The sequence below is a fragment of the Providencia sp. wls1922 genome (assembly GCF_009706505.1).
Taxonomy (GTDB): Bacteria; Pseudomonadota; Gammaproteobacteria; order Enterobacterales; family Enterobacteriaceae; genus Providencia; species Providencia lanzhouensis.
The window spans coordinates 1-57671 of sequence record NZ_WLUG01000100.1 but is presented as its reverse complement, the minus strand read 5'-3'; the positions used below and the strand labels follow the sequence as shown (position 1 = coordinate 57671).

Here is a 57671-nt window from a genome sequence, read left to right as displayed (position 1 = left end):
CGCTCAATGGTACGACGGTCGCCGTAACCTTCTGCGATCATCCATTTCAATAGGACGATGTTAGATTGCAGGTATTCGATGATTGGCGCTTTGTCCAGTTTGATAGTACAGCCCGCTGCAGAACGCTCGGCTGATGCATCCGCTAATTCAAATGCTTGCTCAACTTTCAGCTCAGGAAGGCCTTCAATTTCCAGAATACGACCAGAGAAAATGTTTTTCTTACCTTTTTTCTCAACAGTCAGTAAGCCATCTTTAATCGCATACAGTGGAATAGCATGAACAAGGTCACGTAATGTGATACCCGGCTGCATTTGTCCTTTGAAGCGAACTAATACAGATTCTGGCATATCTAGAGGCATAACACCGGTTGCTGCGGCAAAAGCCACTAAACCAGAACCTGCTGGGAATGAGATACCAATTGGGAAACGGGTATGTGAGTCACCACCAGTACCAACAGTATCTGGCAATAGCATACGGTTTAACCAAGAGTGAATGATACCGTCGCCCGGACGTAGAGAAACCCCACCACGATTCATAATAAAATCAGGCAGCGTATGGTGCGTGGTAACATCGACAGGTTTTGGATAAGCTGCCGTGTGACAGAATGACTGCATGACTAAATCTGCAGAGAATCCTAAACACGCTAAGTCTTTCAGCTCATCACGCGTCATTGGACCCGTAGTATCTTGAGAACCGACAGACGTCATTTTAGGTTCACAGTATTCGCCTGGGCGAATACCTTGGCGACCGCATGCACGACCGACCATTTTTTGTGCTAGTGAGTAACCACGATTGCTTTGTGCAACAGGTTTTGCAAGACGGAACATATCCGTTGCACCTAAACCTAATGCTTCGCGTGCTTTTGTGGTTAAGCCACGACCGATAATCAGAGGAATACGACCACCAGCACGAACTTCGTCGATTAACACATCCGTTTTTAATTCGAATGTTTCTAACAATTCGTTAGTTTCGTGATTACGAACTTCACCTTTATATGGATAGATATCAATCACATCGCCCATATTCAGCTTTGATACATCCACTTCAATTGGCAGTGCACCCGCATCTTCCATTGTGTTAAAGAAGATAGGGGCAATTTTACCGCCCAGCACCACGCCGCCGCCACGTTTGTTAGGCACGAATGGAATATCATCGCCCATAAACCATAAAACAGAGTTTGTTGCTGATTTACGAGAAGAACCCGTACCGACAACGTCACCCACATAAGCCAGCGGGAAACCTTTTTTATTCAGTTCTTCGATCTGTTTAATTGGACCTACGCTACCTGCTTCATCAGGAACGATACCATCACGCGCGTTTTTCAGCATTGCTAAAGCATGCAGAGGGATATCTGGGCGCGACCATGCATCTGGTGCAGGAGATAAATCATCGGTGTTTGTTTCGCCAGTCACTTTAAATACAGTCACTGTCATTTTTTCAGCTAATTCAGGACGTTCGTTGAACCAATCGGCATTCGCCCATGATTCAATCACTTGCTTAGCATGTGCATTTCCCGCTTTCGCTTTTTCTTCGACATCGTAGAAGTTATCGAACATGAGTAAAGTATGGGAAAGTGCTTTCGCTGCGATGGCTGCCAATTTGGCATCATCAAGAGCTTCGATTAGTGCGTGAATATTGTATCCGCCCTGCATGGTACCAAGCAGTTCAATAGCTTTTTCAGGGGAGATCAGAGGGGAGGATGTTTCGCCTTTTGCGATCGCGGCTAAAAATCCAGCTTTAACGTACGCTGCTTCATCGACGCCCGGTGGAACACGGTTGGTCAGCAGGTCTAACAAGAAATCTTCTTCACCTTTGGGTGGGTTTTTCAGTAACTCGACTAGTGCAGCTACTTGTGACGCATCTAATGGCTTAGGGACAATCCCTTGAGCGGCACGCTCGGCTACGTGCTTACGGTATTCTTCTAGCACGACGTTCTCCTCGCTTCTTTGTTATTTATATACCCGGCTGTCTGCACCATCCTGAAAAAAATTATCATCCGGTGCCAGGTCAGAGGAATTTGCTCACATAATCTCAATGGCGATAAAATTATGTCCAGCTTCGGGCAATCAGCATAGCAGAATTTAAACGTAATGTTAATTCATTCACAAGAAAGTAACATTCTTCTGCTAACTTAACCCATTAACAAACTTTATAGGGCAATTTTTAAGCTTGAAACATCATAATCCATTATAAACATCCATTAAGACCCTACTTTTTATAATCCATTTCATGGCTGAAAGCACTCTAATTAGTGCCTTTTTTCATCCCTTATCACAAATTATATTTAATAACTCATTTTTACTTATCTGACTAATTGATAAGGCAAATCATTGCGATTGGTTTAAAATTTTTTAACGGATTTTATGGGGTTTATTGGCGTTGGAGCAATGCAGGTTTAGGATAAGATAATTAAGGAAAATATAAATTGATATCGTTTTCTTCATTGAAATAAAAAAGACCAAAACATTTCTGCTTTGGTCTTCAATTCGCTTATTTTTTGCTAAAAAAGAAAATTATTTTTTCTTTTTCGCTTTCGCGTTTGGTAAGTCAGTGATGCTACCTTCGTAGATCTCTGCCGCCATACCAATTGATTCATACAGTGTCGGGTGAGCATGGATGGTTAATGCTAAATCTTCAGCATCACAGCCCATTTCGATTGCCAAACCGATTTCGCCCAGTAATTCACCACCGTTAACACCAACAACCGCACCACCGATAATACGGTTAGATTGCTTGTCAAAAATCAGCTTAGTCATACCTTCAGAACAGTCAGATGCGATTGCACGACCTGATGCAGCCCATGGGAATGTTGCTGTTTCGTAGCTGATGTTTTTCTCTTTCGCTTCTTTCTCAGTTAAACCAACCCAAGCAACTTCTGGCTCAGTATAAGCGATTGATGGAATCACTTTAGGATCGAAGTAGTGTTTCAGACCAGAGATAACTTCTGCTGCAACGTGACCTTCGTGAACACCTTTGTGAGCCAGCATTGGTTGACCAACGATGTCACCGATAGCAAAGATGTGCGGTACGTTTGTACGCATTTGTTTATCAACATGGATGAAACCACGATCATCAACTTCAACGCCAGCTTTACCTGCGTCTAAGTTCTTACCGTTAGGTACGCGACCGATAGCAACTAACACAGCGTCATAACGTTGTGGTTCAGCCGGTGCTTTTTTACCTTCCATTGAAACGTAGATACCATCTTCTTTCGCTTCAACAGCAGTCACTTTAGTTTCTAACAGTAAGTTGAATTTCTTGCTGATTTGCTTAGTGAATACTTTAACCACGTCTTTATCCGCAGCTGGGATAACTTGGTCAAACATTTCAACCACATCAATTTGTGAACCCAGTGCATGGTATACAGTACCCATCTCAAGACCGATGATACCACCACCCATTACCAGTAGACGCTCTGGAACTTCTTGCAGTTCTAATGCATCTGTTGAATCCCAAATACGTGGATCTTCATGAGGAATAAATGGTAACTGAATTGGACGTGAACCCGCAGCAATGATCGCATTATCAAAGTTGATAGTGGTGCTGCCGTTTTCGCCTTCAACAACCAGTGTATTCGCACCAGTAAATTTACCCAGACCGTTAACTACGTTAACTTTACGGCCTTTCGCCATACCCGCTAAGCCGCCAGTCAATTGAGTAATCACTTTTTCTTTCCACAGACGAACTTTGGAAATGTCAGTTTTTGGCTCGCCAAATACGATACCATGTTCAGCTAATGCTTTAGCTTCTTCGATAACTTTAGCAACGTGCAGTAATGCTTTAGAAGGGATACAACCAACGTTTAAACAAACTCCACCAAGAGTTGAGTAACGTTCTACCAAAACAGTTTCTAAACCTAAGTCAGCGCAACGGAATGCCGCAGAATAACCTGCTGGGCCTGCACCAAGCACAACGACTTGGGCTTTAATTTCAGTACTCATCATGACCTCTTTTTGTTTTGTCCAGCGGGGCCGCCGAATAAACGAATTTTCCACTGGTAAAGTACACACCGCAAGCAGTTTACAGAATTGTTAACATCCTGAAAAGGCTGAATACGTGACGTAACTCCCAACCTTTCGTTGCAACAGCGAAAAACTCTGCCCCAGCCTAAATAAAACAGACCGGTCAATTGACCGGTCTTATTAGTTACATTACCAGGCGGCGAATATCGCTCATCAGTTGTCCAACTAAAGTGATGAAGCGCGCACCATCAGCACCATCAATCACACGGTGGTCAAATGACAGAGACATAGGCAGCATTAGGCGTGGAACAAACTCGCTACCATTCCAAACTGGTTTGATAGAAGAGCGAGATAGACCCATAATTGCCACTTCTGGTGCATTCACAATCGGTGCAAAACCGGTAGTTCCGATACCACCTAAGCTAGAAATAGTGAAGCAACCACCTTGCATGTCAGCGGCGGTCAGTTTGCCTGCACGTGCTTTCTTAGACACTTCACCCAGCTCACGAGATAACTCCATAATGCCTTTTTTGTTCACATCTTTGAAAACAGGAACAACTAAGCCATTTGGTGTATCTACAGCGATACCGATGTTGATATATTTTTTCAGGAACAGACGCTGTGCATCTTCTGAAATAGAGCTGTTGAAGCGTGGCATTTCTTCCAAAGCACGAGCAACTGCTTTCATCACGAAGACCAGTGGCGTGATTTTCACATCCAGTTTTTTCTTCTCAGCTTCTTTGTTCTGCTGTTTACGGAACTCTTCAACTTCAGTGGTATCCACTTCTTCCATCAGAGTTACGTGCGGGATCATGACCCAGTTACGGCTCAGGTTAGCGCCAGAAATTTTCTGGATGCGACCCAGCTCAACTTCTTCAACTTCACCAAATTTGCTGTAATCAATTTTCGGCCATGGAAGCATACCCGGTAAACCACCGCCAGCTGCTGCTGGTGCTTCTGCACGTTTAATTGCATCTTTAACGTAAGCTTGAACGTCTTCACGTAAGATACGACCTTTACGGCCAGTACCTTTCACTTTCGCTAAGTTCACGCCAAATTCGCGAGCTAAACGACGAATTACTGGTGTTGCGTGAATATACGCATCGTTCTCAACAAATTCATTTTTGCTATCAGCTGCTTTAGCTGGCGCAGAGGCTACTGGCGCGGCTGCTGGAGCTGCAACTGGTGCAGAAGCAGGAGCTGCTGTAGGTGCAGGTGCTGCACCCGCAACTTCAAAAGTCATAATCAGGGAGCCAGTTTTGACTTTATCGCCAGTCGCAATCTTAATCTCTTTAACTGTACCTGCGAATGGTGCCGGTACTTCCATTGATGCTTTGTCGCCTTCAACGGTGATTAAAGATTGTTCAGCAGTTACGGTGTCGCCAACTTTTACCATTACTTCGGTAACTTCAACTTCATCACCACCGATATCTGGTACGTTAACGTCTTTGATTGCCGCTGCTGCTGGTGCCACAGCGGATGCTGCTGGAGCAGAAACCGCTGCCGCAGGCGCTGCGCCTGCAACTTCGAATACCATGATCAGCGAGCCAGTTTTCACTTTATCGCCAGTCGCAATCTTAATCTCTTTAACTGTACCTGCGAATGGTGCCGGTACTTCCATTGACGCTTTATCGCCTTCAACGGTAATCAGAGATTGTTCAGCCGTGATTGCATCACCTACTTTAACCATGATCTCAGTGACTTCAACTTCATCACCACCGATGTCTGGTACAGCAACTTCTTTCAGTGCTGCAGTAGCAGGAGCAGCTGGTGCCGCCACTGGAGCCGCAGGCGCTGCTGCTGGTGCAGATGCACCTTCTGCTGAATCAAAAATCATGATTAATTTACCAGTAGTAACTTTGTCACCCACTGCAATTTTAATCTCTTTAACCACACCCGCTTGTGGAGATGGGACTTCCATAGAAGCTTTATCACCTTCAACAGTGATGAGCGATTGCTCTGCTTCTACTTTATCACCAACTTTTACCATTACTTCGGTGACTTCAACTTCATCAGCACCGATATCTGGCACTTGGATTTCAATAGACATTGATTATTACCTCTTATGCCAAACGTGGGTTAACTTTATCTGGGTTGATGTTGTATTTTTTAATCGCTTCTTCAACGACTTTAACATCAATCTCACCACGTTTAGCCAATTCACCTAACGCTGCAACGATGACATACGTTGTATCCACTTCGAAGTGGTGACGTAGGTTCTCACGGCTATCAGAACGACCGAAACCGTCAGTACCTAATACACGGTACTCACTGGCTGGAACATAAGTACGGATTTGCTCAGCAAACAGTTTCATGTAGTCAGTCGATGCAACAGCTGGTGCATCATTCATAACTTGCGCTACATAAGGTACACGTGGCGTTGCTGATGGGTGCAGCATGTTCCAACGCTCACAGTCTTGACCATCACGCGCCAATTCAGTGAATGAGGTTACGCTGTATACGTCAGAACCAATTCCGTATTCCGCAGCCAAGATATCGGCAGCTTCACGAACGTGGCGCATCATAGAACCAGAACCTAATAACTGCACTTTACCTTTGCTCCCTTCAACTGAAGCCAGTTTATAGATACCTTTACGGATACCTTCTTCAACGCCTTCCGGCATTGCGTGCATGTGATAGTTTTCGTTCAGAGTCGTGATGTAATAGTACACGTTCTCTTGTTTCTCACCATACATACGCTCTAAACCGTCTTGCATGATAACCGCAACTTCGTAAGCGTAAGCTGGGTCATAAGAAATACAGTTAGGGATAGTCAGTGATTGAATATGGCTATGACCATCTTCGTGCTGTAAGCCTTCACCGTTTAGTGTTGTACGACCAGAAGTACCACCAATCAGGAAGCCACGAGCTTGTTGGTCACCTGCTGCCCACATTAAGTCACCAATACGTTGGAAACCAAACATAGAGTAGTAGATATAGAATGGGATCATAGGCAGGTTGTTAGTGCTGTATGATGTTGCAGCCGCTAACCATGAAGAACCTGCGCCCAGTTCGTTGATACCTTCTTGCAGGATCTGACCTTTAGAGTCTTCTTTATAGTAAGCAACTTGCTCACGATCTTGCGGTGTATATTGCTGACCTTTCGGGCTATAGATACCAATTTGACGGAATAGACCTTCCATACCGAAAGTACGTGCTTCGTCAGCGATAATTGGTACTAAACGCTCTTTGATTGAGTTGTTTTTCAACATGACATTCAGTGCGCGAACGAATGCAATTGTTGTTGAAATCTCTTTAGATTGTTCTTCCAGTAATTGACTAAAATCTGACAGAGCTGGAATTTCCAGTTTTTCATCAAATTTAGCGCGACGAGCTGGTAAGTAACCACCCAGAGCTTGGCGACGTTCGTGCAGATATTTGTATTCTTCAGAATCTTTATCGAAAGTGATTAATGGCAGTTTTTCGATTTGATCATCAGCAACTGGCACATTGAACTGATCACGGAAGTGGCGAACGCCGTCCATGTTCATTTTCTTAACTTGGTGAGCAATGTTTTTACCTTCTGCTGTTTCACCCATACCATAGCCTTTGATGGTTTGAGCTAAAATAACAGTTGGTTTGCCCTTGGTTTCTTGTGCTTTTTTAAATGCTGCATATACTTTCTTCGGATCGTGACCACCACGGTTCAGCGCCCAAATTTCGTCATCAGTCATATCTTTCACTAATGCAGCCGTTTCTGGATAACGGTTGAAGAAGTGTTCACGTACGTATGCACCATCGCGTGATTTAAATGTTTGATAGTCACCGTCAAGGGTTTCGTTCATCAATTGAACCAGTTTGCCGGTTGTATCTTTACGCAGCAGTTCATCCCAACGGTCGCCCCACATAACTTTGATAACTTGCCAACCAGCACCACTGAAGATGCCTTCTAATTCGTTAACGATTTTACCGTTACCTGTTACTGGGCCATCAAGACGTTGCAGGTTACAGTTAATAACGAAGACTAAGTTATCTAACTTATCGCGAGTTGCGATAGTAATTGCACCTTTAGATTCTGGCTCATCCATCTCACCATCACCTAAGAACGCATAAACACGCTGTGCTGAAGTATCTTTCAGGCCGCGGTTATCCAAATATTTTAAGAATTTAGCTTGGTAGATAGCATTGATTGGCCCCAGACCCATCGATACGGTTGGGAACTGCCAGAAGTCAGGCATTAATTTAGGGTGCGGATAAGAAGACAGACCATTCCCACCAATTTCTTGACGGAAGTTATTCATCTGTTCTTCAGTTAAGCGGCCTTCTAAGAATGCACGCGCATAGATACCAGGGGAGATATGACCTTGGAAGAAGACTAAATCACCACCGTCATTATTGTTATGAGCACGGAAGAAGTGGTTGAAGCAAACTTCATATAAAGTTGCGGAAGACTGGAATGATGCCATATGACCACCCAGTTCTAAATCCTTTTTAGATGCACGCAGAACGGTCATTACAGCGTTCCAGCGAATTGCAGAACGGATACGGCGTTCTAAATCCATGTTACCAGGGTATGCAGGTTCATCTTCAACAGCAATTGTGTTGATATAATCAGAACTACCAGATGCACCAGCGGCAATGTTAACACCGCCTTTACGTGCTTCGCTTAATACCTGTTCGATAATAAACTGTGCACGATCAACACCTTCTTCACGGATGACCGATTCAATCGCCTGTAGCCAGTCGCGAGTTTCAATCGGATCCACGTCATTTTTTAACATATCTGACATGGTGTATTCCTTATCTGTTATCTATTTTATATGGTTATGTGGAGCCTATCTTCCTGCCATTTTCTTCATGTTAATGAAAACAGCAGGAAGATAGGCCCTAATGTAGTTGCCGCTTTATCTCTAATTAAGAGTACTCACAGTAATGTAGACGCAGCAGTCAGGATCTACACTACCAATTTTAAATCTGGTCTAGCTTTGAAGCTGATCTAGATCTGGATGTTGCTGTAAGCGACGTAATGAACGCTCTCGGCGAGTTTGCTCACGGCCAATGTCCAGCAGCAAATCTTCAATAAAAGCAAGATGTCGATGAGACGCTTCTCTCGCTTTTTCCGGTTCCCTTGCGACAATAGCAGAAAAAATCTGTTCTCTATGCTCGCTTACTGCGTTGTACATCTCTTTTCGGGTATATAGGAACTCAAAATTCTGGCGGATATTTTGCTCTAACATAGGGATCATGCAGCGTAGCAAATGTAACAGCACTACATTATGAGCAGCTTCCGTTACAATCAGTTGATACTGTAATACCGCATCTGATTCCGCGTTAAGATCACCACTTTTCTGAGCTGATTTAATCAATTCATAGCTTTGGCGAATACGCTCTAAATCTTCTTCCGTACCACGTAATGCCGCATAGTAAGCAGCAATGCCTTCTAATGCATGGCGCGTTTCAAGAAGATCTAATTGAGATTCTGGGTTACCAGCAAGTAATTCGGTCAATGGGTCACTAAAACTTTGCCACATCTGTTTTTGTACAAATGTGCCACCACCTTGACGACGAGATAGAAGACCTTTGGCCTCTAAGGTTTGAATAGCTTCACGCACTGATGGTCTTGAGACATCAAATTGCTTAGCAAGTTCACGTTCAGGAGGCAGCTTTTCGCCGGGGCGTAAAGTCCCCTCGAATATGAGATGCTCAAGCCGCTGCTCGATTACATCTGATAACTTTGGTTGGCGAATTTTACCGTAAGTCATAATCTGCCATTTTTATAGTGAGTAATTATTGATTATCTAGTACCCAGTGTTAATTGGTCATACCAATTATTTTATGGCTTAATAAAGTAACAAAGTATTCACTATCTGTCCATAAAGACCTTGAGCTAAATCATAAAATCCTGCAAGTTTTAACGGTTTATTTTAAAAAAAGCATTAATTAATAACCAAGCCTTGATTAAACAACACACAAATTTAACAAAAAATATGACTTTTTATGCCAATGAAACCAAAACTGAACCGTTACAGCTTACCAATTTTAGAATAAAAAATCACAATAATTGAATAACCATCCAAAAAGTAAACATTGCGTACATTTTTACAAAAAAATGCCCTGAACATGGTTAATAATTTGTTAAATTCATAATTAACAAAAATACACTTACGCAATCAATCAAATGAAAACTTCATACCAATGGTAAAAAAGTATTCCGTAAATATTCAGTGCAATTCAATAATCATGAAAGAGTGTTCAAAATATAATCGCTATCTATATAGTCATTCATTTTTAGGGGGGAGATGTATAATCTATCCCCCTTATCTTTGTAGCCTCTCGGTCTAGCAGCCTAAATTAGCTCAGACTAGCTTTCAGGTTCAATGAATCGCATTGAGAGATCTAATGCCTGAATGTGTTTCGTCAATGCGCCTACTGAGATGAAATCAATACCTGTCAATGCAAACTCTCTAATCGTTTTATCTGTCACATTTCCTGATACTTCTAAAGCAGCCTTGCCATCCGTGAGAACAACGGCATCTTTCATCATGTCAGTCGTAAAGTTATCAAGCATAATAATATCCGCTTGAGCTTTGAGAGCTTGTAGCAGCTCTTCTAGATTTTCGACCTCTACTTCGATAGGAACATCTGGGTGTGCTTGGCGAGCAAGCGATACTGCTTGGGAAACAGAACCTGCCGAAATAATATGATTTTCTTTGATTAGATAAGCATCAGACAAACCTAATCGGTGATTATATCCGCCCCCCATGAGCACTGCATACTTTAATGCGCTCCGCAAACCAGGGATAGTTTTGCGAGTATCTAATAACTTAGTTCGAGTACCTTCAAGAAAAGCCACATACTTTGCAGTCACAGTGGAAACCGAAGATAGAGTTTGTACAAAATTCAACGCTGTTCTTTCACCAGTGAGTAGAATTTGAGAAGGTCCTCGCATCTCGCATAATACTTGGTTTGGTGAAACCTTATCGCCATCTTGAACCTTCCAATTCACCTTAACTTTATTACCGAGTTGGTAAAAAACTTCTTCTAGCCATTTTTGCCCGCAAAAAACCCCCTCTTCACGAGTAATAATTCGAGCTGTAGCTTGGGAATCTTCATTTAATAGCTGCCCTGTAACATCCCTTTTATAATCAACGATCTGACCGAGATCTTCTTTTAAAGCAACACTGACCATAAAAGGAATATCGGTAATCAATCTTGCCATTAACAGTTTGCGTCTTTCTTGTTCATCATAGCGTCGTGTAGTCATTATTTACTCCAAAATATGCACCCGTATGGATCTCAACTATGCTAATCTTTCTTAATTACGGGTACTTACAAAAAAGAAAAGAGCATACTATGGATACTGATATGAAAATACATGATGGTTGGCTAAATAATGTGACTCATATCCCTTCCCCACATCATGATGACCGCCCAGAGGACGAAGAACCTTCACTTCTCGTCATTCATAATATCAGCCTTCCACCAGGGCAGTTTGGTGGTCCATATATTAACCAACTATTTACCGGTACTTTAAATCCCGAAGAACACCCTTTTTTTGAAGAAATTAAACATCTACGTGTTTCAGCCCATTGCCTCATCCGTCGTGATGGAGAGATTATTCAATATGTTCCTTTCAACAAGCGCGCATGGCATGCAGGGCAATCTAATTATCAAGGGAGAGAAAAATGTAACGACTTTTCTATTGGTATTGAACTTGAAGGTACGGATTATCAAGCTTTCACCGAAGCTCAATATATAACGTTGGCCAAGCTCACTAAGTTACTGATAACTGAATTCCCTCAGATCAAACAGAATATTACAGGTCATAGCGATATTGCTCCCCATCGAAAAACTGACCCAGGTCCTTACTTTGATTGGCAGCACTATAAAAACGCACTCTAAGCTTTGCCAATTGATAATTTTATGAATTATCCATCTATTATCTTAGCTAATGAGGGTAACCACCCCATTAGCCTCTCTTTCTGATGTGCCTCTATTTATATCAATCTGACAAACTCATTTTTATTAGAAAAAATATTCTTGATATATTTTTGCGAGAGCGCTCGAAATAAAATGAGACAACCCACCATTTGCAAGATCACTTTACAAAGCCACTCGTAACCTGAATTTTCAATTCGTATTTTCACTAAAAATGTCTTTTATGATGGAACCTCACACTATCAGAGAGGTTTTACTTATGGATCAGAAAGGATTTTCCTTAATCGAAATAATGGTTGTTATCGCAATAATTTCAATACTCAGTGCCGTTGCTATACCGGGCTATCAAAGCTATATGCAAAAAGCAGCCATGACCGATGTACTACAAACTATCTTGCCTTATAAAAACAGCGTAGAGCTGTGCAGCTTTAACCAAGGTCTTTTAGCCAAATGTAATTCAGGAAAAGAAGATATACCGAGCAATATAAAAGGAAAGTATCTAAAACAGATTGATGCAAAAGCTGGTGTCATTACCTTTGTTGGAGACAAAACCTTAACAGGCCTTACGGGTATATTGACACCTACCAGCTCAACAGCCACATCGCCATTTTCATGGAGTATCAGTTGCCAAGCTGATACTAATGCGGATCTAAAAAAACTTTGTGAAAAAACACTGAGCTTCTAATTAAGGGATTAACATGCGCACATCTAGGGAAAGCCATTATATTTTCAAAGAACTCAAAGTGCTTTGTGACAAAAACTATATTGTGATTATCGATCACAACGAAAAAAGATTATCCATAGCTACGATAGAAAAACCCAATGATAATTTATTATCCACATTACGTTTTATTGCCAGCGTACCTGTTTGTTATGAAATATGGGCTAAAGAAAAAATTGATCATTATTTCAATCGCCATACTTTAGAAATCAATGAAGATGAAAATGCTTATCCGACTAACACTATTGAACCTATCAACGTGCCATCTCCTGCCGTTGATTTTGTCGATGATTTATTAAAGATGGCGGTAAGAAAGCGAGCATCTGATATTCACCTTGAACCAACCAAGCATAGCCTAAAAATTCGCCTTAGAGTGGATGGGAAACTCTACGTTATTCCTTCACCACCACATGAAATAAGCAATGAGGTTATTGCTCGAATAAAAATATTGTCAAAAATGAATATTGCGGAAAAAAGAATCCCTCAGGATGGGCAAATGAACTGGAGCTTTGAGCGTAAAAACTTTAGCATCCGTCTTTCCAGCATGCCTACACTTCATGGTGAAAAATTAGTTCTGAGATTATTAAATACACAGCTGAAATACTCTCTCGAACAAATTGGAATGTGCCCGACTTTATTACCCCTACTAAAAAGCACATTACAAAAACCGCAAGGATTGATTCTCGTGACAGGCCCCACGGGTAGCGGTAAAACTGTCACACTTTATAGTGCACTGGAATACCTTAATCAAACATCAAGAAATATATCTACCATTGAAGACCCTATTGAGATCCCCCTTGGGGGGATCAACCAAACGCAAGTAAACGAAAAATACTCACTTACTTTTGCTTTTATTCTTCGTGCACTCCTTCGACAAGATCCTGACGTGATTATGATTGGTGAAATTAGAGACGAAGAAACGGCACAAATAGCTGCTCGAGCTGCGCAAACAGGCCACCTTGTTCTATCAACGCTCCATACTAATTGTACAGTCAGTGCCATTACACGCATGGAACAGCTAGGCGTTGACAGAAACCAACTTCAATCTTGTTTAAAAATGGTTATCGCTCAGCGCTTAGTTAGAAAACTTTGCACATACTGCAAACAAGAAACTGCACGTATTACTCCGATAAACCCAATGCAGAATATTAGCGAATACCACTCTACTGGGTGCGAACACTGTTTTTCAGGATTTATGGGGCGTACCGCAATTTATGAACACCTTGATAAAACACAACTCAACTTTCTATTAAAAGACAATGGTAAATTAACTGATAATTTTAAAAATCTATTTCAGGCAAGCCTTGAGCGAGTCGAAGCTGGCGAAACAACATTACAAGAAATTTATTCTGTTATAGGGCAAGGAGAGTAAATTAATGTTTGTATATCATTACACTTCACTTGAAAATAATTCGTATATAACTGATAGCTTAGTAGCAAAAAACAAGAAACAAGCTTTCTTAGTGATAATCAAACGAGGTCAAACACCAATATCAATAAAATTAAAATCTATATTTATATTGGATATGGAAAATTTAAACTACAGAATTCATTTTTTCCATCAGCTACATATACTATCTTCCTCAGGAATTAGTTTATTAAAATGCTTTCAATTACTTAAAATTAATTGTCATTTACCTTTTTGGAAAAACCTCATTAATCAGGCAATCGATGATCTAGAAAAAGGTATTGATTTTATTAAAAACCTAGAAAAACATCCGCATATTTTTAATAGTACAATAATTAGCTTGATTGTAATCGCCGAAAAAACAGGAAAATATGATGAAAGCTTTTTAATTATCAAAAATATGCTTGAACATAACCAAAAAACATCAGTTTTAATAAAAAAAGCCCTACGTTATCCAATTACCCTCGTAGGGTTTTCAAGCCTATTACTTATCATTATGCTAGTTTTTGTCATCCCTCAGTTCGTTGAAATTTACGAAAGCTTTCAACAGGAATTACCCTCTATAACAAAGGTAGTGATTATAATATCGAATACTTTGATTGAGAATATTCAATGGATACTGTTAACACTGTCCTCAACCATATTTTTATTTATTAAATATAAATCCTTTGCATCCAAAAAACTGAGTCAGTTAATGCAATATTTTCCTTATATCAATAACATCATCAAAGCCAAAAATTTGAACATCTACTTTTTAACATTATCTTCAACATTAAAATCAGGACTGCCTCTCTTGGAATGCCTTGATTGCTCAACTAAAACGATAGTGCATCATAAATACAAGAAAGAATGCCATGAAATATATCACGCTATCCTTAGAGGAGCTTCATTATCTGATGCAATGAGAAATACTCAGTTTTTTCCAAAATTAGCAACTCAGTTAATTTCTTTGGCAGAGGAATCTGGCAAGCTAGAATATTTTACATTATATTTATTTAAGTATTACTCACAGCAATATAAGACTATTACAGAGCATCGCCTTAAGAACCTTGAACCTATATTGCTCTTATTTATAGCTATCATTATCTGCCTAATAATGTTTGCAATGTATTTACCAATATTTAAATTAGGCTCAGTCATCTCTGGAATGTAACTTATTTCCTAAAGAAAGTAGTTTAATTTGGATAGTAAAAATAGATTGGAATCACACATATATCCATAACATGATAACTTGACTCAATTGTATACAGACAAATTAAAACTTTCAGTGTAACCTGACTTATTTCCCGTGAACTAATGAATCATTTATGTCTTATATAGTTGCCCTCACAGGGGGGATAGGAAGTGGTAAAACAACCGTTGCCAACGAATTTGCTAAACTTGGGGTACCCCTTGTTGATGCTGATATCATCGCACGCCAAGTGGTTGAACCTAATACCCCTGCATTGATCAGCATTCAGCAGCACTTTGGTCAAAACATGTTAAACCATGATGGCACCTTAAATAGAGGTTTTTTACGATCAGTTGTTTTTTCCGAACCAAAAGAAAAAGCGTGGCTAAATGCACTGCTTCATCCTTTGATACAACAAGAAACACAGAAACAACTTCAGCAGGTTAACTATCCTTATGTTTTATGGGTAGTCCCCCTGCTTATTGAAAATAAAATTTCGCATTTAGCAGATCGTGTTCTTGTCGTAGATGTAACAAGAGAAGAGCAAATAGAGAGAACCATCAAACGCGATGATACTAACCTAGAGCATGTTATTAATATATTAAATGCTCAAGCATCTCGAGAAGAAAGGTTGTCGTATGCTGACGACATCATCACTAATCATACAAATAATACTGAGCTGCCAAATAGAGTTGCAGAACTACACAAACAATACCTAGCACTTGCAGCACAAAAAGAATAGGAATGAGCATGAGCGAAAAAATCGAAACGACTTTGGTTACTTATGAATATCCAATGAATGAAAAAATTCGTTCTTGGCTACGGCTTGAAACATTATTAATGCAAATCTATGAACAGAGCCATATAACTTCCTACTCTTCTGGAATCGCCTTTTTCCGTTCTGTTTCTGAACTGATTGAAATTTTAGATAGAGGTGAAGTTCGCTCTGATCTTATCAAAGAACTCGAAAAACAAAAAAGTAGGCTACTCAGTTGGGCCGATGCCCCAAATGTTGATAAAACATTAATCACCTCTCTTTTAAATGACCTAACGCCGAAAATAAGCAGTTTAATGTCCGCACCTCGATTTGGTCATCAGCTACGTAACGATAAAATTATTAGTATGGTTCGCCAACGCCTCAGTATTCCCGGTGGATGCTGTAGCTTTGATTTGCCCACCCTTCAACTGTGGCTAAATATTCCCCAATCAGATAGAGATAATGAAATCAAAAACTGGCTAAATAGTTTAGATCCACTGCATGATGCCTTACAAACCGTGTTATCACTAATCCGTCAAAATGGAAGTTTTGAATCTGCCGAATCTCACAATGGTTTCTTTCAAGGTAATGTCGAAGGAAAAGAGCTTTTACGTATTAGGTTATCGCCAGAGCATTTGATATACCCTCAAATTTCAGGACATAAAACGCGCTTTGCCTTACGTTTTCTTCATATCGATAGCGAGAATGGTATACTCCCAGACGTAATTCGTTTTCAGTTAGCCTGTTGTTAGTTTGAGAGTCCATGTATGAATGAAATTATTGAAGTCAATTGTCCGACTTGCCAAAAAGTCGTGACTTGGAATGAATCCAGCCCTTTCCGCCCATTTTGCAGTAAGAGATGTCAACTGATTGATTTAGGCGAGTGGGCCGCAGAAGAAAAACGCATTGAAAGCCAAGGTGATATCTCCGATAGCGATAATTGGAGTGAAACACCTGAGCACTAATTTCACTTTATCTGTGTTGATAATGAAAATAGCCAAATCGCTGCATTAGGCTATTTTCATCTTCATTACTGACGACTTGCTGTTATGCATCCTTGGTCAGCATATCAACAATCACGCGATTAGCTGGTGGAAACTCATCAGCGATTAAGCTTTGCTGCTCAATCCAACGTGATTTTTGCCCTTCTTTTCCATAGGGATCATTATCCCAGCCTGAAACCATAAAGAAGTAGAGCGTAATAAATCTATCGTCAAATTCATGATCAACTTGATGGAATAAATCACAGTCAATCACCGCAATACCCACTTCTTCTTCCAATTCTCGGATCAGTGCGTCCTTGGGGTCTTCCCCTTTTTCTAGCTTCCCACCAGGAAATTCCCAAAACCCGGCCATGTGTGTGCCTTCAGGTCGCTGAGTAATAAAAATATGTTTCTGAGCATTACGAATGATCCCAGCGGCAATATGCAGATGTTTTTTTTCCATAATTTCTTCACTAAAAAGGCGGGTTTCCCCGCCTTTATTGATTATTTATTGAATTCTAAATTAGTTTAAGCGGCCGTGGCACTGCTTGTATTTTTTACCGGAACCACAAGGGCATGGATCATTACGACCAATTTTATTACCTTGGGTTGCAATCTTCGCTTCTGCTTCTGTCATTAAAGATTCAGCTTCAGCTTCATGGCTTAAATGCTGTTTCTTCGCCAGACGTTCAGCTTCTTCACGACGTTGTTGCTCTAACGCTTCAACTTCTTCCGGTAAACGTACTTGTACTTTTGACAAGGTACTGATCACTTCATATTTCAATGCTTCCAACATATTGGCAAACATACTGAAGGATTCACGTTTGTATTCTTGTTTTGGATCTTTTTGTGCATAGCCACGTAAATGGATACCTTGACGTAAATAGTCCATGGAAGCCAAATGCTCTTTCCATAATGTATCCAGCGTTTGCAACATAACGCCTTTTTCAAAATTACGCATTGCTTCAGAGCTAACGATCTCTTCTTTACGCTGGTAAATTTCAATCGCTTTTTCCATGATACGTTCGCGCAAAGTTTCTTCGTGAAGTTCAGGCTCTTTGTCTAACCACTCTTGAATTGGTAAGTCGAGGTCAAAATCGTTCACTAAACGTTTTTGCAGACCATCAATGTCCCACATTTCTTCCAGTGATTGAGGCGGAATATACGCATCAATAATAGTGGTAAAGACATCCTCACGAATACTGTCTACGGTTTCTTTAATATCGCCGCCATCCAGCAATTCATTACGCTGAGTATAGATAGCGCGACGTTGGTCACTTGCCACATCATCATACTCAAGTAATTGTTTACGAATATCAAAGTTACGGCTTTCAACTTTACGCTGGGCGTTAGCAATTGCTTTTGTGACCCAAGGGTGTTCGATAGCTTCGCCCGGTTTCATACCCAGTTTTTTCATCATCCCCGTTACACGGTCTGATGCGAAGATACGCATTAAAGCATCTTCCATTGACAGATAGAAACGTGATGAACCAGCATCACCTTGACGTCCCGCACGACCACGTAACTGGTTATCGATACGGCGAGATTCATGGCGTTCTGTGCCGATGATATGTAAACCACCAGCTGCTAACACTTCATCGTGACGAATTTTCCAGTTCGCTTTGATTTCATCAATTTGTTCTTGCGTTGGGTTCTCTAACGCAGCCACTTCTGACTGCCAGCTTCCCCCTAACATGATATCGGTACCACGACCCGCCATGTTAGTTGCGATGGTTACAGCGCTTTTTTGCCCCGCGTTAGCAATAATGTCAGCTTCCATTGCGTGGAATTTCGCATTCAATACGTTATGAGCAATTTTTGCTTTAGTCAGCGCATGAGAAATTAATTCAGATTTTTCAATCGAAATAGTACCAACCAGAACTGGCTGACCTTTGGCGGTTTTATCACGGATATCTTCAATAATTGCTTCAAATTTGTCTGCTTCAGTCATATAGACTAAGTCAGGCATGTCTTTACGAACCATTGGACGGTTAGTTGGGATAACAATCGTATCCAGCTTATAGATTGAGCTAAATTCGAATGCTTCGGTATCCGCAGTACCGGTCATACCCGCTAGTTTTTCGTATAGGCGGAAATAGTTCTGGAAAGTAATCGATGCTAATGTTTGGTTTTCATTATGGATCTCAACACCTTCTTTTGCTTCAACAGCTTGGTGCAGACCATCAGACCAACGACGCCCTTCCATTGTACGGCCAGTATGCTCGTCGACAATGATAACTTGGTTATCTTTAACAATATAATCAACATCACGAGTAAACAGCGCGTGGGCACGTAAACCGGCCATGACGTGGTGCATCAGCATGATGTTTGATGGTGAATAAAGCGATTCGCCTTCATCCATTAAACCTGCTTTTGCTAGTAATTCTTCAACGAGAACTAGACCGCGCTCTGTGATTGTTACCTGACGAGATTTTTCATCAACCGAGAAGTGACCTTCGCCTTGGAAAGTGTCCGAGTCTTCTTTTTCTTGGCGAACTAATTTCGGGATCAGTTTATCCACTTTAATATACAGGTCTGAGCTATCTTCCGCAGGACCAGAAATGATCAGTGGCGTACGCGCTTCATCGATAAGAATGGAGTCCACCTCATCCACTAATGCGTAATGCAATTTACGTTGAACGCGATCTTCAGGGCTAAATGCCATGTTGTCACGTAGATAGTCGAAACCAAACTCATTGTTGGTACCGTAAGTAATATCTTCCGCATAAGCTTGGCGCTTAGCAGGTGGAGCCATACCCGATAAGTTAATACCAACGGTTAAGCCTAAAAACTCGAATAATGGACGGTTATTTTCCGCATCTCGTTTTGCTAGGTAGTCGTTCACCGTAACAACGTGAACCCCTTTGCCTGATAATGCGTTAATGTATGCTGGTAGCGTTGCAGTTAGTGTTTTACCTTCACCTGTACGCATTTCTGCGATGCAGCGCTCGTTCAGTACCATACCACCGATTAACTGAACGTCGAAGTGACGCATACCAAAGACACGCTTACTTGCTTCACGCACTGTCGCAAACGCTTCAGGGATCATATTTTCAATACTTTCGCCTTGTTTTAAACGCTCACGAAATTCTACGGTTTTGGCTTTCAGCTCGTCATCCGATAATTTCTCAAACTCAGGCTCTAGCTTGTTAATTTTTTCCACTTCTTTACGCAGACGGCGCAGAGTACGGTCATTACGGCTACCAAATACTTTGGTTAATAATTTAGTTAACATATTTTTTCTCAGGTAAATCAATTAATTATTTGAATCGATGATTTTTGACACGATGAGAAACGACCCAATGGTAGGCTTAACATCGTTAAATGGATTTAAGCAAAAAAGGGCCCAGCCCGAATGCCGTGTACCTGAGCAACCCAAATCGCGGGCTGATAAACAGTAAAGAGAGGGTAGATATGTTCGCTAGCTTGAGTCGTTGCCACATCCCATTGTAAAGATCGCTGCGCTAACATTGCGTACAGCGTATCTAACATTAATTGAGGGGCAAATAGCGTCTCTTTTTGTAGCTTACTTTTATCGGTATCTTCATCTTCTGTCGCTGAAAAGGCAAAAGTCAGTTGGCGGATAACATTACGTACCGCATGCTGCTGCCAGTAATTGACGGAGTAAGAAGATGAGGATGAAGAGCGTTGAGAATTCTGCTGAGCAAATAAGTTATCGAAAGCATTTACAGCTTGGCTTTGTCGATTGGCTGGCGCAGAATTAACTTGAGCCTGCTGAGATTCTGATAAGGCATTTAAAATTGTAGGCAAGCCAACACCCGTAGCCACAACACCTAATAACAGGTGGGACCAAAAGTATCGTCTACCTAAATGTCGCCAAAAATTTAAAATGCCCATCAAACTCTTATATAATTTATAGATTAAAGTATGATTCCCAATTATGTTCTGACATCTTTAGCAATCGCGTAAAATGAGAGTTCACAATGAGAGATAGTCATCCACAAGCACTTTTCGATGTTCTCGAAGAGTCTCTGGCAAAAACATCAAACACTTTACAAACTATTCAGCGAAATGCAAAAGCTATTCTAAAATTGAATCGTGTTGTAAAAAGTTTGCTGCCAGCGGAAATTAAACCCATGTGTCGGGTGGCAAACTACCGTAATAACATTATGGTTATCGAAGTGGCTAATGCCAGTTGGATGACCCGCCTTAACTATGAAAAAATAAACCTTCTTTCTGCATTAAGGTCGTCTATTCTACCATCTTTATCTTCCATCGACATCAGAATCAACCCCGATCTTATACGAAAATCTAAGCAAAATAGCTCATTGAATAAGCAATCAGTGAATCATAAAGAAAATCGTAATCAAAGAAAGATTAGTACGCAAACCGCTGAGCAGTTATTAAGATTAGCGAAAAAGAGTCCGAAGGGATTAAAAGAGAAGTTTGAGCGGCTGGCTGCATTAGCCGGAGAGAGTACTAATGCAACCAACAGAAAAGACTAACTCTGACTGGCAGAGATAGCCGCATAATAGAAACTATTATGCGAATACAGTCGAAGGCGCTTTGAATGCCAGAGGTAATTCAGCTTCATCTTCAAAGGTGACCAGATCCCAAGCAGATTCTTTAGCCAGAACCGCTTGCAGCAATTTGTTATTCAGTGCGTGGCCCGATTTGAATGCAGTGAATGCACCAATAATATTATGTCCACACATGAATAAGTCACCAATTGCATCGAGCATTTTGTGACGAACGAATTCATCTTCAAAGCGTAAACCATCTTCGTTGAGTACTTTATAGTCATCAACGACGATAGCACAGTCAAAACTACCGCCTAAGCATAGGCCTTTCGATTGCAGATATTCAATGTCACGCATGAAACCGAAAGTGCGCGCGCGGCTAATTTGGTTTACAAAAGATTCCGCAGAGAAATCCATTGCATAGCGTTGCGTGCTGCTATCAATTGCAGGGTGTTGAAAATCAATAGTGAAATCAAGGCTAAAGCCATTGTATGGAGACATTTCTGCCCATTTATCACCATCTTCAACACGTACAGTTTCTTTAATGCGTAAGAATTTCTTCGCACAATTTAATTCTTCAATACCGCCATCTAGCAGTAAGAAAACAAACGGTGCAGCACTGCCATCCATAATCGGGATTTCAGGCGCATTGACTTCAATAACAATGTTATCGATGCCTAATCCTGCTAAAGCAGCATTCAAATGTTCAACCGTCGAAATACGTACGTTATCTTCGTTGACTAAGCAAGTACATAACATCGTATCGCGAACTGATTTCGCATCTGCCGGAAAATCTACCGGTGGATTAAGGTCAGTACGACGGTAGATGACCCCGGTATTGGCCGGTGCCGGACGTAAAGTAAGCGTAACTTTCTTGCCGGTATGTAAACCAACACCAGTCGCTTTAATAATACGTTTAAGTGTCCGTTGTTTGATCATCGTATTTTCTCGCAATGTTATAAGTCCTACTGGCTATCTTAATTGATAACCAGTAGAAAATTTTAGCACAAAAAGCGGAAAAACCAATCTAATTAAAAATTAATCGGCCTGTTTACGCAAGAAAGCTGGGATATCTAAGTAATCCGGCTCTTTATTTACTTGTGTATTTTGGTCGTTAACGGCTTTTGCAGCTGGTTTTTCATCATTTAATGAAGACATGCTATTTTGCATTTGCTGATAGCGTTGCTCCATAGAAGCTTGTTGAGACATTTTATTGCTCACTAAAGTAATTTCTGGACGTTTGTCCATACCAATACCAGTAGCAACAACAGTCACGCGCAATTCTTCATGCATTTCTGGGTCTAAAGAGGTACCGATTACGACAGTCGCATTATCTGATGCGAATGCACGAATGGTATTACCCACTGTTTCAAACTCATCCAAGCGCAGGTCAAAACCAGCAGTGATGTTGACCAGAACACCGCGCGCACCAGACAGGTCGATATCTTCCAGAAGTGGGCTAGAAATTGCCATTTCAGCAGCTTCTTCCGCTCTATCTTCGCCACGAGCGACACCTGAACCCATCATCGCGTAGCCCATTTCTGACATCACAGTACGTACGTCAGCAAAGTCCACGTTCATTAAGCCTGGGCGAGTGATCAGCTCAGCGATACCTTGAACTGCACCTTTTAATACGTCGTTAGCCGCACCAAAAGCATCCAGTAAAGAGATACCACGACCAAGTACTTTCAGTAACTTGTCGTTAGGGATAGTGATCAGCGAGTCAACGTGCTTAGACAGCTCAGTGATACCCGCTTCCGCGAATGCCATACGCTTTTTGCCTTCGAAATTGAATGGCTTAGTCACGACAGCAACGGTTAGGATACCTAATTCTTTAGCCACTTCAGCAACGACTGGCGCTGCACCCGTACCAGTACCACCGCCCATGCCTGCAGCGATGAACACCATATCTGCGCCATCAAGAGCATTGCGCAGTGCTTCACGGTCTTCTTCTGCCGCATTACGGCCGACTTCTGGGTTTGCACCCGCACCCAGACCTTTAGTAATACCGGTACCGATCTGAATGGTTTGTCCGACTGCGGTTTTACGCAGGGCTTGTGCGTCGGTGTTGACTGCGAAGAATTCAACACCCTCGATGCGCTCGCGTACCATGTGTTCAACGGCATTTCCGCCGCCGCCGCCAACGCCGATGACTTTAATCACCGCATCGTTGGTTAGCTCCATTGGTTCAAACATAATGTCTCTCCGTTTTGTGCTTACTATTGAAGCTAATAATATGCTTCTAAATAAAAATTAAAATTCTTTTCTCAGCCAGCTGGTGAGCTTACTAAACCACCCGCTAACTGAAGCACGTTTTTCCGTCTCGGTATCATCGCCAAGGTGGCTTTCTTTACCGTAATGCAGAAGCCCTACCGCTGTGGAGTAGTACGGCTCCTGAGCATAATCCGTTAATCCTGTTATATTAAGTGGGGTACCGATTCTGACCTGTGTATGGAACACTTTTTGAGCGCATTCAACTAGCCCATCAATCTGTGCTGCCCCACCCGTCAAAACTATCCCTGCCGCTAAGTGGTGTTTGACACCTTGCTGGCGTAACTGTTCCTGTAAATTTAAAATTTCTTCATTCACTAAATTTAACAGCTCAGTATACCGTGGCTCAATCACTTCCGCTAAGGTTTGACGCTGTAAACTTCTCGGTGGACGACCGCCAACACTCGGTACTTCCACCGTTTCATCTTTACTCACAATCGAACCGACTGCACAACCGTGACGCACTTTAATCGCTTCGGCATCTGTTGGCGGCGTACCAAATGCGTAAGCGATATCACTTGTCACCACATTACCTGCATATGGGATCACTTTGGTATGACGCAAAGCACCACCCGTATATACTGCCATGTCCATTGTGCCGCCACCGACATCAACAACACAGACACCTAATTCGCGCTCATCTTCAGTCAACACACTGTAGCTTGCAGCAAGACCGGCAAAAATAAGCTGATCAACTTTTAACCCGCAACGCTCAACAGCTTTCACAATGTTCTTTGCCATATCGTTATGGCAAGTGATCAGATGAACTTTAGCTTGCATACGAACACCAGAAAGACCGACTGGATTTTTAATGCCTTCTTGGTAGTCAATCGCGAATTCTTGCGGGATAACATGCAAAATTCGGTGTTCGTCTTTAACTCGGACAGATTTCGCCGTATGAACGACGCTGTCTACGTCTTCTTGTGTCACTTCTTCTTCTGAAATTGGCACCATACCAATTTCATTTTGGCAGCTCACATGTTTACCTGATAATGCAAGGTAAACAGAAGAAATTTGGCAATCTGCCATTAATTCAGCTTGGTCAATCGCTCTTTGGACGCATTTAACAACCGACTCAAGATCGTTAACGCCACCTTTGTCCATTCCGCGAGATGGACAGCTTCCCACCCCAATAATATTAACCATACCATCGGGCAGAATTTCTCCTACAAGGGCTGACACCTTGGAAGTTCCAATTTCAAGGCCTACCACTAATTTTCTGTCCGTTGCTTTAATCATTTGCTTCTGCCTGTCTGCCTAATTTGAGTTATTAGCAATTTGTCTTATTGGAAGCCTTGCGGTGCGTCAACTAATAGAGGAGCCCACCCCACCGCTGCCCCACTGGTATAACGCAAATCAACATAGTCGACGCGTTTATCAGTCGTTTGCTGTAAGAGCGGATAAAGCTCGAGAAAACGGTTTAACCGCTCTAACACATCTTTTTTCCCAAGTTCGACTCTTACATCATTATCTAAAATAATCTGCCATGCATGGCGCGCTGTCATAGAAACGGATTTTAGTTTCAAGTTATTTTTCGCCAAAATACCACTTAGCACAGCAAATTCTTTCAAAACCTCTGTTTGGCTTCCTTGCGGACCATACAGCAACACATAATCGCCTTTACCATTTTGACTTGGTGGAAGGGTAAATACGCGCCCTTCTTGGTCGACCATGTTTTGGTCATTCCATCTTGCGTAGGGTTTGTACTCCGCAATATGGATTTTTAATTCATCCGGCCACTGTTTACGCACTGTCACTTGGCGTATCCACGGCATCATACTGATTTGGTTTTGAATCGCATTCACATCCACCGTCATAAAGGTTCCCGGCTGACCTAATGACAAAATTGCCTTTCGCACATCGTCATTGGTGGTGTAGTTACGCTCTCCCGTTAATATCAGTTTGGACATTGGCAGCCTATCGGCATCCTTCATCCAGTTCATCACAGTCCAGCCGCTCCACACAATGGTGCCGACAACCATCAGGAAGAAAATCAATCCGCCCAGAAAAGCCCCATTACTTGGTCTTGAGCGCGGATCTTCATCTTGCTGACCGCTATTGTGGTTATGATGCCTTACGTTTAACGCTGCCTGTGACATATCAACTAGCCAATTCCAAAATACGTACCACTAACTGCGAAAAATCCAAACCTGCTTGACGCGCAGCCATTGGAACTAAACTGTGACTGGTCATTCCTGGCGAAGTATTTACTTCGAGCAAATAGAATTCCCCGTCACTATCTTGCATCACATCAACCCGTCCCCAGCCACGACAGCCTACCGCTTGATAAGCTTGCATTGCGATATCTGCCAGTTTCGCTTCAAGGTTGCTTGTTAATCCACTTGGGCAGAAATATTGAGTCTCATCGGACAAATATTTTGCTTCATAATCATAGAAAATACCCGGTGGCTGAATACGAATCGAAGGCAAAACTTCGTCCCCCAGTACCGCTACCGTATACTCAGGACCACTTAACCACTTTTCAATCAACAATGTATCGTCAAATTGGAAAGCAAGCTCAATGGCTTCTGGCAGTGCATCCAGAGCATCAACTTTGCTCATTCCAACACTGGAACCTTCCAAACTCGGTTTAACGATAAGTGGCAGTCCTAAGTGCTTAACTTGCTGAGCTAACTGCTCTTTTTTAATATTAGTATATTTCTGCTTGTTAAGTGAAATATATGGAGAAACACTTAGTCCAGCCCCTTGCCAAAGTTGTTTGGTGCGTAGTTTATCCATACTCAGTGCAGATGCCATTACGCCACTGCCGGTGTATGGAAGCCCGAGAAACTCAAGCATTCCTTGGATCGTACCGTCTTCCCCGCCACGACCATGTAAGGCGATAAACGCTTTATCAAACCCAGCTTCTTTTAATGTCACAACAGGAAAATCTTGGGTATCAATTGGATGTGCATCAACGCCCGCTTGGCGTAATCCCGCCAATACAGCATTGCCAGACTGAAGTGACACTTCACGTTCAGCAGATGTGCCGCCAAAGAGAACCGCGATTTTTTCTGTCATGCTTATTCCTCAACCATCGGTGGCTGTAATTTCGTTTCTGCTAGGTTTTTGGCTATTTTACCAATATTTCCTGCGCCTTGAACTAAAATTAAGTCGTTATCATCAAGAACTTGTGCCAGCATATGTGAAACTTGTTCAGGTTCTGCCACAAAAATAGGGTCAACCTGCCCACGACCGCGGATTGTACGACATAATGAGCGGCTATCAGCTCCTGGAACTGGCTTCTCACCCGCAGAATAAACTTCCAGCATTAGCAAGACATCTACCTGCCCTAGCACGTTTGCGAAATCATCGTATAAGTCACGAGTACGCGTATAACGATGAGGCTGGAAAACCATAACGATACGTTTATCTGGCCAGCCTGCGCGAGCGGCTTTAATCGTGGCATCCACTTCTGTTGGATGGTGACCATAGTCATCCACCAGCATCACTTCGCCTTCTTTACCATTCACATTACGCAGCGCGTAGTTACCTAGGAAATCGAAACGACGACCTGTTCCTTGGAATTCCACGAGTGCGGACAGAATGTGTAAATCGTCGATACCTTCTTCGGTTGCTACCGCAACCGCTGCCGTTGCATTGAGCGCATTGTGGCGACCAGGTGCATTTAGCACAACAGTTAATTCTGGCATGCCTTCACGAGCAATCGTGAAAAAGCCTTGATTCCCTTTTTGCTCGTACTTGGTGATACGAACATCCGCATCGTCACTAAAGCCGTAAGTGGTAATGTAACGACCGATTTTTGGTAATAATGAGCGGATCACTGGGTCATCGATACACATCACTGCACGGCCATAGAATGGCAAGTTATGCAGGAAGTTGATGAAGGTATCTGTCAGGTTTTCAAAATTGCCCTGATAGGTATCCATGTGATCAGCTTCAATATTTGTCACAACTGCAACAAGTGGCTGTAAATGCAAAAATGATGCATCACTTTCGTCCGCTTCAGCGATTAAATAACGGCTGCTACCTAAGCGAGCATGGGTTCCCGCTGATTTCACTAATCCGCCATTCACAAATGTTGGGTCTAAGCCCGCTTGAGCGTAGATCCCAGAAATCATTGCCGTTGTCGTTGTTTTACCGTGAGTTCCCGCCACTGCGATACCATGACGGTAACGCATTAATTCAGCCAGCATTTCAGCACGGCGAATCACTGGGATACGCAGCTCTTTTGCAGCTTGAATTTCAGGGTTCTCTGCAGAAATAGCCGTAGAAACGACTACCACACTTGCATTTTCAACGTTTTCAGGACGATGGTTAAAATAGATAGTGGCGCCTAACTCAGTCAGTTGCTGAGTCACTGCATTAGGTGCTAAATCTGAACCACTAATTTCATAACCTTCGTTAGCCAACACTTCAGCGATACCACCCATGCCAGCACCACCGATGCCGACAAAATGAATGTGCCGTACTCTACGCATTTCTGGCACCGATGTTCTTAATTTCGCTAACTGTTGTGTATTCACTGTATTTCGCTTCTCTATAAATTCTGTCTACATTCTATTTTGTATGGTCAGGCTATTTCGCAACATCGCAAATAACCGCCGCAACACGTTCGGTTGCATCCGTGATGGCACAGCTATAGGCTTTATCTGCCATCGACAATAATTCGGCTCTATCCCACTTGTTGAGTAACTCAACAACAGCTTCGGGTGTAAATTGCGGTTGTTCAATAATCTTCGCAGCCCCTGCTTGTTCTAAAGGCAGTGCATTCCAATATTGTTGGCGGTCTTTATGCTGGAAAGGAACAAAAATCGCAGGTAAACCTGCCGCAGCTATCTCACTGACAGTTAATGCACCTGAACGACAAACCACAATATCAGCCCATGCGTAAGCTTGCGCCATATCATCAATAAATTCAGTCACTTTAAACTCAGAATTGCCTGAATTTTGCAAGCAATCATTATACAGTGCTTCTGTCGATTCCTTACTGCCTTTTCCAGCCTGATGCCAGATATTTAACTGTTTGCTCACATTTCCAGCGACTACAGGCATGACTTGATTTAAAATTCGTGCCCCTTGGCTACCACCTACAACTAATACGCGTATCGCGCCTTCACGACCAGCTAAGCGCTCTTGTGGCGCCGGCAATGCCAATACATCTTCACGCACAGGGTTACCTACAACGGGTGCCTCAGGGAATGCGCCAGGGAAAGCTTGTAAAACACGTTTAGCGATTTTTGATAACCATTTATTGGTTAATCCCGCGATCCCATTTTGTTCATGGAGAACAACAGGGACGCCACATTGCCAAGCCGCGATACCGCCGGGGCCAGATACATAGCCGCCCATACCAAGAACGGCATCAGGTTGATAGCGCTGAATAATCGCTTTCGCTTGGCGAATGGCTTTATAGATACGCCAAGGTGCACCAATTAATGCACCAATGCCTTTGCCTCTTAAACCCGAGATCTGAATAAACTCAATATCAATACCGTGTTTCGGTACTAAGGTGGCTTCCATGCGATCCGCAGTACCTAACCAGCGAATTTCCCAACCTTGAGCCTGCAAATAATGCGCCACAGCTAAGCCGGGAAAAACGTGTCCCCCAGTTCCGCCTGCCATAACGAGTAATTTTTTTGCCTGACTCATTTGGAACTCCTTACAAACGCCTGAGCTTTCTCAAGTCGTGTTTCATAATCAATTCTAAGTAACACAGCGATCGCCGCTGACATCACTAATAAACTCGACCCCCCGTAACTGATTAACGGGAGTGTTAAACCTTTCGTTGGCAACATGCCTGCCGCAGCTCCCACGTTAACCAATGCTTGGAAGGTAAACCAAATACCGATGGCACACGCGAGATATCCACCAAATAATTGCTTTGTCAGTAGCGCTCTACGTCCTACCATCATCGCTCTAAACGCCAGCATGAATACCATCAGTAACACCAGAACCACACCTACATAACCCAGCTCTTCAGCTAGTACGGAGAAAATAAAGTCAGTGTGTGCTTCCGGTAAATATTCTAATTTCTGTACTGAGTTGCCCAGACCTTGACCAAGTAGCTCGCCTCGACCAAACGCCATCAAAGATTGCGTTAACTGATAGCCACTACCAAACGGGTCATCCCACGGGTTTAAGAAGGATGTTACGCGGCGCAAACGATACGGTTCAAAGACAATCAAAGCCAGTACGCCTACACCACAAGCCGCGATACCGATGATAAACGGCGCTAAACGCGCACCGGCTAAAAACAGCAACCCTAACGTAGTCACAACCAGTACAACTACCGTTCCTAAGTCTGGCTGCAACAGCAGCAATAACGCCATCATGATCAAAATACACATCGGTTTTACGAAGCCGAAAAACTTGGTGCGCACTTCATCTGACTTACGAACTAAATAGCTGGAAACGTAACAAAACAACGCGAATTTTGAAATTTCTGCGGGCTGAATTTTCACAATACCGATGTCAATCCAACGTGATGCCCCGTTGACAGAACTACCAGCCACCAGCACCACTGCCAGCATGCCCAATGCGCCCATCAGCAAAATAAAACTGTATTTTTCCCATGTTGCCATCGAGACCCGCATTACCCCTAAGACCAGAAGAAATGCGACGACCAAATACACCACGTCACGCTTAGCAAAATAGAATGGGTCATCCGTTAATCGTTGTCCTACAGGCATCGATGCGGAGGTCACCATAATGAAGCCGATTGCCGCCAGACCGAATGCTAACCAAACCAATGTACGGTCGTAGAGCGTCGTGCCTGAAATCACGCCATTCTTTTCACCGATGATCCAGTTTTTTAAACGCAAAGCACCCGGTATGGTCATTAACCTAACTCCTTAGCGAGTTGAGCAAAAACATCACCTCGCTGCTCAAAACTTTTGAACTGATCTAAGCTGGCACATGCAGGGGATAACAGCACCATATCGCCCGATTTTAACAACGGCGCAATTTGGCGCATACTCTGTTCCATCGTATCTGTCAGCACAGATTTTTCTGGTGCGAGTTCCGCTAATTGCTGACCGTCACGACCAAAACAATATAAACGGTAGTTATCTGCCGAAATGTATTCTTTGAGCGGAGAAAAATCAGCTGATTTGCCATCACCACCCAACAATAAGTAAATGTTACCATCCACATGTAACCCATTGAGTGCAGCTTCTGTACTGCCCACATTGGTCGCCTTCGAGTCGTTGATCCAACGCACACCTCGGTTGAAAAAGACCAACTGGAAGCGATGAACTAAACCGGCATACTCTTTTAAGACTTTAAGGCTCGCATCACGCGGGATTGCCACGGTATCAGCTAAGGCTAATGCAGCCAGTGCATTCATATAGTTATGCTGCCCAGTCAGATGCATTTGCGCCACATCCAACACCTCTTCACCTTGAGCAACTAAGACACGTTTTTGCGTATCAAAGTAGTAATCACCGCTATTTAAACCAAAACTGGTGTATTGGCTAACACTCTGGTCATGTGGGAGCGTTAGCGGGTCTTGCGCGTTCACAATACAGTGTTGCGCATTATCATAAATACGTAATTTTGCTGCGCGATATTGCTCAAGCCCCAATGGATAGCGATCCATATGATCTTCAGTCACATTCAACACGGTAGCAGCTGCTGCACGTAGGCTAGACGTAGTTTCCAATTGGAAGCTAGACAGTTCCAACACAAACAGGCTATGCCCTTGATTGAGCAAAGAAACTGCAGGAATACCAATATTCCCGCCCACACCAACGGAAATTCCAGCTGCTTTCGCCATTTCTCCCACAAGGGAAGTTACCGTGCTTTTACCATTAGAACCTGTGATTGCGACAATCGGCGCATCCGCCTCACGGCAGAACAGCTCAATATCTCCCACAATTTCAATACCGTTGCTTGCAGCTTCCTGTAACTGTGGCGTTGCTAACGCAATGCCTGGGCTGGCAACAATCAGATCCGCTTGTTGCAGCCATTCATTATTTAAGCTGCCACTATGACAAACAACATTCTCAGGCAGTTTATCAACACCAGGTGGCACAGCGCGGGTATCCATCACGCGAGGAACAACCCCACGAGCAAGGAAAAAGTCAACGCAGGAAAGCCCGGTTAAACCTAAGCCGATAATCACTACGTTTTTACCCTGATACTGCTGAGCCTGTGAACCAATCATCTTAACGCACCTTCAATGTTGCTAGTCCAATCAGAACTAACATGAGAGAGATAATCCAGAAACGCACGATAACGCGTGGTTCCGGCCAACCTTTCAATTCATAGTGATGGTGAATTGGTGCCATACGGAAAATTCGTTGACCACGTAATTTGAAGGAGCCAACTTGTAAAATCACCGACAGTGTTTCAACCACAAACACACCGCCCATGATCACTAATAAGAATTCTTGGCGCAGTAAAACAGCGATAGTTCCTAATGCTCCACCTAATGCCAAAGAGCCTACATCACCCATAAATACTTGTGCTGGGTAGGTGTTGAACCATAAGAAGCCTAAACCTGCCCCAACAATCGCCGTACACACAATCACTAATTCCCCCGCGTGCGGTAAGAATGGAATGTGTAAATAGTTAGCAAAGTTAACGTTACCCGTTGCCCATGCGACTAACGCAAAACCTGCGGCAACAAACACGGTTGGCATAATCGCTAAACCGTCTAACCCATCGGTTAAGTTAACGGCGTTACTGGTTCCAACGATAACGAAGTAAGCCAGTAAAATGTACAGCACACCTAATTGCGGCATCACATCTTTAAAGAATGGAACCACTAACTGAGTTGCTGGTGTATCTTTACCAATCGCATACATAGAGAATGCAACAACGAGCGCCAATACTGATTGCCAAAAGTATTTCCAACGTGCAATCAAACCACGGGTGTCTTTTCGAACGACTTTGCGGTAATCATCAACAAAACCAACAATACCGTAGCCCACTAAAACCAGCAGCACACACCAGACGTATGGATTATCCAAACGCGCCCATAACAGCACTGACATGCAGATAGAAAATAGGATTAAAATCCCACCCATCGTTGGCGTGCCACGTTTACTAAAGTGAGATTCAGGGCCCTCGTTACGTACCACTTGCCCAATTTGCATTTTTTGCAAATAAGCTATCAGGTGCGGCCCCATCCACAGAGCAATAACTAATGCTGTCAGCAAACCGACAATGGCTCTGAACGTCAAATAGGAGAAGACGTTAAAAGCAGAAAATTTATGAACCAATAATTCGGCTAACCAGACTAACATTCGAAGCACTCCTTCAATGCATTCACGACATCTTCCATCGCGGAGCTGCGTGAACCTTTAACTAAAATAGAAACAACATCATTCTGCTGTGCTAGCGGAATTAGTCGGGTTAATAAATCTTGTTTCGCGGTAAAATGCTCACCACGTTCGCTAGATTGGCTAATGATTTCGCTTAACTGTCCAACACTAAGAACTTTATCCAAACCCGCTTGCTTCGCGGCTAAACCAACACGTTCGTGGCACTCATGGGCATAATCACCAAGCTCCCCCATGTCACCGACAACCAAAATGCGATAGCCCGGCATTTTCGCCAGCACATTAATCGCTGCAATCATCGAACCATCATTGGCATTATAGGTATCGTCCAGTACGACTTTCGTCTCACTTAAACTCACTGGGAATAAACGCCCAGGTACCGCTTTCGTGGTAGCTATACCTTGTTTGATATCTTCTAAGGTTGCTCCCACAGAAATGGCTAATGCACTTGCCGCTAAAACATTGGCAATGTTATGTACACCCGGTAATGGCAATGTGATCTCAACCTGCCCTACCGGCGTATGTAGCGTAAAATCGGTTGTCAGCTGTTTGATTTGAATATCTGAAGGATAGAAATCCGCTTTTTCAGTCAGCGAGTAATACCAAATGGTTTGACGAGGGTTAAATTGCCACTTATCCGAGTAGCTATCTAAGTTCACAATCGCCGTGCCTTCTTCTGGCAGACCTTGGTAGATTTCACCTTTGGCTTTAGCAACGCCTTCTGGGGAACCAAAACCAGCAAGATGCGCACCAAATAAGTTATTCACTAATGCAGTTTCTGGCTTAACAATGTTGGTCGTGTATTCAATTTCATGTGGGTGATTAGCCCCCATTTCGATCACGGCAAATTGGTATTCATCCGTTAAACGGAACAGCGTCAGTGGAACACCAATATCATTATTCAAGTTACCTGCGGTATATAAGGTTTTACCGCGTTGCGCCAGAATCGAGGCAGTCATCTCTTTCACAGATGTTTTGCCAGAAGAGCCAGTCAACCCAACCACTCTCGCTTTAGATTGTTGGCGAACCCAAGCGGCGATTTGCCCCATCGCGATACGCGTATCTTCAACAATCACCTGTGGGCAGCTCACTTCCAGTTGATGGTCAACTAACAGTGCTGCGGCACCCGCATCCACCACTTGAGCGGCAAAATCATGGGCATCAAAACGCTCGCCTTTTAAGGCAATAAACAGGCAGCTAGCGTCGATTTGACGGCTATCGGTACTCACGTTTAATAACGCTAATTCGTTATTGCTCGCTTTTTCAATACGACCGTGAGTGATTTGTGCCAGCTGGGTTAAGGTCATCGGGATCATGCCATCACCCCCAACAATCTTGCGACAGTCAAGCGGTCTGAATAATCTAAACGGCGAGAACCAATAATTTGATAATCTTCATGACCTTTACCCGCCACTAAAATCACATCATCAGGTTGTGCTTGTAAGATAGTGTTGGTAACGGCTTCTGGGCGCCCTGGGATCGCAAATACGCGGCTAGAATCCAAAATACCCGCCATGATGTCGTTGATAATATCCAGCGGATCTTCGCTGCGAGGGTTATCGTCGGTGATCACGACTTTATCAGCGTATTGTTCAGCAGAAGCACCCATCAGAGGGCGTTTGCCTTTATCTCTATCACCGCCACAACCAAAGACACACCACAGCTTGCCTTTACAATGTAAACGCGCAGCCGCTAACGCTTTTTCTAATGCGTCAGGGGTATGAGCATAATCCACAACCACAGTTGGTTTGCCTGCAACGCTGAAAACTTCCATACGGCCACAGACTGGCATTAATGCGCCGGTTGTCGCTAAAAGCTTCTCTAATGGATAATCCATCATCAATAGCGTCGCCATCGCCAGCAATAAGTTGCTTACGTTAAACGCCCCCATTAATGGGCTTTCAAACGAACCTTCACCCCAACTTGACATGAAATGAATAGTTGCGCCTTTATCGTGATAATCCACGTCGGTGGCTTTTAACCATGGACCTTGCCAGTTAGCTGGAATACGATTCTCCATCGTCACCGCACAAGCTTGCGGCAAACGCTGCAACCACTTCAGCCCGACTTCATCATCAGCATTAATAATTTGAGTTTTGGTTTGATGAGTAGAAAACAGTAACCATTTAGCGGCTTCATAGTTAGCCATATCACCATGATAATCAAGATGATCACGGCTTAAGTTAGTGAACACTGCCGCATCAAATTGCAGCGCAGCAACACGACCTTGCACCAAGCCATGAGAAGAAACTTCCATCGCCGTCAACGTCGCTTTTTTATTCAGTAATTGAGTCAGTTCTAATTGGATATCAACAGCGGAGCCTGTGGTGTTCTCGCTTGGAGAAACTTTCCCCAGTAGCCCATTACCTACCGTTCCCATCACTGCTGATGTTTCGCCTAATCCTTTTGCCCATTGCGCAATTAATTGCGTGGTGGTGGTCTTACCGTTGGTCCCCGTCACACCCACTAATTTCATTTGGGATGAAGGTTGATGGTAAAACTCACCCGCTAATGCGGATAAACGATTGTTTAGGTCGTTAAGATAAATGACAGGCACACCATGAATAAAGCGAATTTCGCCTTCTTCTGCTTCGCCTTGTGCTTCTGCGATAACCGCAGAAACCCCTTGTGCGATAGCTTGAGGAATATAGTGTCTACCATCTGACTGATGGCCTTTTATAGCAATAAACAGATCGCCCGCGGCAGCCTTTCGACTGTCTAGCGTCATCTCTCGTAAAGAGATATTTGTTGTACTCACACCAAATGGGGCGAGGAGTTCACAAAGATTACGATCTGCCACTTTTAACCTCTTTTTGACTGTTCACGATTTCACTTTTATCGTCTGTTTGCAATGCATCAGGCTCGACGTTCATGAGACGTAAAACCCCGCCCATGATAGAACCAAAGATAGGTGCAGATACTGCACCTCCGTAGTACTTACCGGCTTTTGGATCGTTGATTAACACAACGAGGGCATAGCGCGGGTTGCTTGCGGGAGCAACCCCTGCGGTATAAGCGATATATTCATTGATATAGCGCCCTTCAGGTCCGACTTTTTTCGCGGTACCTGTTTTAATTGCAATACGATAGCCTTTAATTGCGGCACGTGTTCCCCCGCCACCTGGCAGAGCAACACTTTCCATCATATGCACAACGGTGCGCATTATTGGCTCAGGAAACACTCGCGTCCCCGGAACAGGCGGGTCGACTTTAGTAATCGATAACGGGCGATATATCCCAAAACTACCGATCGTTGCATAGGCACGCGCAAGTTGTAATGGAGTCACCATCTGCCCGTACCCGAAAGAAAAGGTGGCCCTTTCTAAATCTGACCACCGTGTTTTTTTACTTGGAAAGATGCCACTACTTTCCCCGACTAACCCCAGATTAGTCGGCTTGCCAAACCCAAAGCGGCTATACACGTCCACCAGCTCTGTAGCAGGCATCGCTAACGCTAATTTTGAAACACCAACGTTACTCGACTTCTGTAAAATACCCGTAATGGATAACTCTGCGTAACGCGCAACGTCTTTGATTTCATGACCATTAACGCGGTACGGATAGGTATTTAATACGGTATTTTCTTTTATAATTTTGTTTTGTAGCGCACTCATGACGACAAGTGGCTTCACGGTTGAACCCGGTTCAAAAATATCCGTGATAGCACGGTTACGCATGAAATCCATCGGCGTACCCGCGAGATTATTTGGGTTATAGGATGGACTGTTTGCCATCGCTAAAATTTCCCCAGTATTCACATCCACCAGGATTGCCACACCGGACTCAGCTTTGTTCTCTTGAACGCCTTTCGTCAGCTCGCGATACACAATAGATTGAATACGCTCATCAATACTGAGCATCAAATTATGTGCTGCTTGGCTATCGACGGAAGAGACGGTCTCAATCACGCGTCCATTACGATCTTTACGTACCGTACGTTCACCCGGAGAGCCTTTTAACCAACGGTTAAAGCTTTTTTCCACCCCTTCAATGCCTTCACCATCGATATTTGTTACGCCTAATAAGTGGGCTGTAACCGGACCTGATGGGTAATATCGGCGAGATTCTTTACGTAAATAGATCCCCGGAACTTTTAGTTTGCGGACATATTCACCGATGGAGGGATTAACTTGACGAGCGAGGTAAACAAAGCGCCCTTTCGGGTTAGCAGAAATTTTGGTGGTGATTTGCTCAAGAGGAATATCTAATGCATCGGCGAGCGCTTTCCAGTGTTCATCGTTACTGACGCCGCCTTTTTCAAAAACTTCTTTAGGATCAGCCCAGATAGCGTTAACCGGAACACTGACTGCTAATTGGCGACCTTCACGGTCACTGATCATTCCTCGAGCCGTTGATACTTCTTGAACGCGAAGGGAGCGCATATCTCCCTCTTTAACCAGTTTTTCAGGGGCAATAATTTGTAGGTACGCAACGCGAGTCAACAACCCTGCTAGTGCCAACCCAATACATCCACACAACAAAACAAAACGCCAGCGAACAAAGCTGGTGACTTCTTCTGTTTTCTTGTTCTTAGCGGGTTTGGTTGCTTTCATTCTTAACCTTCGTTATTGCTTGGAAACAATAATGTTTTCTTGGGATGGCTCCACATGAACCATTTGTAATTTCTCAACAGATAAACGCTCAACACGGCTGTGACTGGCTAACGCATTCTCTTCAAGAATCAAGTTTCGCCATTCGATATCGAGAAAATCTTTTTCTTCGTACAACTTATCTTTGGCGGCGGTCAGCAGTCGTGTTTCATGAGCGGTGGTCACCACAAACACAGCGCTAATCACTATCGCGGCTAGCAAAATCATCGGAATAATTCCGTAACGAAATAAATCGCGACCGATGACTCTGGCTAAACTGTGTCTTTCTGGTGTCATTACTCTACCGCTCTCTCTGCAAAACGTAACACCGAGCTACGTGCTCGTGGGTTTTCGTCAACTTCAATCTCGGAAGGCTTCATTTTGCCTAATGCGCGTAATTTAGCGGCACCTAGCTCTTTAATTTGCGCTTCTGTCAGCGGGATCCCCGCAGGAACAGAAGGTCCGGTACTGTTTTGACGAATAAAGCGTTTTACTAATCTGTCTTCCAATGAATGGAAACTGATCACGGATAAACGCCCTTCAGGTGCTAAAACAGACATCGCACCATTTAATGCTTTCTCAATCTCTTCCAGCTCGCTATTGATATAAATACGAATCGCTTGGAAGCTGCGGGTTGCTGGGTGCTTATGTCGGTCTTTAATCGGACTGACTTTGGCAATCAGCTCGGCCAAATGACGCGTACGCGTTAGCGGCTCTTCTTCTGGATTATGGTTACGCTCAACGATGGCTCTTGCGATGCGCTTTGCAAAACGCTCTTCACCAAATGTTTTTAATACCCATGCGATGTCGTCAGCTTCTGCCGTCATCAGCCATTGCTGCGCTGATTGACCACGCGTTGGGTCCATTCGCATATCCAGTGGTCCATCACGCATAAATGAGAATCCACGCTCTGGGTCATCTAACTGCGGCGAAGAGACACCGAGATCCAGCAACACACCATCAATCTTGCCCACTAAGCCTTCTTCTTCCACATAATCTGCAATTGCTGAAAATGGGCCATGCTTAATTATAAAACGAGGGTCATCAATTCCTTGAGCGGCTTTAATCGCCTCTGGGTCACGGTCAATGGCAATCAAGCGACCTTGCTCTCCCAGTTGGCTTAAAATCAAGCGAGAGTGTCCACCGCGACCAAATGTGCCATCAATATAGATACCATTTGGTTTAAGATTTAAGCCGTTCACTGCTTCATCGAGCAGTACTGTTACATGTTTAAATTGCTGCTGTGTCATTGTTATAGTGACAAATCCTGTAGACGGGCGGACAGCGGTTCGTCGGCTAGACGCTCAGCAGCGATGTCATTTTCCACTTGCTGGTACCACATCTGTTCATCCCAAATTTCAAATTTATTTATTTGGCCCACCAACATGACCTCTTTTGTTAGCCCTGCGTGTTGACGCAGCGTGCTAGCTAGCAAAAGACGTCCTGCATTGTCTATCTGACATTCACTGGCATGACCAAGTAAAAGGCGCTGTACTCGACGTTCTGCGGGATTCATGGTGGATAACTTAGATAGTTTTTCCTCAATGATTTCCCATTCGGGTAAGGTATAAAGCAGCAGGCATGGCTGGTGAAGGTCAATGGTACATACCATTTGCCCTTTCGATTCCTCGCTCAGCATTCCTCGATAACGAGTAGGCACGGTTAGCCGCCCTTTGCTGTCGAGATTAACCAGTGTAGCCCCACGAAACATACCTGATTTTTCCCCTTTATTTCCAACTGCCCCACTTTACCCCACAATTCTCCACTTATAAAGTTTACGAATGGTATGAAAACGTTGTCAAGCCAGCCGCACGTAGCTTTAGCTTTATTTACAGAACGTTTTAGAAAAGAAAAAGTGGGAAAAAATCTTACTTGGAAAGAAAAAGAGAAATAACGAGTTGATATAATTCACTTATTTATAAAACGCAGGTAAAACATATTTAAATCTATTTCATTGCTGCAAAATCATACAAATTTGAGTAAATGATATATACGTCTCATTTTTAATCAGTTTATTTCGTGTCTATTTTTTACCTTTTGATCATCATTTATTGATGATTATTTAAACAAAACTACCAAATAATACGTATTTCAATATAAAATCATTATATTTCAACACATTAAATAACTGTTTTAATTCACAGTGTTATTTTGCTGACAATAATTTGCTCATTGTATTTATCGGTTTTTTTATGGGTAAATAAAAAATTAATTTGTCAAAAAAACAATCGATGCAAAATAATCAAAAAAAGTATTAGGAAAACTCCTAAAGTGAAATATTTACAGGATAACGCAATAAAAAAAATCGCAATCACCCATAAATTTCACCAAAAAAAAGCCCCTAATAGATAGGGGCGGATATATTACTAAGAATCTTGGTTAACATCACTAACTATTAAACTGGTTTTTTCACCATTGGGTAAGGTTTATCCACTACTGTTTGCGACCTAAACTACCACGGCGACATAAGTCCCTGCGAATTCGACGAATTCCAGTTTCTGGCTTCTGCTTCTCATCTAGGCTGGCTAATACCAATTCTAAAATACGCTCTGCGATATCGCGGTGACGCTGAGCAAGAGACAGCACAGGGCAACCGAGGAAATCCAGCAATTCGTTATCACCAAAAGTACTGATAACCATATTTTCGGGTAACCGACCATTGCGTTTCAATGCCACATCCAACACGCCTTGCAGCAAAGAAAATGACGTTGTAAATAACGCATCCGGCATCGCGTTACCGCTATCTAGCCAATGAGAGAAAACATCTGCTGCAGCATCGCGCTCATAACTATTGGCGTAGAGATAATTGACTTCACGAGAGTCCCCTTCCCATGCCTTACGGAAACCTTGCTCACGTAAATAGCTAACAGAAAGTTCAGGTAATGCCCCGAGATACAAGACCGATTCAGCTGAGAATTTTCGTAATTCTTTAGAGATCATCAGCGCATCTTCTTGGTCATCACCGACCACGCTAATGAAATGCTCTTTTTCTAATGCTCTATCCAGCGCGATGATAGGTAGTGAACGGTTTGCCCAACGCTGATAAAACGGATGTTCAGGAGGTAACGCGGTAGACACAATAATCGCGTCAACTTGGCGCTGAAGCAAATGTTCCACGCAACGAATTTCGTTGTCAGGTTGGTCTTCTGAACACGCAATTAAAAGCTGATATCCGCGCTGACGAGCCTGTCTCTCCAGATAATTGGCTATACGGGTATAGCTCGTATTTTCAAGATCAGGGATCACCAACCCGATAGAGCGAGTGCGACCTGCGCGTAACCCTGCAGCGACTGCGTTTGGATGGTAATTGTGCTCTCTGACGACTGCCATCACTTTTTCTACAGTTTTATCGCTGACTCGATACTGCTTGGCCTTGCCGTTGATCACATAACTAGCCGTTGTGCGGGAAACACCCGCTAGACGGGCTATCTCATCCAGTTTCACGTTAACCTCTTTGCAATTTGGGAAACAGCCCCGAGTCATTCGGGGCTTTAATCCGCTCTATTCTACCTGCGGCGGATAAATTTTTCATCGCATAATTTTATCGCCACGAGAAACGCCAACGATCCCTGAGCGTGCAACTTCAACAATTTCAGCAACACCACGCACAGCTTCAAGAAATGCATCTAGTTTATCGCTTGTTCCCGCGAGCTGAACGGTGTACAGCGTTGGTGTCACATCCACAATTTGCCCACGGAAAATATCGGCACTTCGCTTAATTTCATCACGTCCATAACCGGAGGCTTGCAGCTTCACTAGCATGATTTCACGCTCGATATGGGCTGACGCAGTCAGCTCGCTCACTCGCAGCACATCCACCAGTTTATGTAGCTGTTTTTCAATCTGCTCTAGCACCTTGGCATCCCCTTTTGTCTGGATGGTCATCCGTGACAATGTCGGATCGTCGGTCGGTGCTACGGTCAAGCTTTCGATGTTATAACCGCGCTGTGAAAAAAGCCCAATCACGCGAGATAGTGCCCCTGATTCATTCTCTAATAACACTGATAAGATACGACGCATGATCAAGTCCTCTCCGTTTTACTTAACCACATTTCATCCATTGCTCCACCACGGATTTGCATTGGGTAAACATGCTCAGTTTCATCAATATTAATATCTACAAACACCAGACGCTGGTTTTCATTCACTTCGACTAGCGCTTGTTTCAGCTTATCTTCAAGTTCATCTGGGGATGCGACTGAAATACCCACATGCCCGTAAGCCTCAGCTAATTTTGTGAAATTCGGCAATGACTGCATATAGGATTGCGAGTGACGACCTTGATAAATCATGTCCTGCCACTGTTTTACCATGCCAAGGAAACCGTTATTCAGGTTCAAAATCAACACCGGCAAACCATATTGCAGCGCGGTCGAAAGCTCTTGGATGTTCATCTGAATACTGCCGTCGCCAGTCACGCATACCACGGTGGATTTCGGGTGAGCCAGTTTCACCCCCAAGGCTGCAGGTAAACCAAAGCCCATGGTGCCTAAGCCCCCTGAGTTAATCCAATGACGCGGTTTATCAAACGGATAATAAAGCGCAGCGAACATTTGGTGTTGCCCCACATCTGACGTCACATAGGCTTCACCGTTGGTTAAGCGGTAAATAGCCTCAATGGCTTGTTGTGGCTTCACTTTGTTTGGATTTAATGCATATTTTAGACACTGTTTTTCGCGCCAAATACCGATTTCCTTCCACCATGCTTGTAGTGCCGCAGTATCTTGCTCGGCAGCTGCATGGTCTAGTTGAGCAATCATCTGTTCTAACGTGAGTTTTGCATCACCAACAATAGGAATATCCGCTTTGACTGTTTTCGAAATTGAGGTTGGATCCACATCAATTTGAATCACAGTGGCATTCGGACAATATTTTTCTAAGTTATTGGTTGTACGGTCGTCAAAGCGAACACCAACAGCAAAAATCACATCAGAATGATGCATCACTTTATTAGCTTCGTAGGTACCATGCATGCCGAGCATACCCACAGATTGTTGGTGAGTTTCAGGGAATGCGCCTAGCCCCATCAATGTTGATACCACGGGTAACTGAAGTTTTTCAGCTAATGTCATTAGCTCCGCAGAGCAATTGGCATTGATCGTACCGCCACCGATATACATCACGGGCTTCTTCGCTGCGACTAATTTGGTCAGCGCTTTCTTAATTTGACCTTTGTGCCCCTGTAAGGTCGGATTGTATGAGCGCAGTGAGACGGATTCAGGATAGCGATAAGGGAATTTAGCGGCAGGATTCACCGTATCCTTTGGAAAGTCGATCACCACAGGTCCTGGGCGCCCACTCACCGCAATATAAAACGCTTTTTTGATGGTTTCAGGGATCTCTTTCGCGTGTTTAATGAGAAAACTATGCTTCACGATTGGGCGCGAAATACCCACCATATCGCACTCTTGGAATGCATCGTTCCCAATCAATGAGCTGGCAACCTGCCCCGATAAAACCACCATGGGTACGGAGTCCATATATGCGGTAGCAATACCCGTTATCGCGTTGGTTGCGCCAGGTCCTGACGTTACCAACACCACGCCGACATCCCCTGTTGAGCGCGCATAGCCATCTGCCATATGCACCGCAGCTTGTTCGTGACGCACTAAAATATGCTCTACGCCACCCACGGTATGCAGTGCATCATAAATATCGAGAACTGCGCCCCCCGGATAGCCAAATACGTGCTTAACTCCTTGGTCAATCAATGATTTGACGACCATTTCTGCTCCCGACAACATCTCCATGAGTTTGCCCTCAGACTATTTGCAAGTTAACAGAGAGCCGTACGACCCTCTTTAATTTTTATTAAGTTAGTCATAAATTCAGCTATTAACATATCCCTACCATTTGTGGGACGCAAATTTGATTTCACAGAGAAATTAAGGAAGATTTCATTTTGTCTTGAACATGAAAATTCGGCAGATTCATTGACTAGTTTTCAATCAAAATAGAGCGGAAATAACTAAAAGGTAAGCAAAAATAGTGGCAACGCGATTTTACATAAATAGCAGGTAAAACAAAGCCCTTCAGGGATAACTCCTGAAGGGCTTGGAAAATATGATTAAATATCAAATTACTCTTGATACATGGATTCAATTTCTAATCGGTAGCGCTCTGAAATAATTTTACGGCGTAATTTCAGTGTAGGCGTTAATTCCCCTTTCTCCATTGAGAAGTTGCTTGGTAACAGTGTAAAACGCTTCACTTGATGGAAGTTTTCCAGATTTTTTTGCAGCTCTTTGAGGCGACCTTCAAACAACGCGACAATTTTAGAATCTTTTAACAGTTCCAAACGATCACGGTATTTTAAGTTAATTGAATTTGCATACTCTTCAAGGCTGTCATAGCAAGGCACAATCAGCGCAGAGACAAATTTACGTGCATCGGCAATGACGGCAATGTGCTCAATAAAACGATCTTGACCTAAAACACCTTCGATAACCTGTGGCGCAATATATTTCCCGTTAGACGTTTTCATTAAATCTTTTAGTCTATCCGTAATATATAAGTTGCCCTGCTCATCGATTTTTCCGGCATCCCCTGTACGTAACCAGCCATCAGCCGTGAATGTATCTATCGTTTCTTGTGGGCGATTATAATAGCCTTTCATAACGACAGGGCCTTTAACTTGGATCTCGTCATTTGCTCCAATACGCACAGAAATGGCAGAAAGCGGCGTACCAATAGAGCCTAATGGGTATTTATTCGCTTCCCAACACGAAACTGTCGCGCAGGTCTCACTCATCCCATAGCCATATTTAATATCCACACCCGCAGATAAGAAAAATGCAATCACATCATCATCGAGACGCGCGCCCGCCGCTGGCATAAAACGAATACGACCACCGAGCCCTTGGCGAATTTTGCTCAGAACCAGCTTATCTGCCAATGCATATAAGCGGTTGTTGATAAATGAAAGTGATTTACCTTTTGCCATCGCCTTCACTTTTTGTTTCCCTATCGCAATCGCCCATTTGAAAATTGCACGACGCATGAAAGGCGATTGCGATACTTTACTTTGTACTGCACTGTAAACTTTCTCATAGAAACGCGGTACGGCACACATCACCGTTGGTTTAACATCAGTAAGAGCCTCTTTCACCAAATTAGTATTGGTTAAATAGACATTGCGCGCGCCGCTGTGCATGACATAAAAACTCCATGCACGTTCAAAAACGTGGGAAAGTGGTAGGAAACATAATGAAACATCGTCTTCGGACAGTTCTAAACGGTTGTCATGAAGATAAAGCTGGGCTGCCATATTGTAGTAATCCAGCATCACCCCTTTCGGTTCACCCGTGGTGCCCGAGGTATAAATAATGGTGAATAAATCACTTAAATTTTGAGCCGCAATTCGCGCATCTAATTCAGCTTGATATTGAGGCTGAGCGAGGGACATAAATGTCGATAAGTGCATGCTGTTAGCCACTTGCCCATCTAATGCAACATTATCGTCTAATGCAATGATAGCGGAGAGCTGTGGGCAATGTGTGAGTAATTGGCAAGCAACTTGGTATTGTTCTTGAGCACCAACAAAGAGGATCTTAATGTTGGCGTCATTAATGATATAGGCGGCTTGATCAATGCTGCTTGTGGCATAGAGAGGTACCGTCACGGCTTTGATTTGTAGTGCCGCGATATCGACCAAAGACCAATTCATACTATTATGAGCAAAAAGCCCAATATTCTCTTGCGGGGCAACGTTCATCGCCAAAAGCTGACGGGCAATCGCGGTGGTTTTAGTGTCTACTTCCGCCCAAGTCAATTCTGATTGATGTCCGTTGTCCCATTGACTGAAAGCTATCCGATCCGCTGACTCGCTCGCGTCCATTCTGGAACGTATGCGGTTAACAATATGATATGGATATAGATTTTCAGTAATCAAAGTGTATTCCCTATAGGTCATTAGAATTTTAAGTCATTCGGCAAACTCACAAACAACCTAATCTTAATACTTTTTATTATTTCAGCTTACATCTGTTAGCTGAATATTTTGAGTGTATAGCGGAAAGATAAACGAGGAAAGGAATAAAGTGTAAATTTTTTGCAAATGCTACAGACACAACAAAACTCGCCATTTTTTTCATCATGGCGAGTTAGTATTTAGGGGAATATGCTAAGGTTGCCTTAGAATGAATTGAGCCAATTTAGCTTACAGCTGTTCTATCATTTGGCAAAACTGCGCTTTCATCCATTGATGGCCTTTATCTCGCGCCGTCGATTCATGCCACGTTAAATAACATGGGCGAGAACTCTCTTCCCAAGGCAATGATAAGGTACGCAGTTGCAGCTGACTTGCATGATGTTCCACTAACCATTTGGGGGCAATAGCCACTAAATCTGTTTGTGCCACAATGTTCAATACACTGTTTAAGTCAGTTCCTTGATAACTGACAGTGTGGGAAAGTTCCGTATTATGGTAATATAGTTTGCTAAATGACCCAATATTATCCATTGCCATAATAGCATGTCTTTCACTCACTAACATTTCTTGATTAATAGTATCTTCAATTCTTGGATGTTGATTAGCGACAACTAAAACCAATTCATCATTAAATAAAACCTGATGTTGATACTCGGGTTTTTCGAATTGATTATATCCCAAGAAAAAATCTATCTCTTGGTATTTTAATTGATGCGCTATATTATTTCCTAAAAAAGAATGAATAAAAACTTGAACATTTGGCGACGCAATTTTAAATTTATCAACAATTATTGCCGCTAAGCGAATATCTAATGGAGAGCAAATAGATAAGCTAAATGCTCTTTCGCTTTGCTTAGGATCAAACCCTGCCCCCGGTAATTCATTATGCACCAATTGAAGAGCTTGCCTTACTGGTCCAAATAATTGTTTTGCGCGCGAAGTCGGTTGAATTCCACGCCCATAGCGAACAAATAATTCGTCATTGAACATGGATTTCAAGCGGGATACGGCGTTACTTACTGCAGGCTGAGACATACCGAGAACTTGCGCTGCACGAGTGACATTTTGCATTTGCATCACAACATCAAAAACAGTTAATAAGTTCAAATCAACATTGCGCAGATGAATATCGCTACTTTCTTTTTTTGCTGTTGAGATCGTATCAAAATCAGTCATTTTTAACTCCACTAAATATATTTATCATTTTTAATTAATGAACATGATCCATCAAAGCAATATTGACGAAAAATATAAAATCATTAAATATTATTTTTAAAACAACTTATACATGATAAGTTATTTCGCTTTCCCTGCATTTATTAAAACGACGCTTCTATTCTTTTTGCCCATAAATTAGAATCGAGGTATAGATATCATCATAAAATGCAAATATTCATCAGTGTAATGGGTACATGTAACTTATTAAAGTCAGCATCATTCCGATAAAAATAATAAAACAATTTCAAGAATAAATCATAATAAATCTCTTCTATAAACGCGTTTGAATCTCATTATCAGATTAATTTTTAATTATTTATTTATTAGATAATTAACCTTATTTGAAGCATAGCCACGATCAATACCAATGAAGTCTGATATCTAACCTCTGCATACTTTCATTACATAAACATAATAAAAATCATTACGTTATAGAAATATAGTTATGCCACTAATTTTTAGGTGAAATTTTAGCCTGATTTTTACTCCCTTATATAGGCAAAAACATCATGAAAATTATAAATATCAGACGTAAATTCCAATAATCAGTAACAACGCACTTCCAAGCATTTAACGCTCAAAAAATTAAGTTTGACATTATTATTGGAATCGCGTATCAATAAATACAGATTATTTGAAATTAAAAGAGAGACAGTTAACCATGACATCTTCTATCCGCCTACTAAGCCTACTACTACTCGCAGCCAATTTGCGCGGTATGCTTATGGATGGAAAGTAAAACAAATACTGTCCACAAACATAAAGAAGCCCGCGCAACCAGCGGGTTTTTTTATGCCTGCGGCTAGATGGGAATCCAACAAACAGAATTAAAAACAACAAAATTTAGTCTATGAGGAACGCATTATGAGCAACCAAGTTATCATCTTCGACACAACCTTACGTGATGGCGAACAAGCCTTGCAGGCCAGCTTATCAGTTAAAGAAAAATTACAAATTGCTTTTGCATTAGAGCGCTTAGGTGTCGATGTTATTGAAGCTGGGTTCCCTGTCTCATCCCCGGGTGATTTTGAGTCTGTTCAAACTATCGCCCGTGAAATTAAAAATAGCCGTATCTGTGCATTAGCACGCTGTGTTGAGAATGATATTGATGTGGCAGCAGAATCGTTGAAAGTGGCTGAAGCATTCCGTATTCATGTTTTCTTAGCGACATCCAATTTGCATATGCAGAAAAAGTTAAACAAAACGTTTGATGGCGTGATGGACATGGCGATTAACTCTATTAAACGAGCGCGCCGCTACACTGATGATGTGGAATTTTCATGTGAAGACGCGGGTCGTACAGATATTGATAACTTATGTCGCATTGTCGAAGCTGCCATCGGCGCAGGCGCAACCACCATTAATATCCCAGACACTGTCGGCTACACTACCCCATATCAATTCGGTGGCATTATCTCTTCTTTATATGAGCGCGTACCTAACATTGATAAAGCCATCATCTCCGTTCATTGCCATGATGACTTAGGCATGTCAGTCGCTAACTCCATCAGCGCCGTTCAAGCTGGAGCTCGACAAGTGGAAGGTACCATTAATGGATTAGGCGAACGCGCAGGAAATACCGCATTAGAAGAAGTGATCATGGCGATTAAATTACGTGAACAGATGTTAGGTGTGCACACCAATATCAATCACAAAGAAATTTACCGTACCAGCCAGTTAGTTAGCCAATTATGCAATACCCCAATCCCTGCTAATAAAGCGGTTGTGGGCAGCAATGCATTCGCGCATTCATCAGGGATCCACCAAGATGGCGTGTTAAAGAATCGCGAAACTTACGAGATTATGACCCCTGAATCCATCGGCTTAAAAGAGCAACAATTAAACTTAACGTCCCGTTCAGGTCGCGCCGCCGTTAAACACCGTATGGAAGAGATGGGCTATAGCGAAGGTAAAGATTTTAATTTAGATGAGCTGTATACCGCATTCTTGAACTTAGCGGATAAAAAAGGGCAAGTATTTGATTATGATTTAGAAGCTTTAGCCTTTTTCGCGAAACAGCAAGACGAAACTGACCACTTTGTCATGGATTACTTTAGTACACAGTCAGGTTCAAGCATTGTTGCCACTGCGACCGTCAAAATGCAGTGTGGTGAAACAGAAAAATCAGAGGCGGCAACCGGAAATGGTCCTGTTGATGCTATCTATCAAGCGATTAGCAAAATCACAAACTACCCAATGAAATTGGTTTCTTACCAATTGTCCGCAAAAGGTCAGGGTGAAAATGCCTTAGGACAAGTGGATATCGTCGCTGAATGCTTTGGTCGTCGTTTCCACGGTATGGGATTAGCTACGGATATCGTTGAATCATCCGCAAAAGCCATGGTGCACGTATTAAATAGTATTTGGCGTGCAGAACAAGTCGAAAAAGAAAAACAAAAAATCTCTGACCAAGAATTACAAATTAATACAAAGGAAGCGGTGTAAACATGTCTACGAATTTTAATATTGCGGTATTAGCGGGCGATGGAATCGGCCCCGAAGTGATGGCTCAAGCTCATAAAGTCTTGAACTCAATTAGCAAGCGCTTTGCTATCACAATTTCAACCAAAGCCTATGATGTGGGTGGCGCCGCCATTGATAATCACGGCGAGCCATTACCGCAAGCAACAGTCAAAGGTTGTGAAGAAGCTGATGCCGTGTTATTCGGCTCAGTCGGTGGTCCAAAATGGGAACATTTGCCACCGGACAGCCAGCCTGAACGTGGTGCATTATTACCATTGCGTAAACATTTTAAATTATTCAGTAATTTACGCCCTGCTCGTTTATATCAAGCATTAGAAGCATTTTGCCCATTACGCGCCGATATTGCCGCTCAAGGGTTTGATATTTTATGTGTCCGTGAATTAACTGGCGGGATCTATTTTGGTCAGCCAAAAGGACGTAAAGGTGAAGGCGCTGAAGAATATGCTTTCGATACCGAAGTTTATCACCGCTATGAAATTGAACGCATTGCCCGTATTGCCTTTGAATCTGCGCGTAAACGTAGCCATAAAGTGACATCTATTGATAAAGCTAACGTTTTACAAAGCTCCGTATTATGGCGCGAAGTGGTTAACCAAATTGCCAAAGAGTACCCAGACGTTGAAGTGAACCATATGTATATCGATAACGCGGCGATGCAAATGATCAAAGCCCCTTCTCAGTTTGATGTGGTGCTGTGCTCGAACTTATTCGGTGACATTATTTCCGATGAGTGCGCCATGATCACAGGATCAATGGGTATGCTGCCTTCCGCCAGCTTAAATGCTGATGGCTTTGGCTTGTACGAGCCTGCTGGCGGTTCAGCGCCAGATATCGCAGGCAAAAATATTGCCAACCCAATCGCACAAATTTTATCAGCATCCATGTTATTACGCTTCAGTTTGAACCAAACGGAAGCGGCAGATGCTATCGAAAGAGCCGTGAATAAAGCATTAGAAAATGGCTATCGCACTGCGGATTTAGCAGGCAATGGTCAATCAATCAGTACCAGTGAGATGGGTGACATTATCGCCCGTTATATTGAAGAAGGGGTTTAACATGTCGAAGACTTTATACCAAAAATTATATGACGCTCACGTTGTCCGTGAAGTTGAAAACGAAATCCCTTTAATTTATATCGATCGCCATCTGGTACATGAAGTGACTTCACCGCAAGCGTTTGATGGTTTAAGAACCAAAAACCGCCCGTTACATCAACCAAGCAAAACATTTGCAACCATGGATCATAACGTGTCAACGCAGACTAAAGACATCAATGCCTGCGGCGATATGGCGCGAATTCAAATGCAAGAGTTGATGAAAAACTGCGAAGAGTTCGGCGTAACTTTATACGATTTAAACCATCCATATCAAGGTATTGTTCATGTTATGGGACCAGAGCAAGGTATCACTTTACCGGGTACAACCATCGTGTGTGGTGACTCTCATACTGCCACTCACGGCGCATTCGGCGCATTAGCTTTTGGGATTGGAACATCCGAAGTTGAACACGTCATGGCGACTCAAACTTTGAAACAAGCGCGAGCCAAAACCATGAAAATTGAAGTGGTGGGTAAAGCGCCTGCTGGGATCACGGCAAAAGATATCGTCTTAGCTATCATTGGTACAACAGGTAGCGCAGGTGGAACAGGCTACATTGTCGAATTCTGCGGTGACGCGATTGAAGATTTGAGCATGGAAGGTCGCATGACCGTCTGTAATATGGCGATTGAATTAGGCGCTAAAGCCGGCATTATCGCTCCCGATGAAACCACCTTTAATTATATGAAAGGTCGCCAATTTGCACCGAAAGGCCAAGATTGGGATGATGCTGTCGCGTATTGGAAAACGTTAAAAACCGATGATGATGCGAAATTTGACAAAGTGATCACCATCCAAGCCGAGACTATTGCCCCGCAAGTCACTTGGGGTACCAACCCAGGGCAAGTGATCGCTATTAACCAACCGATCCCTGCTCCAGAATCGTTTGTCGACCCCGTCGAACGCGCTTCTGCGGAAAAAGCCTTGGCGTACATGGGATTGGAATCAGGTATTAAGTTATCCGACGTGAAGATTGATAAAGTTTTTATTGGCTCTTGCACTAACTCACGTATTGAAGATTTACGCGCTGCGGCTGCCATTGCTAAAGGTAAAAAAGTCGCGTCTGGCGTACAAGCCATTGTGGTACCGGGTTCAGGGCCCGTCAAAGCCCAAGCGGAACAGGAAGGCTTGGATAAAATCTTTATCGATGCGGGCTTCGAATGGCGCTTACCGGGCTGTTCAATGTGCTTAGCGATGAACAACGACCGCTTGAATCCGGGTGAACGCTGCGCATCCACCAGCAACCGTAACTTTGAAGGTCGCCAAGGTCGAGCGGGTCGAACCCACTTAGTCAGCCCTGCAATGGCTGCTGCCGCAGCGATTAACGGTCATTTTGCTGATGTTCGTGACATTCAAATCTAAAGGAGAAAACCATGGATAAGTTTATTAAGCATGTTGGGATTGTCGCCCCTTTAGATGCCGCAAACGTCGACACCGATGCCATTATTCCAAAACAATTTTTGCAGAAAGTGACGCGCACAGGCTTTGGTCAGCACTTATTTAATGACTGGCGTTTTTTAGATGATAAAGGTCAGCAACCTAACCCTGATTTTGTCTTGAACAAACCGGTATTTAAAGGCGCTAGCATTCTGTTAGCCCGTGAAAACTTTGGTTGTGGTTCATCTCGCGAACACGCGCCGTGGGCATTAACCGATTTCGGTATCCAAGTGGTTATTGCACCAAGTTTCGCCGATATTTTTTACGGTAACTCGTTTAACAATCAGCTGTTGCCAATCAAATTAAGCGAACAGCAAGTGGATGAGATGTTCAGCTATGTGAACAGCCACGAAGGTTGCCAGTTTACTGTCGATTTAGAAGCGCAAACCGTCACCGCCGGCGAGAAAGTGTATACTTTCGAGATTGACAGCTTCCGCCGTCATTGCATGATGAATGGCTTAGACAGCATCGGCTTGACGTTACAGCACGTTGACCAAATCAAGGATTACGAGCAAAAGCTCCCTGCCTTTATGAATTAATCCCCAGCCCACTTCGGTGGGCTTTTTCTTGCCTATTTGTATTCATAAAAGTAGAACTCAACTCCAATAAACCGTACCAACCAATAAATCCTTCCCCATTAATTCCTAATATGCAATTATTCAATTAATTGCCTTTTTATATTTTTCAAAATAGTTCGCGTTGTGGCAAGGCGGCAAAATGAGGATATCTTGGGGAGCATACTTTAGTATGTGACCTGAGTAGCCGAGTGAAGCCAACGCAGTCACAGCGTGAAATATGAAGAAAAAAGAAAAAAAGCCGATATGCATTCACATACCGGCTGGTAAAAATACCATTACTCAATAAAAGGGGGAGTAAACCTGCAACAGACAGGTCAATAGAGCTACTTACTGCCCCCTATTATCTACGGAATATAGGATATTAAAATTGATGCAATTTATTCTGGAGTTCCTCTTTTATGTCTAATTCTCGATTACAAACGCAATTTGTACGCTTGTGGCAGCATTTTCAGGGAAAAAACAGTGAAACCACATTGCAAGATATTGCCGATATTTTGTTTTGCTCTCGCCGTCATGTTCGCACCCTGCTCAATAATATGCAGTCCCATGGCTGGCTCAGTTGGCAAGCAGAATCAGGACGAGGAAAACGCTCCACATTAATTTTTCATATCAATGGATTAGAGCTACAACAAGCACAGGCTGAGCAGCTTTTAAAAGAAGAAAGTATTGAAAAACTCGTGGCGCTCGTTGGCGATAAAGAGACTATCCGCCAAATGGTCTTATCTGAGCTTGAGCGAAGTTATCGACAAGGTAAAAACTTACTGCGCATCATTTATTACCGTGATTTTCCTAACTTACTTCCTGGCACCCCAATGCGCCGCTCTGAAATCCACTTAATGAGCCAGATATTTAATGGATTAACTCACTTAAATGAGGAAAAAGGGGAAGTGGAAGATGGTATTGCTCACCACTGGCAAGCCATCAACGAACAACATTGGCGCTTTTATTTACGTCCAGCTATCTATTTCCATCATGGACGTGAAATGCAAGTCGAGGATATTATCCACTCGTTATTACGATTAAAGCAATGCTGGCCGTTATTCTCACATATTCACTCGGTCACTTCTTCGCAGCCTTATGTGATTGACGTCCATCTGAGCCATCCTGATACGCAATTTCCTTGGTTACTCGGTAGCCCACATGCCGCCATTCTTCCAAAAGAGTGGGAAACCATCAGCGGCTTTAGTCAGCGCCCTATTGGTACGGGTCCTTATGAAGTCGAAACCAATATCCCGCAGAAACTCACCATCAGCGCTTTTGACCGCTATTTTGGTTATCGCGCATTGTTAGATGAAGTGACCATTTGGGTGGTTCCCGAACTTTCTGAGCAGATGGTATGTACCACATTAAAAATGGATGGAGATAAGCGCCACAATGACTCCCTTGAAAGCCGCATGGAGGAAGGTTGCTATTTTCTGTTATTCGACCAACGCTCCGACATTTCTCAACGGGAAGATGTGCGTAAATGGCTGTGTAGCTTTTTAACTCCCGTCAACCTACTGGCGCACTGTGAATCCTTCTATCAGCGCCACTGGGCGCCTGCTTACGGGTTATTGCTTCATTGGCATCACAGTAAAATGCTTTCCCCGCGAACCAAACCTGAAGATTTAACTGAGCTAACTGTCACTTTTTATCGCCATCATCATGAATTCTATGCCATTAGCCAAATCATGAAGCGAGTATTAGAAACTCAGGGCGTGACGCTTAAAATTAATATCGTTGATTATGATGATTGGTTTAATGGAGATGCTAAAAGCGATATCTGGCTCTCCACCGCCAACTTTTATAAGCCGCTTGAATTTTCTATCTTCGCTACGTTGTACGAGATGCCGCTATTGCGTCAATGTTTGGGGAAAAACCTCGATGAAGAGTTACAACTTTGGCGCCAGCAAAAATTGGATGTGGAATCTTGGTGTGAGGGCTTGATTGATTCCCAAATCTTCCACCCAATTTTTCATCACTGGTTAGAGCTACAAGGGCAAAGAACGATGCGGGGGGTTCGTATGAATACTTTTGGCTGGTTTGACTTTAAATCAGCTTGGTTTAAGCCAACTGAGGATAATGCACAGAATTGATGATAGTTATAAACAGTTAGAGTGAGCAAAATGGATTTTATTCACTTTTTCTGTGGATATCCATGTGAACAACCAGATAGTAATCAGGGTATATCCCAACTGTTCATTTCTAACAAAAAATCACACTAAAAAATAAAACATTATAAATCATAGTAATAAATGAATTTCACACCAGATATCCACTGTGAGTTTTTCCGTGTTTTTTTGTTAGGAGTTCAACTGAGCAAAGATCAATCAATGCATGTTTTATCCACAAGGAATGTACTTAACTTACTCGCTTTTTGTGACGAGCTTCAATAAATGACATTAGTCAAGGCTGTAAATGCACACAGTAATCGCAGTTTTTCACAGTTATCCAGAAATCCTGTGGATAACCTAGTGCATGATCCTGTGATTATCTTGGGATGAAGTTGAATAACCTTAAATATTCATAATCCCGTCTGTGATTATTATCTAATATCCATATATATATCATGAAGTTAAATACGGTGACTAAAAAGTGTTATACTCACCCTATCTTGTGACCATTTCCTTGGTTATTTTTTAAACACAATGAAGTTCAGTCGACTATGTCTTTTATACCGCCTTCACCACCAGAAAATGAAACCGTCTTATTAGCGCGAGCCCAAGCCCTTGCTGGCTATACGCTTGGTGAGCTAGCAACTATTGCAGGTATCCCAATTCCCCCCGATCTTAAACGAGATAAAGGCTGGGTCGGGACATTGTTAGAGTTTTTTTTAGGTGCGACCGCAGGCAGTAAAGCCGAACAGGATTTTGCAGATATTGGCGTGGAGCTTAAAACAATCCCAATCGATCGCCATGGCGCACCATTAGAAACGACATTTGTCTCTGTCGCACCACTCACGGGCAATAGCGGTCTAACATGGGAAAATAGCCATGTACGCCGCAAATTATCTCGCATTTTGTGGTTTCCGATTGAAGGTGAGCGTCAAATACCACTTGCCCAGCGACGTATTGCTAACCCTCTGATTTGGAGCCCTTCTGCGCTTGAAGAACAACTTTTACGCCAAGATTGGGAAGAGTTAATGGATTTAATTGTGCTAGGAAAAGTCGAAACCATCACGGCTCGTCACGGACAAGTTTTACAGATTCGCCCCAAAGCGGCGAATAATAGAGCACTAACCGAAGGTATAGGAGAATTTGGACAGCCTATAATGACATTACCGAGAGGTTTCTATTTAAAAAAAGATTTTACGGGTCCATTATTAGCGCGGCACTTTAACCTCGGTTAATTGATCAAGGCATCGCCTGTGCCAAACAGACGATTTTTTATTCCATTTTTAAGGCAATAAGATGTTTGAGTGGTTCTTAGATCCCCATGCTTGGATGGCATTGGCAACATTAACAATTTTGGAAGTCGTACTGGGTATCGACAATATAATTTTCTTAAGTATTGTCGTCAGCAAATTGCCCGCCCATCAACAAAATAGCGCCAGACGTATTGGGTTGATCGCTGCAATGGGAATGCGTTTGGCACTACTAGCATCTATTGCTTGGCTAGCTCGCCTCACCACGCCACTCTTCACATTAGCTGAACATACCGTTTCCGCCCGCGATTTAATTTTGTGTGCCGGTGGCTTATTCCTCATTTGGAAATCGAGTCAGGAGATTTTCGATACCATTGAAGGGGAAGACGATGAGGGGATAGCCCAGAAAAAAGTCACTTCATTCTGGGGAGCCATTATGCAAATCGCAATTTTAGATATTATCTTCAGTTTAGATTCGGTGATCACTGCCGTGGGGCTATCTGACCATCTGTTTATTATGATGGCAGCAGTGATTATGGCGGTCATGATCATGATGTTCGCCGCGAAACCTATTGGTGATTTTGTGGAGCGCTATCCTTCCGTCAAAATCCTCGCACTCTCTTTCTTGATCCTTGTGGGCTTCACTTTGTTACTTGAAAGTGTTCAGGTACATGTATCAAAAGGCTATATCTATTTTGCTATGTTCTTCTCCATGTCAGTGCAAATGCTTAATATTCTGCGCAGCAAAAAGTGGAAAATGAAAAACAAGCAATAAATGAAAAATAAATAGTCATAGCCAAGTTAGCGTAAGGCGTCCTTTGCTGCTGCAATAGCGCCTTCCACCGCTTTTTTAGCTTGAGGGCTGTTTTTCCAACAACTTGACCCCGTTAGTGCAGCACCCGAAATTAAAATTTCATCATAAGAAGCTTCACTTAACTGCGCTAAAGACGAAAACCCCATTTGTTCTAATCGGCTAATGACCGTTGATCCAACACCCTTCACTGCTAATAGAATTTGCTTTTCTGAGTCTGAAAATGGCATAAATCATCCTTTTGGCTGTAAAACAGCCGTAATTGAGCGTATATTTTGTAATTAACCTATTTCTTAATCTAAAATTCTGAGCGGTCTATAACAGGTTGAGTTACCTGCCCTATATATCTGTTTTAGCAAATAGGAAATAACAACGGTAAAGTCATTGACGACTCGCGATAGAAACTAACATGTCGCACTAAAAATTCTATCTTGTAGGTATTTATTATGTATAGCAACAAAATATCCAATACTCGCCATATGTCGATGACATTATCTGATGGGCGCCTTTTGTGTTGGTATGAATCTGGCCCTGAACAGGGGTTCCCCGTGATTTTTTGTACTGGCGCAGGGATGAGCGGTACACTGGGCTTTGGTATTGACCGTCTTGATGAGCTAAATATTCGCTTAATCACCCCTGAACGTGCCGGACTGGGTCAATCCACCTTTGATGAGCATAAATCCCTACAACGCTTTGCTCAAGATATTCAAGAACTTCTGAATGCTCAAAAATTGCCGTCATTTTCCGTTATCGGTTTCTCTCAAGGTGCCGTTTTCGCCATGGCACTCGCCCGCTACGCTTCCCCTGTTTCATTATCACTTGTGTCAGGGCAAGACCAATTTGAGTTTCCAGCAATCCGAGCACAATTAAAGCAAGATGTCATTAATATGCAGGAACAAGCCATTCATACCCCCGAGGCTTTATCAGAATGGTTGATGCGCAATGTGACTTCACAATGGTTACTGGCGTTTATTCTTAACTGTAGCGCAGAGGTAGACCAGCAGGTTTATAGCGAAGAGAGCTTCTTAGCCGCCTACAGTGACTGTATGGAACGTGCATTTATGCAAGGTAACCAAGGCTATGTTCAAGATCTCTTAATCGCCCTACAGTCTTGGCAGTTCAATCCTGAAGATATCCGCTGCCCTGTCGCGCTGTGGTATGGTGAGCAAGATGTGAGTTCTGTGCATTCCCCTGATTTTGGCAAAACACTGGCTCAACGCTTTCCTGATAGCGAACACTTTTTGTTCTCTCATGAAGGCGGCTCAGTTCTGTGGACACAAGCCTATTCCATTCTTGCCCAATT

47 protein-coding genes (1 of these 47 running past the window's edge) are annotated in these 57671 nt (G+C 42.9%); 16 read left to right on the top strand and 31 right to left on the bottom strand.

Translation table 11 applies throughout. From position 1 onward, the window contains the following. The 6 genes from acnB to nadC form a co-directional block, all read right to left on the bottom strand. Window positions 1-1928, bottom strand: partial view of a bifunctional aconitate hydratase 2/2-methylisocitrate dehydratase gene (acnB, locus tag GKR71_RS13770; RefSeq protein ID WP_036951167.1) — the 5' portion only. It extends 670 nt beyond the left edge of the window; only the first 1928 of its 2598 coding nucleotides appear in the window; its start codon is at window positions 1926-1928; the stop codon falls past the left edge of the window. Between the two features lie 585 nt (window positions 1929-2513). Beyond that, complete coding sequence (lpdA, locus tag GKR71_RS13765) at window positions 2514-3941, bottom strand: dihydrolipoyl dehydrogenase (RefSeq protein WP_036951171.1); 1428 nt, start codon at window positions 3939-3941, stop codon at window positions 2514-2516. Between the two features lie 205 nt (window positions 3942-4146). Further along, a complete protein-coding gene (gene aceF / locus GKR71_RS13760; RefSeq protein ID WP_108478274.1) occupies window positions 4147-6012 on the bottom strand; it encodes a pyruvate dehydrogenase complex dihydrolipoyllysine-residue acetyltransferase in 1866 nt (621 codons plus the stop codon). A 13-nt stretch (window positions 6013-6025) separates the two neighbouring features. Then, entirely contained in the window at window positions 6026-8692 is a 2667-nt protein-coding gene (gene aceE, locus GKR71_RS13755) for a pyruvate dehydrogenase (acetyl-transferring), homodimeric type (protein ID WP_036951175.1), read from the bottom strand. Between the two features lie 189 nt (window positions 8693-8881). Further along, the gene (pdhR, locus tag GKR71_RS13750) at window positions 8882-9664 is read right to left on the bottom strand and encodes a pyruvate dehydrogenase complex transcriptional repressor PdhR (RefSeq protein WP_036951176.1); all 783 of its coding nucleotides are present in this window, start codon (window positions 9662-9664) and stop codon (window positions 8882-8884) included. 599 nt (window positions 9665-10263) lie between these two features. Then, the gene (nadC, locus tag GKR71_RS13745) at window positions 10264-11166 is read right to left on the bottom strand and encodes a carboxylating nicotinate-nucleotide diphosphorylase (RefSeq protein ID WP_036951178.1); all 903 of its coding nucleotides are present in this window, start codon (window positions 11164-11166) and stop codon (window positions 10264-10266) included. Between the two features lie 101 nt (window positions 11167-11267). On the opposite strand from nadC, the gene ampD reads away from it, so the two are divergent. The 7 genes from ampD to yacG all read left to right on the top strand — a co-directional run bounded on the left by ampD (window position 11268) and on the right by yacG (window position 16862). Continuing rightward, the gene (gene ampD, locus GKR71_RS13740; RefSeq protein ID WP_036951244.1) at window positions 11268-11804 is read left to right on the top strand and encodes a 1,6-anhydro-N-acetylmuramyl-L-alanine amidase AmpD; all 537 of its coding nucleotides are present in this window, start codon (window positions 11268-11270) and stop codon (window positions 11802-11804) included. A 295-nt stretch (window positions 11805-12099) separates the two neighbouring features. Beyond that, entirely contained in the window at window positions 12100-12525 is a 426-nt protein-coding gene (ppdD, locus tag GKR71_RS13735) for a prepilin peptidase-dependent pilin (protein ID WP_036951179.1), read from the top strand. A gap of 13 nt (window positions 12526-12538) precedes the next feature. Next, on the top strand, window positions 12539-13933 hold the full coding sequence (locus GKR71_RS13730; protein WP_154600044.1) for an ATPase, T2SS/T4P/T4SS family: 1395 nt from the start codon (window positions 12539-12541) through the stop codon (window positions 13931-13933). A 4-nt stretch (window positions 13934-13937) separates the two neighbouring features. After that, entirely contained in the window at window positions 13938-15122 is a 1185-nt protein-coding gene (locus tag GKR71_RS13725; RefSeq protein WP_154634442.1) for a type II secretion system F family protein, read from the top strand. Between the two features lie 154 nt (window positions 15123-15276). Continuing rightward, a complete protein-coding gene (gene coaE, locus GKR71_RS13720) occupies window positions 15277-15882 on the top strand; it encodes a dephospho-CoA kinase (protein WP_154600045.1) in 606 nt (201 codons plus the stop codon). 8 nt (window positions 15883-15890) lie between these two features. Then, entirely contained in the window at window positions 15891-16649 is a 759-nt protein-coding gene (gene zapD, locus GKR71_RS13715) for a cell division protein ZapD (protein WP_036951246.1), read from the top strand. A gap of 15 nt (window positions 16650-16664) precedes the next feature. Beyond that, on the top strand, window positions 16665-16862 hold the full coding sequence (gene yacG / locus GKR71_RS13710; protein ID WP_036951185.1) for a DNA gyrase inhibitor YacG: 198 nt from the start codon (window positions 16665-16667) through the stop codon (window positions 16860-16862). Window positions 16863-16944: 82 nt separating this feature from the next. On the opposite strand, the gene mutT is transcribed toward yacG, so the two are convergent. From mutT to secM, 3 genes are all read right to left on the bottom strand, one after another. Then, the gene (gene mutT / locus GKR71_RS13705; RefSeq protein WP_036951187.1) at window positions 16945-17343 is read right to left on the bottom strand and encodes an 8-oxo-dGTP diphosphatase MutT; all 399 of its coding nucleotides are present in this window, start codon (window positions 17341-17343) and stop codon (window positions 16945-16947) included. Between the two features lie 60 nt (window positions 17344-17403). Further along, complete coding sequence (gene secA / locus GKR71_RS13700; protein WP_036951189.1) at window positions 17404-20115, bottom strand: preprotein translocase subunit SecA; 2712 nt, start codon at window positions 20113-20115, stop codon at window positions 17404-17406. A 95-nt stretch (window positions 20116-20210) separates the two neighbouring features. Continuing rightward, on the bottom strand, window positions 20211-20738 hold the full coding sequence (secM, locus tag GKR71_RS13695) for a secA translation cis-regulator SecM (RefSeq protein WP_154600046.1): 528 nt from the start codon (window positions 20736-20738) through the stop codon (window positions 20211-20213). Between the two features lie 86 nt (window positions 20739-20824). Between secM and GKR71_RS13690 the strand changes: the two genes are divergently transcribed. Then, window positions 20825-21346 (top strand): DUF721 domain-containing protein, encoded by a 522-nt coding sequence (locus tag GKR71_RS13690; protein WP_036951192.1) that lies wholly within the window; start codon window positions 20825-20827, stop codon window positions 21344-21346. 36 nt (window positions 21347-21382) lie between these two features. Here the strand turns inward: GKR71_RS13690 and lpxC are convergent, their stop codons facing one another. The 21 genes from lpxC to leuO all read right to left on the bottom strand — a co-directional run bounded on the left by lpxC (window position 21383) and on the right by leuO (window position 46575). Next, window positions 21383-22300 carry a UDP-3-O-acyl-N-acetylglucosamine deacetylase gene (gene lpxC / locus GKR71_RS13685; RefSeq protein ID WP_006660764.1) on the bottom strand — a complete coding sequence of 306 codons (918 nt, stop codon included), beginning with the start codon at window positions 22298-22300 and terminating at the stop codon, window positions 21383-21385. Window positions 22301-22399: 99 nt separating this feature from the next. After that, complete coding sequence (gene ftsZ / locus GKR71_RS13680; RefSeq protein WP_036951193.1) at window positions 22400-23557, bottom strand: cell division protein FtsZ; 1158 nt, start codon at window positions 23555-23557, stop codon at window positions 22400-22402. Window positions 23558-23614: 57 nt separating this feature from the next. Continuing rightward, window positions 23615-24871 carry a cell division protein FtsA gene (gene ftsA / locus GKR71_RS13675; protein ID WP_036951194.1) on the bottom strand — a complete coding sequence of 419 codons (1257 nt, stop codon included), beginning with the start codon at window positions 24869-24871 and terminating at the stop codon, window positions 23615-23617. A 44-nt stretch (window positions 24872-24915) separates the two neighbouring features. Beyond that, a complete protein-coding gene (gene ftsQ / locus GKR71_RS13670; RefSeq protein ID WP_036951195.1) occupies window positions 24916-25731 on the bottom strand; it encodes a cell division protein FtsQ in 816 nt (271 codons plus the stop codon). Between the two features lies 1 nt (window position 25732). Continuing rightward, window positions 25733-26653, bottom strand: a complete 921-nt coding sequence (locus GKR71_RS13665; RefSeq protein WP_154600048.1) for a D-alanine--D-alanine ligase — start codon at window positions 26651-26653, stop codon at window positions 25733-25735. Between the two features lie 2 nt (window positions 26654-26655). Beyond that, window positions 26656-28074 (bottom strand): UDP-N-acetylmuramate--L-alanine ligase, encoded by a 1419-nt coding sequence (gene murC, locus GKR71_RS13660; protein WP_154600130.1) that lies wholly within the window; start codon window positions 28072-28074, stop codon window positions 26656-26658. Window positions 28075-28171: 97 nt separating this feature from the next. Then, a complete protein-coding gene (gene murG / locus GKR71_RS13655) occupies window positions 28172-29245 on the bottom strand; it encodes an undecaprenyldiphospho-muramoylpentapeptide beta-N-acetylglucosaminyltransferase (protein WP_036951198.1) in 1074 nt (357 codons plus the stop codon). Next, window positions 29242-30435, bottom strand: a complete 1194-nt coding sequence (gene ftsW, locus GKR71_RS13650; RefSeq protein ID WP_036951199.1) for a cell division protein FtsW — start codon at window positions 30433-30435, stop codon at window positions 29242-29244. The genes murG and ftsW overlap by 4 nt, the downstream gene beginning before the upstream one ends. After that, the gene (murD, locus tag GKR71_RS13645; RefSeq protein WP_036951200.1) at window positions 30435-31760 is read right to left on the bottom strand and encodes a UDP-N-acetylmuramoyl-L-alanine--D-glutamate ligase; all 1326 of its coding nucleotides are present in this window, start codon (window positions 31758-31760) and stop codon (window positions 30435-30437) included. Before murD ends, ftsW begins: the two co-directional genes overlap by 1 nt. A gap of 1 nt (window position 31761) precedes the next feature. After that, window positions 31762-32844: a phospho-N-acetylmuramoyl-pentapeptide-transferase gene (gene mraY, locus GKR71_RS13640; RefSeq protein ID WP_036951201.1), complete on the bottom strand. Its 1083-nt coding sequence runs from the start codon at window positions 32842-32844 to the stop codon at window positions 31762-31764. Further along, entirely contained in the window at window positions 32838-34196 is a 1359-nt protein-coding gene (gene murF, locus GKR71_RS13635; protein WP_154634441.1) for a UDP-N-acetylmuramoyl-tripeptide--D-alanyl-D-alanine ligase, read from the bottom strand. The genes mraY and murF overlap by 7 nt, the downstream gene beginning before the upstream one ends. Beyond that, entirely contained in the window at window positions 34193-35680 is a 1488-nt protein-coding gene (murE, locus tag GKR71_RS13630) for a UDP-N-acetylmuramoyl-L-alanyl-D-glutamate--2,6-diaminopimelate ligase (RefSeq protein ID WP_230085085.1), read from the bottom strand. Before murE ends, murF begins: the two co-directional genes overlap by 4 nt. Next, window positions 35667-37433 (bottom strand): peptidoglycan glycosyltransferase FtsI, encoded by a 1767-nt coding sequence (gene ftsI / locus GKR71_RS13625; RefSeq protein WP_036951204.1) that lies wholly within the window; start codon window positions 37431-37433, stop codon window positions 35667-35669. Before ftsI ends, murE begins: the two co-directional genes overlap by 14 nt. A 12-nt stretch (window positions 37434-37445) precedes the next feature. Beyond that, complete coding sequence (gene ftsL / locus GKR71_RS13620) at window positions 37446-37766, bottom strand: cell division protein FtsL (protein WP_036951205.1); 321 nt, start codon at window positions 37764-37766, stop codon at window positions 37446-37448. Beyond that, complete coding sequence (gene rsmH / locus GKR71_RS13615) at window positions 37766-38719, bottom strand: 16S rRNA (cytosine(1402)-N(4))-methyltransferase RsmH (protein WP_154609419.1); 954 nt, start codon at window positions 38717-38719, stop codon at window positions 37766-37768. Before rsmH ends, ftsL begins: the two co-directional genes overlap by 1 nt. A 2-nt stretch (window positions 38720-38721) precedes the next feature. Further along, a complete protein-coding gene (gene mraZ, locus GKR71_RS13610) occupies window positions 38722-39180 on the bottom strand; it encodes a division/cell wall cluster transcriptional repressor MraZ (protein ID WP_036951207.1) in 459 nt (152 codons plus the stop codon). A gap of 722 nt (window positions 39181-39902) precedes the next feature. After that, window positions 39903-40913 (bottom strand): catabolite repressor/activator, encoded by a 1011-nt coding sequence (cra, locus tag GKR71_RS13605; protein ID WP_036951208.1) that lies wholly within the window; start codon window positions 40911-40913, stop codon window positions 39903-39905. A gap of 84 nt (window positions 40914-40997) precedes the next feature. Beyond that, entirely contained in the window at window positions 40998-41489 is a 492-nt protein-coding gene (gene ilvN / locus GKR71_RS13600; RefSeq protein ID WP_036951209.1) for an acetolactate synthase small subunit, read from the bottom strand. 2 nt (window positions 41490-41491) lie between these two features. After that, window positions 41492-43219 carry an acetolactate synthase 3 large subunit gene (gene ilvI, locus GKR71_RS13595; protein WP_154609418.1) on the bottom strand — a complete coding sequence of 576 codons (1728 nt, stop codon included), beginning with the start codon at window positions 43217-43219 and terminating at the stop codon, window positions 41492-41494. 329 nt (window positions 43220-43548) lie between these two features. Then, on the bottom strand, window positions 43549-45306 hold the full coding sequence (locus tag GKR71_RS13590; protein WP_108478395.1) for an AMP-dependent synthetase/ligase: 1758 nt from the start codon (window positions 45304-45306) through the stop codon (window positions 43549-43551). 321 nt (window positions 45307-45627) lie between these two features. Next, window positions 45628-46575: a transcriptional regulator LeuO gene (gene leuO / locus GKR71_RS13585; protein WP_154600051.1), complete on the bottom strand. Its 948-nt coding sequence runs from the start codon at window positions 46573-46575 to the stop codon at window positions 45628-45630. A gap of 906 nt (window positions 46576-47481) precedes the next feature. Here leuO and leuA point away from each other — a divergent pair. From leuA to GKR71_RS13545, 7 genes are all read left to right on the top strand, one after another. Next, on the top strand, window positions 47482-49062 hold the full coding sequence (gene leuA, locus GKR71_RS13575; protein ID WP_036951213.1) for a 2-isopropylmalate synthase: 1581 nt from the start codon (window positions 47482-47484) through the stop codon (window positions 49060-49062). Window positions 49063-49064: 2 nt separating this feature from the next. Then, window positions 49065-50156: a 3-isopropylmalate dehydrogenase gene (gene leuB, locus GKR71_RS13570; RefSeq protein ID WP_036951214.1), complete on the top strand. Its 1092-nt coding sequence runs from the start codon at window positions 49065-49067 to the stop codon at window positions 50154-50156. Window position 50157: 1 nt separating this feature from the next. Beyond that, window positions 50158-51561, top strand: a complete 1404-nt coding sequence (gene leuC / locus GKR71_RS13565) for a 3-isopropylmalate dehydratase large subunit (RefSeq protein ID WP_154609748.1) — start codon at window positions 50158-50160, stop codon at window positions 51559-51561. 11 nt (window positions 51562-51572) lie between these two features. Next, the gene (gene leuD, locus GKR71_RS13560) at window positions 51573-52175 is read left to right on the top strand and encodes a 3-isopropylmalate dehydratase small subunit (RefSeq protein ID WP_036951216.1); all 603 of its coding nucleotides are present in this window, start codon (window positions 51573-51575) and stop codon (window positions 52173-52175) included. Between the two features lie 437 nt (window positions 52176-52612). Next, window positions 52613-54289: an HTH-type transcriptional regulator SgrR gene (gene sgrR / locus GKR71_RS13555; RefSeq protein ID WP_154600053.1), complete on the top strand. Its 1677-nt coding sequence runs from the start codon at window positions 52613-52615 to the stop codon at window positions 54287-54289. 569 nt (window positions 54290-54858) lie between these two features. Next, entirely contained in the window at window positions 54859-55542 is a 684-nt protein-coding gene (gene mutH, locus GKR71_RS13550; protein WP_108478291.1) for a DNA mismatch repair endonuclease MutH, read from the top strand. Between the two features lie 61 nt (window positions 55543-55603). Further along, a complete protein-coding gene (locus GKR71_RS13545; protein ID WP_036951219.1) occupies window positions 55604-56332 on the top strand; it encodes a TerC family protein in 729 nt (242 codons plus the stop codon). 26 nt (window positions 56333-56358) lie between these two features. Here GKR71_RS13545 and GKR71_RS13540 read toward each other — a convergent pair whose 3' ends face one another. Continuing rightward, the gene (locus tag GKR71_RS13540) at window positions 56359-56598 is read right to left on the bottom strand and encodes a Pathogenicity locus (RefSeq protein WP_036951220.1); all 240 of its coding nucleotides are present in this window, start codon (window positions 56596-56598) and stop codon (window positions 56359-56361) included. 216 nt (window positions 56599-56814) lie between these two features. On the opposite strand from GKR71_RS13540, the gene GKR71_RS13535 reads away from it, so the two are divergent. After that, window positions 56815-57671, top strand: an 857-nt coding sequence (locus GKR71_RS13535) for an alpha/beta fold hydrolase (protein ID WP_154634440.1), incomplete at its 3' end; no start/stop codon positions are given.

Bases quoted from the DNA above. Each gene is read 5' to 3' on its own strand.
- lpdA (WP_036951171.1), bottom strand. From the start codon at position 3,941: ATGAGTACTGAAATTAAAGCCCAAGTCGTTGTGCTTGGTGCAGGCCCA.
- aceF (WP_108478274.1), bottom strand. From the start codon at position 6,012: ATGTCTATTGAAATCCAAGTGCCAGATATCGGTGCTGATGAAGTTGAA.
- aceE (WP_036951175.1), bottom strand. From the start codon at position 8,692: ATGTCAGATATGTTAAAAAATGACGTGGATCCGATTGAAACTCGCGAC.
- pdhR (WP_036951176.1), bottom strand. From the start codon at position 9,664: ATGACTTACGGTAAAATTCGCCAACCAAAGTTATCAGATGTAATCGAG.
- nadC (WP_036951178.1), bottom strand. From the start codon at position 11,166: ATGACTACACGACGCTATGATGAACAAGAAAGACGCAAACTGTTAATG.
- ampD (WP_036951244.1), top strand. From the start codon at position 11,268: ATGAAAATACATGATGGTTGGCTAAATAATGTGACTCATATCCCTTCC.
- ppdD (WP_036951179.1), top strand. From the start codon at position 12,100: ATGGATCAGAAAGGATTTTCCTTAATCGAAATAATGGTTGTTATCGCA.
- GKR71_RS13730 (WP_154600044.1), top strand. From the start codon at position 12,539: ATGCGCACATCTAGGGAAAGCCATTATATTTTCAAAGAACTCAAAGTG.
- GKR71_RS13725 (WP_154634442.1), top strand. From the start codon at position 13,938: ATGTTTGTATATCATTACACTTCACTTGAAAATAATTCGTATATAACT.
- coaE (WP_154600045.1), top strand. From the start codon at position 15,277: ATGTCTTATATAGTTGCCCTCACAGGGGGGATAGGAAGTGGTAAAACA.
- zapD (WP_036951246.1), top strand. From the start codon at position 15,891: ATGAGCGAAAAAATCGAAACGACTTTGGTTACTTATGAATATCCAATG.
- yacG (WP_036951185.1), top strand. From the start codon at position 16,665: ATGAATGAAATTATTGAAGTCAATTGTCCGACTTGCCAAAAAGTCGTG.
- mutT (WP_036951187.1), bottom strand. From the start codon at position 17,343: ATGGAAAAAAAACATCTGCATATTGCCGCTGGGATCATTCGTAATGCT.
- secA (WP_036951189.1), bottom strand. From the start codon at position 20,115: ATGTTAACTAAATTATTAACCAAAGTATTTGGTAGCCGTAATGACCGT.
- secM (WP_154600046.1), bottom strand. From the start codon at position 20,738: ATGGGCATTTTAAATTTTTGGCGACATTTAGGTAGACGATACTTTTGG.
- GKR71_RS13690 (WP_036951192.1), top strand. From the start codon at position 20,825: ATGAGAGATAGTCATCCACAAGCACTTTTCGATGTTCTCGAAGAGTCT.
- lpxC (WP_006660764.1), bottom strand. From the start codon at position 22,300: ATGATCAAACAACGGACACTTAAACGTATTATTAAAGCGACTGGTGTT.
- ftsZ (WP_036951193.1), bottom strand. From the start codon at position 23,557: ATGTTTGAACCAATGGAGCTAACCAACGATGCGGTGATTAAAGTCATC.
- ftsA (WP_036951194.1), bottom strand. From the start codon at position 24,871: ATGATTAAAGCAACGGACAGAAAATTAGTGGTAGGCCTTGAAATTGGA.
- ftsQ (WP_036951195.1), bottom strand. From the start codon at position 25,731: ATGTCACAGGCAGCGTTAAACGTAAGGCATCATAACCACAATAGCGGT.
- GKR71_RS13665 (WP_154600048.1), bottom strand. From the start codon at position 26,653: ATGACAGAAAAAATCGCGGTTCTCTTTGGCGGCACATCTGCTGAACGT.
- murC (WP_154600130.1), bottom strand. From the start codon at position 28,074: ATGCGTAGAGTACGGCACATTCATTTTGTCGGCATCGGTGGTGCTGGC.
- murG (WP_036951198.1), bottom strand. From the start codon at position 29,245: ATGAGTCAGGCAAAAAAATTACTCGTTATGGCAGGCGGAACTGGGGGA.
- ftsW (WP_036951199.1), bottom strand. From the start codon at position 30,435: ATGACCATACCGGGTGCTTTGCGTTTAAAAAACTGGATCATCGGTGAA.
- murD (WP_036951200.1), bottom strand. From the start codon at position 31,760: ATGATTGGTTCACAGGCTCAGCAGTATCAGGGTAAAAACGTAGTGATT.
- mraY (WP_036951201.1), bottom strand. From the start codon at position 32,844: ATGTTAGTCTGGTTAGCCGAATTATTGGTTCATAAATTTTCTGCTTTT.
- murF (WP_154634441.1), bottom strand. From the start codon at position 34,196: ATGATCCCGATGACCTTAACCCAGCTGGCACAAATCACTCACGGTCGT.
- ftsI (WP_036951204.1), bottom strand. From the start codon at position 37,433: ATGAAAGCAACCAAACCCGCTAAGAACAAGAAAACAGAAGAAGTCACC.
- ftsL (WP_036951205.1), bottom strand. From the start codon at position 37,766: ATGACACCAGAAAGACACAGTTTAGCCAGAGTCATCGGTCGCGATTTA.
- rsmH (WP_154609419.1), bottom strand. From the start codon at position 38,719: ATGACACAGCAGCAATTTAAACATGTAACAGTACTGCTCGATGAAGCA.
- mraZ (WP_036951207.1), bottom strand. From the start codon at position 39,180: ATGTTTCGTGGGGCTACACTGGTTAATCTCGACAGCAAAGGGCGGCTA.
- ilvN (WP_036951209.1), bottom strand. From the start codon at position 41,489: ATGCGTCGTATCTTATCAGTGTTATTAGAGAATGAATCAGGGGCACTA.
- ilvI (WP_154609418.1), bottom strand. From the start codon at position 43,219: ATGGAGATGTTGTCGGGAGCAGAAATGGTCGTCAAATCATTGATTGAC.
- GKR71_RS13590 (WP_108478395.1), bottom strand. From the start codon at position 45,306: ATGGACGCGAGCGAGTCAGCGGATCGGATAGCTTTCAGTCAATGGGAC.
- leuO (WP_154600051.1), bottom strand. From the start codon at position 46,575: ATGACTGATTTTGATACGATCTCAACAGCAAAAAAAGAAAGTAGCGAT.
- leuA (WP_036951213.1), top strand. From the start codon at position 47,482: ATGAGCAACCAAGTTATCATCTTCGACACAACCTTACGTGATGGCGAA.
- leuB (WP_036951214.1), top strand. From the start codon at position 49,065: ATGTCTACGAATTTTAATATTGCGGTATTAGCGGGCGATGGAATCGGC.
- leuC (WP_154609748.1), top strand. From the start codon at position 50,158: ATGTCGAAGACTTTATACCAAAAATTATATGACGCTCACGTTGTCCGT.
- leuD (WP_036951216.1), top strand. From the start codon at position 51,573: ATGGATAAGTTTATTAAGCATGTTGGGATTGTCGCCCCTTTAGATGCC.
- sgrR (WP_154600053.1), top strand. From the start codon at position 52,613: ATGTCTAATTCTCGATTACAAACGCAATTTGTACGCTTGTGGCAGCAT.
- mutH (WP_108478291.1), top strand. From the start codon at position 54,859: ATGTCTTTTATACCGCCTTCACCACCAGAAAATGAAACCGTCTTATTA.
- GKR71_RS13545 (WP_036951219.1), top strand. From the start codon at position 55,604: ATGTTTGAGTGGTTCTTAGATCCCCATGCTTGGATGGCATTGGCAACA.
- GKR71_RS13540 (WP_036951220.1), bottom strand. From the start codon at position 56,598: ATGCCATTTTCAGACTCAGAAAAGCAAATTCTATTAGCAGTGAAGGGT.